The sequence below is a fragment of the Tsukamurella asaccharolytica genome, from assembly GCF_007858435.1.
Classification (GTDB): Bacteria; Actinomycetota; Actinomycetes; order Mycobacteriales; family Mycobacteriaceae; genus Tsukamurella; species Tsukamurella asaccharolytica.
This window is the reverse complement of the sequence record NZ_VIGW01000017.1, coordinates 1-57,268: the sequence shown is the minus strand read 5'-3', so window position 1 is coordinate 57,268 and position 57,268 is coordinate 1. Positions and strand designations below refer to the sequence as shown.

The following is a 57,268-nucleotide window of genomic DNA, read 5'->3' as shown; positions in this document are numbered from 1 at the left end:
CAGGAAGACGATTACCCCGCCGATGGCGACCAGCCACCGGGCCTGGATCTTCAGGGCGAGCTTGGAGGAGATGGGAGCGGCGATCCCCATTCCCACGGCGAACGGGATCAGCGCCAAGCCGGACTCCAGCGGGGTGTACCCGAGCACCTGCTGGAAGGTGAGCGCGACGTAGAAGCCGAGCGTCGGGATGAGCGCGCCGCAGACGAAGATGGCGACCATCGCCGCGACCCGGTTGCGGTTGCGGAAGAGCGAGAACGGCAGGATCGGGTTCCTCGCGGTCCGTTCCACGACGAGGAAGGCAGCCAGGCAGACCACGCTGATAGCGGCGGCGATGTAAATGCCGGCGCCCTGCCAGTGCACCTCGGGGCCCATAGTGAGGGTGTAGACGCCGGCGACGCAGCCTGCGACCGCGAGGACGGCGCCCTTGATGTCGAGTGCGTGCCGCCGCTCGGAGGTCGACTCCTCCAAGGCGATGACGGCGCCGATGATGCAGACGACACCGATCGGGACGTTGATCCAGAAGACGAAGCGCCAGTCCCAGGTCGCGAGGAGGCCGCCCGCGACGAGGCCCGAGACCGAGCCGAGCCCGGCCATCGCACCGAAGATCGCGAAGGCCTGGTTACGTGCCTTCCCCGGCGCGAAGGTGGTGGCGATGAGGGCGAGCGCCGTGGGGCACGCGATCGCGGCGAAGAGCCCCTGCCCGGCGCGGGCGATGAGCAGCCACGCCTCGTTGGTCGCGAAACCGGTGAGGAGCGACGCGAGGGTGAATCCCGCGACGCCGAGGATGAACATCCGTTTGCGCCCGAAGGTATCGCCGAGCCTGCCGCCGAGCAGCATGAACCCACCGAAGGTGACCGCGTAGGCGCCGTAGACCCAGATCTTCGCGGCGTCCGACAGATGCATCGCTTCCTGGATCCGCGGCATCGCGACGAAGACCACGGTGCCGTCGAGGACGGCGAGGAACATCATCCCGGAGAGGACGACGATGGCGAGACCGAGAGCACTGCCCTTGACGCGGTAGGTCGGCGCCGGGGCCCCGGGGGCCATCGTCGATGTCATGGAGACCGAGGCTACCGGCTGGAGGAAGCTCCGAAGAAATCAATCGTGCTGGTTTCTCGGTCGGCGCAGGTGACCGTCAGTCCTCGAGCCGGTGCCGACGGGCGCGGCTCACGCGATCCGCCTGCGGGGTCTGCGCCGGGTGGTGCATCCCGTCGGGCTCCGGGGCCGCGTGGCGGCCGGGGCGCGCGGCCGCGGGGACGGGCTGGGATTGCGAACCCTGCCGCGGAGCCGAGCCCGACCGCTGCACCGGACCACTCGGACGGGCCGCCGGGCGGCCCCCCGCGTACTGCTGCGGAGCGGGCCGGGGCGGACGAGGCGGCCAGTAGTCGGGCATCGAGGCGCGCGGCGCCGGCGGAACCGGCGGGCGCGGGAGGTCGGCACTCTCGCGCTGGATCGGCCCGGACGGGCGGGCGACGCCTGCCAGCCCCTCCCCCGGGCGACCGCTCTGCCGGGGCAGCGGATCGCTCGGGTGCGTGAACCCCTGCTGCGGTGCTCCGGTCCGGTTCAGCGGGCCACTCGGCTGCGAGTAGGCCTGCTGGGGGGCGGTCGGCTCGCGGCGGCGCGGCGGCCGGGTGACGGGGACCTGCTGGGTCGGGGGCTGCGGCGGGCGCGGTCGGGCGTCCGGCGACGCCGCTCCGCCGACATCCGTGCGCTTGATGGCGCGGAACCGATCGGTGAAGTACACCGGCTCGGGATCTCCGGGCTGCTCGTTGTAGGCGCGGTCGTAGTCCTCGCGGCGGATGGCGGCGAAGGAGCCCGACGTGACGTCGCCCTCGAGCGGCTCCCAATCGTCGTCGACGTCGTCGTCCTCTTCGAAGGCCTGCGCGGGGAAGGACGTGGACGGAATGGCACCGCCGGACTCGCTGGACTCCTTGGCCGCCTGGCCCTCGGCGATCTCCGCGGGCGTGAACCGCATGAAGGGGACCACGACGAGGCCGGCCAGGATGAGGATCGCCGCGCAGGAGATGAAGGCGAGGCCGTAACCCGACGCCAGGGCGTGGATCTGGTCGCCCGAGAGGGTGTCGTGGCGCAGGTGACCGGTGGTCGGGCCGCCCTCGGCCATGATGCGCGAGGTCACGACGACCTGCACCGACGCGAGGCCGATGATGCCGCCGAGGTTCTGCGCGACCTCGATCAGCGCGGTCAGCGGGCCGATCTCCGACGGGCGCACGCCGGCGACGGCACCGAGCGGCAGCGGAACGACCGCCATGCCCACGCCGATGCCGATGAAGAACACCGGCAGCGCGATCTGCGGGAAGTAGGCGATGGTCGCGGGGTCCTGGGACACCAGGGTCGGGACGTAGATGCAAGGAAGAAAGACGATGACGCCGCCGATGGCGACGAGCCAGCGCGCCTGGAAGCGCCGCACGAGCGAGGCGCTGATCGCGACGGAGATGCCGAAACCGACGGCGAAGGGCAGCAGCGCGAGTCCCGACTCGAAGGGCGTGTAACCGAGTACCAGCTGGAAGGTGAGCGCGACGTAGAAGCCGAGCGTCGGGATGAGGGCGCCGCAGATCAGGATCGCGAGCATCGCCGCGACGCGGTTGCGGTTGTTGAACAGCGAGAACGGCAGGATGGGGTTCTTCGCCGTCCGCTCGACCCAGAGGAACAGCGCGAGGCAGATCACGCTGACCACCGCGGCGATGTAGACCGACGTGCTCTGCCAGTGGGCCTCAGGGCCGGCGGTGAGGGCGTACACGCCGGTGACGCACCCCGCGACCGCGAGGACGGCGCCCTTGACGTCGAGGGCGTGCCGTCGCTCGGAGGTCGCCTCGTCGAGAGTGAACCAGCCGCCGACCGCGCAGGCGATACCCACCGGAACGTTGATCCAGAAGATGAGGCGCCAGTCGAGGGTCGCGAGCAGGCCGCCGGCGACGAGGCCGGCGATGGAGCCCAGGCCCGCCATCGCGCCGAAGACGGCGAAGGCCTGGTTACGCGCCTTGCCGGGCGCGAAGGTGGTGGCGATGAGCGCGAGGGCGGTGGGGCTGGCGACCGCGGCGAACAGTCCCTGGCCGACACGGGCCGCGAGCAGCCACGCCTCGTTCGTGGCGAATCCCGCCAGCGCCGACGCGATGGTGAAGCCGATCACGCCGAGCAGGAACATCTTCTTCCGGCCGAAAGTATCGCCGAGCCTGCCGCCCAGCAGCAGGAAGCCGCCGAAGGTGAGCGCGTACGCGCCGAACACCCACACCTTGGTGGCGTCCGAGAGCCCGAGCGCGTCCTGGATCTCCGGCATAGCGACGAAAACGACCGTGCCGTCGAGCACGGCGAGGAAGATCATTCCGCAGAGCACGAGGATCGGAATGCCGACGGCACTGCCCTTGACGCGGTAGGTCTGCGCCGGGCTGGAAGGCGCCATCGTTGAAGTCATGATGCCCGAGGCTACCGACTCCCCCGCCGGATTCGGAAGTCGAGAACGGTAACAATTGTGACCAGAGTTACTGAAGTGAGAGTTCGCGGCGGCTCGGAAAGTCCTCGAATCGGGCGATTGGCGCAGGACAGGGCGGTGTTTCCGGCTCCGGCTGCGGCCGACGGTTCGGGGCCGTCACATTTCTGCGACACGCGCCAAACCCCACCCCCGGGTGCGGATCACCCGCCGAGCGCGGCGGTGAATCCCGCCGTCGGGCCCACCACGAGCACGGCCGGCGGCACCACCTCCGCGGCGGCCGCGTCCGCCGCGATGCTCGCGAGGGTGCCGCGGACGGTGCGCTGCCCGCCCGTCGTGGCGTTCTCGATCACCGCGGCCGGCGTCTCGGCGGGCCGGCCCCCGGCGACCAGCGCCCCGGCGATGGCGGCGAGCCGCTCCACGGCCATGAGCACCACGACGGTGCCGCGCAGCCGTCCGAGCGCGTCCCAGTCGACGAGGCTGTCGGGGTGCCCCGGGGCGACGTGCCCGGAGACGACCACGAACTCGTGCGTGAGGCCGCGGTGCGTCACCGGGATGCCCGCGGCCGAGGGCGCGGCGATCGAGCTGGTGATGCCGGGGACGACGGTGACGGGGATGCCCTCCGCGGCCAGCGCCTCGAGCTCCTCGAAGCCGCGGCCGAAGACGTAGGGGTCACCGCCCTTGAGGCGGACGACGAACTTGCCCCCACGCGCCCGGTCGATGAGTACCTGGTTGATGGCCTGCTGCGCCATGGCCCGCCCGTACGGCACCTTCGCCGCGTCGATCACCTCGACGTGCGGGGCGAGCTCGGCGAGCAGCCGGGGCGGTGCCAGACGGTCCGCGACGACCACGTCGGCGAGGCCCAGGAGGGCGCGGCCGCGCACGGTGATGAGGTCCGGGTCGCCCGGTCCCCCGCCGACGAGGGCCACGCCCTCGGGCTTGTGGGTGGGCCGGGCCGCCTCGTCGCCGGTGAGGACGGCGCGCAGGCTGTCCCGGACGGCGGCGGACCGTCGGTGATCCCCGGACGCGAGGACGCCCACCTGCAACCCGCCGGTGGCGACGGTGGCGGGCGTGACGGCGGTGCCCTCGCGTGCGAGATCGGCCCGCACGCAGAAGGTGCGCTGCACCTCGGCCTCGGCGACGACCACGGCGTTCACCGCCGGATCGTCGGTCGCGGCCAAGACGTACCAGGCGCCGAGCAGGTCGCCGGAGGCGTACTCGCGGCGGTGCCAGACGATGCCGGGGGTCGATTCGACGGCGGGGGTGGCCTCGGGCGCGATGACGTGGACGTCCGCGCCGGCGGCGAGCAGCACGGGCAGCCGCCGCTGCGCGACGGTGCCGGCCCCCACGACGACGACACGGCGCCCTCGCAGATCCAAACCGACGAGGTAGGGATCGTGCGGGGCGCCGTGGCTGTTCATTCCGCTCAGCCTAGTGAGCGGCCTCCGGCGCTACGCGCGCGGCTCGGCGTGCTTGGTGGCGGTGTGCACGATGTCGTAGTACACGGCCTTGTTCGAGGCCTCGGGGTACACGCGGTACGTGAACTCCTTCTCGGTCAGGGTGACGATCTCGACGGTGCGCTTGTACTGGACGCTGCCGTCGGCGTTCTTGGCGACGATGGTGCGGGTCTTGCCGTCGGCCGAGACGGTCCAGTCGCCCTTGCCCTTGGCGGTGCCGTCCAGGTTGTAGAGGGTGAAGGTGCCGTCCTTCTTGAAGTAGGCCCAACCGACGTAGTTCTTCACGTTCGCGTCGGTCAACGCGACGCTGGCGCCCTTCGCGTCCTTGGCGGCGGTGGTCTCCCACGCGGTCGAGGCGAGGACGGCGCTCGGGGTGCCCTCCTTGACGGGGGTGGGCTTCGAGGCCGAGGGCTTGGCCGAGGCGCTGGTGGAGGGCTTCGCGGACGGGGTGGCCGAGGCGCTGTGCTTGGCGGAGGACGAGGGCGATCCGGGAGCGGCGTAGGACCCGGCGGCGCACGCGGAGGTGGCGACCACGGCGGCGGCGGCGAAGGTGACGGAGACGAGCTTGATCGACTTGTGCATGAGGCATTTGTACAGCAAGCTCTCAGCCCGCGCGAGGCCCCCGCTCAGGGTGAGACGAACTCCTCACGCGACCGCCCTGACCAGGCGTTCCGCCACCTCAGGGTATCCGGCAGGGTGCACGTGCAGATACGAGGAGTGCACAGTGGACGAAAGGAAGCCGTCGGTCGTGGCCCGGCCGTCGGCGTCGCGCCAGCCCCAGGCCGCGGCGGGACCGGGCGTGAGCGCGGTGCGGTGGAACTCGTGCCCCGTCACACGCTCACCCGGCGCGAACAGGGGGCTCGGCCCGAGGGCCACCGCGTCGCGGTAGCCCAGGGTGAGCCGCCGGGTGAAGGTCGCGGCGCCCGGCACGATGCCGCACATCGGCACCCCGTCGAGCGACTCGGCGAGATAGAGCTGTCCCGCGCACTCGGCGTGCACCGCGCCGCCGGCGTCGACCAGGGCGCGCAGCTGCGCGCGCAGCGGCGCGTTCCCCGACAGCTTCTCGGCGTACACCTCGGGGAAGCCGCCGGGCAGTACGACCGCCGCGGTCCCGGCGGGCAGCTCGTCGGTGAGCGGATCGAAGCGGCGGACGTCCGCCCCCGCGGCGCGCAGGAGCTCCTCGTGCTCGGCGTAGCCGAAGCTGAACGCCGGGCCGCCCGCCAGGGCGACGACCGGCTCCCCCACGCGCGCCACCTCGTCCGGCGGCGACCACGCCGGCCCGTCCGCGACGGGCCTGGCCAGCGCGCGGATCCGGTCGACGTCGACGTGGCGCTCCACCAGCTCCGTCATCGCCGCCACCGCGGCGACCGCGTCCGCCCCGCGTTCGGCGGCGGGGATGAGTCCGAGGTGTCGCGCCGGCACCTCGAGCGCCGCGGCGCCGGGGATGGCCCCGACGGCCTCGAGGCCCGCGTGCGCGCACGCGTCGCGCAGCACCCGCTCGTGCCGGGGGCTGGAGACGCGGTTGAGGATGACTCCGGCGATGGCGACACCGGGCCGGTAGGTCGCGAAGCCCGCGAGCAGCGCGGCGAGCGACTGGGAATGGCCCCGCACGTCGACGACGAGCACGACCGGCGCGCCGAGCAGCTGCGCGACATCGGCGGTGGAGCCGATGCCCTCGGCCACCGCGCCGCCGGGACCGTCGACGATGCGGCCGTCGAACAGTCCCATGACTCCCTCGACCACGGCGATCTCCGCGTCGCGTGCGCCGTGCCGGTACAGGGGGGCGACGCGCTGCGCACCGCAGAGCACGGCGTCGAGATTGCGGCCGGGCCGGCCCGTGGCGAGCGCGTGGTAGCCGGGGTCGATGTAATCGGGGCCCACCTTGAACGGGGCGACGGCACCGGTCCGCGCGAGGGCGCCCATGAGTCCGGTCGCGATGGTCGTCTTGCCGCTGCCCGACGAGGGCGCGGCGATCACGACCGCCGGCGCTACCACTCGATCCCCCTGCTCTCCCCGGCCACCGCACCTCCCGGGACGCCGGAGCCGTTCGTCACCACTCGATCCCCCTCTGCCCCTTCCTCCCCGCATCCATCGGGTGCCTGACCTTGGTCATCTCGGTGACCAGGTCGGCGGCGTCCATGAGCGCCTGCGGCGCGTCGCGGCCGGTGATGATCACGTGCTGGTTGCCGGGGCGCGCGCGGAGGGTCTCGACCACCTCGTCGACGTCGATCCAGCCCCATTTGAGCGGGTAGGTGAACTCGTCGAGCACGTAGAAACGGTGCTGCTCCGCGCTGAGCCGGCGCGCGATCTCGCGCCAGCCGTCGCGCGCGGCCTCGGCGTGGTCCTGCTCGGCACCGTCGGTCCGGCGCAACCACGACCAGCCCTGCCCCATCTTGTGCCACTCGACGGGCCCGCCGACGCCGGTGCGCTCGTGCAGCTCGTTCAGGGCGAGCATCGTCTGCTCCTCGCCGACCTTCCACTTCGCGCTCTTGACGAACTGGAAGACGCCGATGTCGAAGCCCTGGTTCCACGCGCGCATGGCCATGCCGAAGGCGGCCGTCGACTTCCCCTTGCCGGGGCCGGTGTGCACGGCCAGCACCGGCTGGTTGCGCCGCTGCCGGGTGGTCAGGCCGTCCTGCGGGACCGATTCGACCTTGCCCTGCGGCATCGGGGGGCTCCTCACGTGAGATTCGGGTTTCGCGGGGCTCCGCGGCCCGATCTCACCTGGGACGGCCGCGGAACCCGACGTTGGCGAACATACGTCAGGCGACGCGGGCGAGATCCTGCGGGCTCAGGCCGCTCAGCGGGAGCATCGTGGCCCCCAGGGCCGCCGCCACCTTCGCGGCCAGCCCCAGCCGCACCATCGAGGTCTCGCAGTCCACTACCACCGTCGCGCGACCGTCGGCGCGCAGGCCGGCCGCCGCGGCGAGCGCGCGCGGCAGCGGATCACGGCCCGAGGTCGCGCGACCGTCCGTGAGCACGACGAGAAGCGGACGCCGGGCGTCGGGCCGCAGGTCCTCGCGGCGCAGCAGCTTCCGCGCCTCGATCAGCCCCTCCGCCAGCGGCGTTCGGCCGCCGGTCCGAGCGCGGGCGAGCCGCGCGACGGCCACGTCGACGGACCGCGTGGGCGGGACGAGCAGGGTGGCCTCGGCGCCGCGGAAGCCGATGACGGCCACCTTGTCGCGCCGCTGGTAGGCGTCGCGCAGCAGCGAGACCGCGGCCTCGCCGACCAGCGCGATCCGCTCCCGTGCCGCCATCGAGCCGGAGAGGTCCACCACGAAGACCACGAGGTTTCCCTCGGTCGCCTCGCGGACCGGCGACCGGAGATCCGACGGTGCCAGACGCAGCGGCCCGGCGGCCCGGCCGCGGGCGGCCTGTTCGGGCGCGGCCGCCCGGAGCGTGGCGGCAAGGTGCAGGCCGGAACCGGTTCCGGCGGGCGCGGCGCGCACCACGCTGCCGCGATCGGAGCGGGTCCTGGAGCGGCGTCCCGTCGCCCCGCCGGTGCCGGTGCCGGGCACGGTCAGCTTCCCGACGGTGCGGTGTCGGCCCGTCGGGAGCGGCGCGCCGACCTGATCCTGCTGTTGCGGCGACCCCGCAGAGTCCGGTCCGGACGGCGGGGGCTCCGCGGCATCGCCGCCTCCCGGGCCGTCGGGATCGGGCTCCGGCTCGGGGTCGTCGTCGGCGCGGGCCTCGTCGAGGGCGCGCTCGAGCTCGGCGTCGTCGAGGCCGGGCTCGTCGAACGGGTCGCGCCGCTTGCGGTGCGGCAGGGCCAGCGCAGCGGCGACGCGCACGTCGTCCTCGGTGACCTCGGCGGCGCCGCGCCACGCGGCGTGGGCGCGGGCGGCGCGGGCGATCACGAGGTCGGCGCGCATGCCGTCGACGTCGAAGGCGGCGCACACCGCGGCGATCCGGCGCAGTTCGGCGTCGGGCAGCGCGACGGAGGGCAGCCGGTCGCGGGCGTCGGTGATCCGGCGGGCCTGCTCTGCGTCGGCGTCGGCGTACTCGGCGGCGAAGGCGGCGGGGTCGGCCTCGAAGGCGAGGCGGCGGCGCATCACCTCGACGCGGGCGTCCACGTCGCGGCTGGCGCGCACGTCGACCGCGAGGCCGAAGCGGTCCAGCAGCTGCGGGCGCAGCTCCCCCTCCTCCGGGTTCATGGTGCCCACCAGCACGAACCGGGCCGGGTAGGAGCGCGAGACGGCGTCGCGCTCGACGGTGACCCGCCCCATCGCGGCGGCGTCGAGCAGCACGTCGACGAGATGGTCGGAGAGCAGGTTGACCTCGTCGACGTAGAGGATGCCGCCGTCGGCGTCGGCCAGCAGGCCGGGCGTGAAGTCGACGCGTCCCTCGCCGAGAGCGCGGTGCAGGTCGAGCGAGCCGACGACCCGGTCCTCGGTAGCGCCGATGGGCAGCTCGACGAGGCGCGCGGGCGCACCGTCGGGGCGGGGCGGCAGCAGCGGGGCGAGCGCGCGGGCGGCGGTGGACTTCGCGGTGCCCTTCTCGCCGCGCACGAGCACGCCGCCGACGGCGGGCGCGATGGCGCACAGGGTGAGGGCGAGCCGCAGCTCGTCGTGGCCGACGACGGCGCTGAACGGGTAGCGGTCAGACACCGGCGGGCCTCCTCATGGGGACGTGCGGGATGCCGTCCTCGATGAATTCGTCTCCCTCGCGGGCGAATCCGTATTTGGCGTACATGCTCTCAAGGTGCGACTGAGCCTCAAGCAGGCAGGCTCGGCCGTCGAGCTCGGCGAGCGCCGCGGTCATCAGCTCGCCGATCAGCCCACGCCCGCGGTGCGACGGTGCCGCGCAGACTCGGCCGATCGCGGCCAGGCCCGGGCCCTCGTCAGTGACGCGCACCGTCGCGATCGCGCTGCCGGAGTCACCGGGGGCGACATCGTCGGGCAGCCAGAGGTGGACCGTCGACGGGTCGAGGTCGCGCCCGTCGATGTCGAGCCAGGGGCTCTGCTGCTCCGCGATGAAGACCTCCGCGCGCAGCTTCAGCAGCGCGTAGAGGGTCCTCGCGTCGAGTTCGTCTCCGGTGGCGCGGCGCACGGCGCTAGCCCTGCGCGTCGGCCTCAACGCCCGGGGACAGCTGCAGCGTGCGGTTGGTCCAGTCCCAGACCTGGCCGAAGAGCTGCTTGTTGTCGTTGAGGGTCGTGCCGTAGGACGGGATCATCTCCTGCAGCAGCGGCTTCCACGCCTGCATGTGCTTCGGGAAGCACTTGCCGAGCACGTCGAGCATGGCCGGCACCGCCGTCGAGGCGCCGGGCGAGGCGCCGAGCAGGCCGGCGATCGACTCGTCGTCCGCGGCGATGACCGCGGTACCGAACTCGAGGTTGCCGCCGCCGGGGCCCTTGCGGATCACCTGGACGCGCTGGCCGGCGGTGATGAGCTCCCAGTCGCCGCCGGTCGCGCGGGGCACGAACTCCGACAGCGTCTTCACGCGGTCGGCAGGCGACTGCAGCAGCTCGCCGATGAGGTACTTGGTCAGGCCCATCTCCTTGAGACCGACGGCCATCATCGGGAGCAGGTTGTTCGGCTTCACGGACAGCGGCAGATCGGTGTACTGGCCGGCCTTGAGGAACTTCGGCGAGAAGCCGGCGTAGGGGCCGAACAGCAGGCCCTTGGTGCCCTCGATGACGCGGGTGTCGAGGTGGGGCACCGACATCGGCGGGGCGCCGACGGCGGCCTTGCCGTACACCTTGGCGGCGTGGTGGTCGATGAGCTCGGGGTTGGTGCAGCGGAAGAACTGACCCGACACGGGGAAACCGCCGAAGCCCTTCGCCTCCTTGATGCCCGACTTCTGCAGCAGCGGCAGGGCGCCGCCGCCCGCGCCGACGAAGACGAACCGCGCGTCCACGTGGGTGACCTCGTGGGTGCGCAGGTTGCGCACGGTCAGGCGCCAGCCGTCCTTGGTGCGCTTGAGGCCCGTGACCTTGGTGCCGAAGTGGACGGCGCCGCCCTTGCCCACGAAGTTGATGAGCTTCTTGGTCAGCGAGCCGAAGTCGACGTCGGTGCCGCCCTCGTACCAGTTCACGGCGACCGGGTCGCCGAAGTTGCGTCCCGCGGCCATGATCGGCAGCCGCTCGGTGAACGTGGCGGGGTCGGTGAAGAACTCCATGCCCTCGAACAGCGTCTGGTCGGAGAGCGCGTCGTAGCGCTTGCGCAGGTACTCCACGTTGTCGGCGCCGTGCACGAAGCTGGCGTGCGGGATGGGGTTGATGAAGTCGGATGGATCGTCGAGCACGCCCGCGTCCACCGCGTACGCCCAGAACTGGCGCGAGACCTGGAACTGCTCATTGATCGTGATGGCCTTGGAGATGTCCACGGAACCGTCGGCGGCCTGCGGGGTGTAGTTCAGCTCGCACAGCGCCGAATGGCCGGTGCCCGCGTTGTTCCACGGGTCGGAGGACTCGGCGGCCGCGGCGTCCAGGGACTCGAAGACGTTGATCGACCAGCTGGGCTCCAGCTTGCGGAGCAGGGTGCCGAGCGTGGCGCTCATGATTCCCGCGCCGACGAGCGCGACGTCCGTGCTGATCACGTTACGGGCCATCTGGTAGGTCACTCCTCGACGTGGGGCGGGGCCACGAATCGGCCCCCTTCTCGGCCAGAACCTTACTCCGGGGTCCGCCGACGGCGCGCAGCGCACCGTGGCAGCACGACCGGACCGCCCGCCGTCATTACAGTGAACCCGTGGCCACCACTGAGCTGACCTACTCCCCCGACGTCCTGGGCGACGACTTCGTCGCGCACACCTTCGAACTGGGCCCCGACCCCGACGGCGAGCCGGGCGGCGACGTCGTGGCGACCCTCGTCAAGCACGTCTCCGGTCCGCAGGACCCGCACCACGCGGTGCTCTGGGTGCACGGCTTCTCCGACTACTTCTTCCAGACCGCCGTCGCGGAGTTCTTCGCGGACCGCGGCTACGCCTTCTACGCGCTGGACCTGCGCAAGTGCGGGCGCTCGCTCCGGGAGGGCCAGTCGGCGCACTACGCGACCGACTTCACGGTCTACGACACCGAGCTCGACCTCGCGGTCGCGGCGATCGAGCAGGAGCATCCCGGGCTCGGCGTCGTCGTCGCGGCACACTCCACCGGCGGCCTCATCACCCCGCTGTGGCTCGACCGCCGCCGCGCGGCGGGCCGCACCGCCCCGATCGTCGGTCTCGTGCTCGACAGCCCGTGGTTCGATCTGCAGGGCTCGGCGGTGTTGCGCGAGCTCGCGACGCCCGTCGTCAAGCTGATCGGCAAGGCGGCGGGCACCCGCGTCGTCCCCGTGGAGTCGGTCGGCGTCTACGGCCAGACCATCCACGCCGACGCGCACGGCGAGTTCGACTTCGACACCACCATCAAGCCGATCGAGGGCTTCCCCGTGCGCTTCGGCTGGCTGCGCGCCGTGCGCGTCGCCCACAGCCTGCTGCACCGCGGCCTCGACGTGGGCGTCCCGTCGCTCGTGCTCCGCTCGACGAGGAGCTTCGCCCCGAGGGAGTGGAGCGAGGAGGCCGGCCGCGCCGACATCGTGCTCGACACCCGGCAGATCGCGAAGTGGTCCGGCGCGCTCGGCGGGCGGCTGACGGTGATCCCCGTCGAGAACGCCAAGCACGACGTCTTCCTCTCCGAGAAGGATGCGCGCGAGACCGCGTACGCCGAGCTGGCTTCCTGGCTGGCCCGCGAGATCGAGGCCTGACATGGCCGAGCGCGTCTTCGACCTCGTCATCATCGGCTCCGGCGCCGGCAACACGATCCCCGACGAGCGGTTCGACGACCGCTCGATCGCGATCGTCGACAAGGGGCAGTTCAACGGCGCCTTCGGCGGGACCTGTCTGAACGTGGGCTGCATCCCCACCAAGATGTTCGTCTACCCCGCCGACGTCGCCGACGAGGCCCGCGACGGCGGCGCCGTCGGAGTCGACGCGGAGATCACCGGCACCCGCTGGGCCGACATCCGGGACCGCGTCTTCGGCCGCATCGACCGCTACGCCGCGGGCGGCCTGCGCTACCGCGAGAACGAGTGCCCGAACGTCACCGTCTTCCAGCAGGAGGCGTGGTTCCTGCCCCAGTCCGGGGACGGGCTGCACCGCCTCGAACTGGCCGACGGCACCGTGGTCGCCGGGCGCGACATCGTGATCGCCGCGGGTTCGCGGCCCGTGATCCCGCCGATCTTCACCGCCGACGGCGCGGCGCCGTTCCACACCAACGACACGATCATGCGGCTCGACGCGCTGCCGGGGCGCGTGATCATCGTCGGCGGCGGGTACATCGCCGCCGAATTCGCCCACGTCTTCGCCGGCCTCGGCTCCGAGGTCACCGTCGTCGCGCGGGGCGAGCGGCTGCTGCGCGCCCAGGACCAGACCATCGCCGAGGTGTTCACCGCACAGGTCGCGGAGCACTGGGACGTGCGCCTGAACACCGAGGTCACGGCCACCCGCGCGAGCGGCGGCGGCGTGGAGGTGGACCTCTCCGACGGTTCGACGGTGGCCGGCGACGTGCTGCTCGTCGCCACCGGTCGCACGCCGAACGGCGACGGCTTGGCGCTCCCCGCCATCGGCATCGAGCTCGACGGTGCGGGGCGCGTCCCCGTCGACGAGCACCAGCGCACGCCCGTCCGCGGCGTGTGGGCCCTCGGCGACGTGAGCACGCGGTTCCCCCTGCGGCACGTGGCCAACCACGAAGCGCGCGTCGTCGCGGAGAACCTGCTGTCAGGATGGGACACCCCAGCGGCGACCTCGGATCACCGGTTCGTCCCGGGCGCGGTCTTCTCCCGCCCGCAGGTCGCCTCCGTCGGACTGACCGAGGCCGAGGCCCGCTCGCGGGGCATCGACGTGGCCGTCGCCGAGCAGCGCTACGCCGACATCGCCTACGGCTGGGCGATGGCCGACGCCGAGGGCGTGTGCAAACTGATCGCGGACCGGTCGACGGGGCTGTTGGTGGGCGCGCACATCGTCGGGCACCAGGCCTCGGCGCTGATCCAGTCGGCGATCACGGCGATGTCCTTCTCCCTTCCCGCGCAGGAGTTCGCGCGCGGGCAGTACTGGATCCACCCGGCCCTGCCGGAGCTGGTCGAGAACGCACTCCTGGGGCTCGCGAAGGAGGGGTGATTCTAGGCGCTGTGCGGGGTAGAGTTCCATGCATGATTCAGCATGATTCTATTGCCCCCGGCTGCTCCAACCCGAACTGCACGTGCGAGAACTGCTCGTGCGGCGACAACTGCACCTGCGGCTCCGACACGTAGGCCGCACCGCTGGGAACCGGCCGCGTGCGAGCGCGGTCAGTTCCGCAGCGTCCGCAACGCGATCTCCGACGCCAGGGCCGCCGGGGCGCGCACCGGGAGCCAATGGTCCCCGTCGGGGACCTCGCTGAGCCGGTAGTCGGCCCGGAGATAGTGGGCGGTCCCTTTGGCCTGCGCCGGGCCGGCGATGGCGTCGCGGGTACCCCAGACCAGCGTGGTGGGGACCTCGATCACCGGACAGTCCAGGCCCTCACCGCCGGACACCAGGTTCGCGCGGTACCAGTGCAGGGCGGCCGTGAGCGTCGTCTCGTCCGTCAGCGCCTCGATACCGCCGCCCGGCGCCGTGGCCAGGAGCGTCCGCGCGTCGTTGGCGAGCAGAGCCTTCTCCGCGTCACCGGACCGGAGGAACAACTCGAGGTAGCGGGAGCGCTGGCGCTGGTCCTGGTCGTTGGCCAGCGCATCACCGAACGCGGACGGGTGGCCGAACGAGACGGCCGTCAGGCTCATGGCGCGCAGCGGATAGGTCGCGGCGAAGTGCCACGCCACGGTCGCGCCGAGGCCGTGCCCGACGACATGCGTGTAGGGCACTTCGAGCGCGTCGAGGATGCGCGCTGCGTCCTCGGCGAGGAGCTTCATCGTGTACTGATCGACCCCCACCGGGCGCACACCCGGACTGTAGCCGCGCTGGCGGGGCGCGATCGTGCGCAGTCCCGCCTCGTGCAGTCGTTCCCGGACCGGGTCGAAGCACTCCTCGGTCTGCGGGAATCCGTGCAGCAACAGGACGGGTACCCCGTGCTCAGGCCCCCCGATCGACACGTCGAAGGTCCACGAGCCCGCGGGCACCTGCACCGTGTCACCTGAATCGATCGGCATGGTGGTCAACGGTAGTCACTGATGATCCGAAGGGTCGGCAGGATCGCCGAAAACGCAGGGGGTGAATGCAAAGGCCGCAGGATCGCCTCCACGTCGCAGTGCTCCTCCAGCGCATCGGCGATGGCGTCGAGCTGCGCGAGCCGCGCACCCTCGTAGCGGACGGCGGCGCCCAGGTCCCGACCGGGGAACGTGCGAGCGAGGTACGCGCGACGGAAGTCGTCGGACCCGAACAGTCCGTGCCAGTGGGTGCCGAGGACGTGCGGCGTGAGCGCCCCCTCCGGCCCGTCGGGACCGAACAGCGCAGGGCTCTCCGCGTTCCGCACGACGGTGCCGTGGTGGATCTCGTATCCCGTCGCGGCCGCGCCCAGCCCGGCGCCGGCGACGTTCCGGACGCATTTCGTGCGCGCGAACTCGACGTCGAGGTCGAGGATTCCGAGGCCGTCCACCCGCGTCCCGGCCGGCGCCTCGACACCGGCGGTATCGGCGATGGTCCGGCCGAGCATCTGGAAGCCGCCGCAGATCCCGACGATCGGCCCGCCGGCGGCGGCGCGGCGGACGAGGGCGTCGGCCAGGCCGCGCTCGCGCAGCCACGCCAGGTCACCGACGGTGCTCCGACTACCGGGAAGCACGACGAGGTCGGCGTCGGCGACGTCGGCGGCCCGGGTGGTCCAGCGCACCGTCAGGCCGGGCTCGCACGCGAGCGCCTCGACGTCGGTGGTGTTGGACACCCGCGGCAGGGCGACGGCGGCGACCCGGATCGGGTCGGGCCGCGTGGCGCCCGGGCCGACGAGGTCGGTGCCGAGCGCGGCGAGCGAGTCCTCGGCGTCGAGCCAGAGGTCCGTGAGGTACGGGAGCACGCCGAGCGTGGGGCGTCGCGTCAGGTCGGCGAGTTGCTCGAGGCCGGGTTCGAGGATCGAGCGGTCGCCGCGGAACCGGTTGATGAGGAAGCCGAAGACGAGGCGCTGGTCCTCGGGCGGCATCACGGCGACGGTGCCGGCGAGGTGCGCGAGCACTCCCCCGCGGTCGATGTCGCCGACGATCACCGTCGGCAGGCCCGCCGCCTGTGCGAGCCCCATGTTGGCGATGTCGGTGGCGCGCAGGTTGATCTCGGCGGGGCTGCCCGCGCCCTCGCACAGCACCACGTCGAATTCGTCGCGCAGCGCCTGCAGGGTGGTGGTGACCTCGTCGAGAAGCCACTGCCGGCGGATGACGTAATCGCGTGCGCCCACGTCGCCGACCGGCCTGCCGTGCAGGATCAGGTGGCTGCGCCGGTCGCTCCCGGGCTTGAGCAGGACGGGGTTGAACCGGGTCGACGGCGCCAGCCCGCACGCGAGCGCCTGGGTCGCCTGGGCGCGCCCGATCTCCCCGCTGGTGCCGTCGGCCTCGACGGTGGCGACGGAGTTGTTCGACATGTTCTGCGCCTTGAACGGCGCGACGCGCACGCCCCGTCGCGCCAGGAGACGGCACAGCCCGGCCGTCACCGTCGACTTCCCGGCGTCCGAGGTCGCGCCGGCGAGAAGGAGGGCGCCGCGCACTTAGGCCGCGGGGGTGCTCGGCAGCGTGAGGATCTCGGCGCCGTCGTCCGTGACGACGAGGGTGTGCTCGAACTGCGCCGTCCACTTCTTGTCGGTGGTGGCGACGGTCCAGCCGTCGGGCCAGATCTCGTAGTCGAGGCCGCCGAGGTTGATCATCGGCTCGATCGTGAAGACCATGCCGGGCTCGAGCACCGTCTCGACGTTCGGCTCGTCGTAGTGCAGCACGACGAGGCCGTTGTGGAAGGTCTCGCCGATGCCGTGGCCGGTGAAGTCGCGGACGACGGTGTAGCCGAAGCGGTTCGCGTACGACTCGATGACCCGGCCTACCACGTTGAGTTCACGGCCCGGCTTGACGGCCTTGATCGCGCGCTCCGTCGCGGTGCGGGTGCGCTCGACGAGGAGACGATGCTCCTCGGCGACGTCGCCGGCGAGGAAGGTCGCGTTGGTGTCGCCGTGCACCCCGTCGATGTAGGCGGTCACGTCGATGTTGACGATGTCGCCGTCCTCGATCACGGTCGAGTCCGGGATGCCGTGGCAGATCACCTCGTTGAGGCTGGTGCAGCAGCTCTTGGGGAAGCCCCGGTAGCCCAGCGTCGACGGGTAGGCGCCGTGGTCGAGCATGTACTCGTGCGCCACGCGGTCGAGGTGGTCGGTGGTGACCCCGGGCGCCACCGCGGCGCCCGCGGCCTGCAGCGCGTCGGCGGCGATCCGCGAGGCGAGCCGCATCTTCTCGATCGTCTCGGGCGTCTGCACCCACGGCTCCTTGCCCTCGTTCGCCGTCTTCTTGTCGACGTACTCGGGTCGCACGATCTTCGCCGGCACGGCCAGGCGGGGTGAGACGGTGCCGGGGACGAGTGCAGCGCGGGTCATCAGCTCAGCGTAATCGGAGGCCACCGCGGCCCCCGCGCCCCGTCCTTACTCCACCACCGCCGCCGGCTGGCCTCCACGACCGCCCCGGCCCGACTTAACAGCGTTAGCCCAGGTGGCTTCCTGGGGAAACGCCTGCCGCTAACGCTGTTAAGTCACGGTGCGCGAGATCGGCGTCGTCGGGATCCAGTAGTGGCAGGCCGGTTCGAGGAAGCCGTGGGCGATGCCGTAGTCGTCGACGGGACGGATGCGGGTGAGCACGCCGCCGGCCGACTCCGCGGTGCGGCGCGAGCCGAGGTTGCTCTCATCGCAGGTGACGAGGACCTCCGCCAGCCCGAGGCCCGCGGCGCGTCGGACCACCTCGCGCAACGCCGCGACGCGACTCCCATCCGACGCGCCGAGGGCCGCACGTGGTAGCCGATGTGGCCGCCCAGTTCGGCGAGCAACGGGGTCAGCCTGTGCCGGAGCTGGATCGCGCCGAGGTAGCGGTCGCCGCGCACCATCCACCAGGTCGTGGCGGGCACGAGGTCGCTGCCGCGGTCGATCATCGGCTGCTCGTTCAGGCGGCCCACCCAGGTCGCGAAGCCCGACGGTGCCGCCAGGTCCAGGTCGCGGGCCAGCGCACTGCCGGAGCCCGGGTGGTGTGTGACGTCGCCCCACTCCGCGACATTGCGCCGCCACTCGTCGTGCCAGTCGGCCGCCGGCGCCATCAGTGCGATGTCCATGCGAACGAGCGTCCCGCGATCCGCTTCGGCTCCGCAATCGATTTCCGAGGAGCAGCACCAGTTGCACGCCTGGCCGTCAATCGACGCGGCGGACGCAGCGACTCGCTTCGCCTGCGCCTTGTCGACGTAGAGCAACCCAGATCGATGTAATCCTCATCTCTTGCGGTCGAAATCTACTCCGTATAACTTACAACGGCACAGATGGTACAGATGATCACATTTCTGGTTGCACGGTCACAAACCTGTACTCGACGACGAACACGTGGCCAAGCGGCGACACGCTCGAGCGCGGCGCGCACCTACTCACACGACTACGGAGGCGGGCAATGAGACACGCACCCCTGGTGGCGGCGGCAGTCGTCGGCGTATTTGCGGCGGGCGCGATCAGCGGCTGCGGATCGAGCGAGGAGGCGGGCCCGACCACCTACGTCCGCCCCGGCCACACGGCGTCGGAGTTCGACTTCTCCCCCACGTCGAGCACGTCGGTCACCCCCGCTCCCGCCTTCGACAGCATGCCACCGTCGGGCACAGAATTCGGATTCATCGGCTCACCAGCGCATTGCGACGGCGACGACCGCGCGGTGATTGTGACCGCCTCGTCTTCTGACGATCCGCACCGGTTCGTCGTGTGCCGGGACGCCGACGGGGAGCGATACCTCCGGGCCTACACCGAGAAGAGGGACGGCGACACCGGCTCGATGCCGGTGCCGAAGGAGGCCGTCCGCGGCACCTTCGCCTCGGAGGACGCCAAGGGCACAGTGTTCACGGTCGCTCCGCAGACGTCCATCCGGATCGGACCGCAGTCCGTCTCCATCGAGTGGCCGCCCACGGCGAAGTCCTTCAGGACCACGACGCTCGTCATGGCCCAGCGATGGACGAGCCCCTAGGACTCAGTTCGGGGACGCGCCGACCGGGGCGTCGAAGCGATCGAAGAAGTCCTTGGTGACGGCGACGGCGTTGTCGGAGCTGCCGCCGAGCACGACGAGGGTGGCGAAGGCCAGGTCGCCCCGGTAGCCGACGAACCAGGCGTGCGAGCCACCGTCGACCTCCGCCTCCCCGGTCTTGCCCAGGATGTCCCCCGAGCCCCGGATCAGCTCGGCCGTACCGGAGGCGACGACCTCGCGCATCATGGCGCGCACGCCGTCGGCGGCCTTGGGATCGAGCGGAGGCCGCTCCCCGTCGACCTTGGTGGGCTTGCCGAGGAGCAGTTGCGGGGTGACGGCGCTGCCGTGCGCGACGGAGGCGACGGCCAGCGCCATGGAGAACGGACTGACGAGCACCTCGCCCTGGCCGAAGCTGTCCTCGACCTGGTTGACCATGGCCTTGGGCACCGGGTACTGCCCGGAGGACACCGGCAGGCCGGCGATCGCGTAGTCGGGCCCGATGCCGAGCTCGGCGGCCGCGGTGTTGAGCGCCTCGGGCTTGAGCTTGGCGCCGAGGAAGGCGAAGCTCGTGTTGCAGGACCGGGCGAAGGCGCGCTGCACCGAGACGTCGCCGAGGGCGAAGCGGTTGTAGTTCGGCACCTCGCGCTCGCCGATCGTGAGCGTGCCCGGGCAGGGCACGATCGTCTCGGGTGTGGCGATCCCGGCGGAGAGCGCGGCGGTCGCGGTCACGATCTTCCCGGTGGAGCCGGGCGGGTAGAGGCCGGACGTGGCCAGCGAGCCGAGCTTGTCGGCCTCGGGATTCTGCGCGACGGCCAGCACGTCGCCAGTCGACGGCTGGATCACGACCATCATCGACTGCCGGTCGCGGCGGGTGTTCACGGCGGCCTGCGCCGCGGCCTGGGCGATCGGCGAGATGCTCACGGAGACCGCGGGTGCCGCCTGCGGCGCCGTGGACGCGAGCGTGGATACCCGCGCGCCGGTGTCGGCTTGCGCGATCACCTCCCAGCCGTCCTTACCCGCGAGGTCGCCCGTGACGTTCTGCTTGATCGACGACATGAGCGCCGGCGCGAAGCTGCGGTCGGTGGGCACCAGGTCGGCCTGCTCGACCAACGTCACTCCCGGGAGGGAGGTGACGTCGCCCGGGAGCTTGCGCAGGTCGTCCTGGTTGACCGACGCCACGGTGTACGGCCCGTTCAGCGAGGTGGCCTGCTCCGTTATCTGCACCGGATCGAGCGCGGGCAGGATCGGTTGCAGCGCGCGGGCCAGCTGACTCGCGACGTCGAGCACCGTCGTCGGCGCAACGATCTTGGATGCCTCGATCCGGATCCGCGTGATGACGCCGGGGACGAGCACCGCGCCGCCCGACGCGGAGTTGACCGGCGCCTTGTCCGCGGGCAGGGCGCGTAGCACCATCGTCTGGTTCGCGCCCAGGCGCGGATGCAGCACCGACGGTGCCCAGCGCACGCGCCACGTACCGTTCTCCTGGACGCTGGTCAGCGTCCCGCGGTAGTCCCACGTCCGGCTGGAGCGCCCCTGCTCGGCCGGCAGGTCCCAGTCGTACTGGTACTCGACCTCGCTGGTGGCGCCGGTCGTCCGCACCTGCCCGACCTTGAACTGGACGCCGCGGGCCTGCAGTCCGTCGAAGGCGGCGTGCAGCGCCTTCTTCGCCGTCTCGGGTGCGGTCGTCAGGGCGGCGGCACCGTCGAGGTCCCTGTCCGCGAGGGCCGCGCCGAAGCGCGCTGCGAGCGGCCCCGGGCCGCTGGTGTTCGCCGGCGAGCAGCCACCGGCCGCGACCAGCGCCACGAGGGCGACGATCACGAGGGGGCGGCGCATCGGCATCTTCACCGCCTCAGGGTAGGACGGTGCGACGTCGGGCTCGGGTTGCCGCGCTGGCGTGTGACCGATGGGGCGCAGGTGACAGCGCGATCGGCACTCGCGCTACCGGCAGGACTCCTGGTACTTCTGCGCCGACCCGCGGAGCAGCTCGTTGGCCCGGTCGGCTTGGTCGTAGCCCGACAGCTCGACCTTCTTCCGACCCTCGGGGAGATTCTTGTAGACGGCGAAGAACTGCTCGATCTGCTGCTGCTGGATGGGCGGCAGGTCGGAGACGTTCTTGAAGATGTCGAAGGCGGGGTCGACGTCGGCTACCGGCACCGTGATCAGCTTGTCGTCCTGCTCGCCGCCGTCGATCATCTTGAGCACCCCGAGCGCGCGCACTTTGACCTGGGTGCCAGGCGCGATGGGTTCCCGCGACAGCACGAGGCCATCCAACGGGTCGCCGTCACCGCCCTGGGTGCTCGGAACCGAGCCGTAGTTCCCCGGGTAGGCCACCGGCATCGACTGCACGCGGTCGAGAATGATCTGACCGGATTCCGCGTCGATCTCGTACTTGTTGGCGCTGCCCTGCGGAATCTCGATGGCCACCATGAAGCCCTCGTCGGTGTTGTCCGGCTGCGGGAAGCCCAAGGGGTGCGTCACCGGGAAACATCCCTCCTTCGTCGCCGGCGCCGCCCCTCCGCCGGTGTTCGGGGCGGACACCGTGACCGTCGCGGCCCCCTCAGACTGCGACGCGACGTCGGAGGAGTTGGACGAGCCGCTGCACCCGGTCAACGCCAGCAACGCTGCACTGCCGCACCCTAGAACTCCCATCACACGGACGTTTCGCATCTGGTCGGTTTCCTCACATAGTCGACAATTCGGACTTCCCGGGCATCGTCATCGACCGAGGTGACCTGATGGTGAACAGCGCGCGGCCGAAGGGTGATCATCGAGCCGCCGACCCAGCACGCCGCGCCGAACCTTCCCGCCCATCAGGTGACGGAAAGACCTCCATCGACGCAGAGGTTCTGGCCGGTCACGAACGCCGACCCCGGCCCCGCGAGGAAGACCGCCGCGGCCGCGAAATCCGACGGTGCGCCGAGTGTCCCGGTGTGCGCCCGCCGTCGGAAGTATTCGGCGCGTTCGGGATCGGCGACCACGGCCGTGGTCATCGGCGTCGCGACCAGGCCTGGCGTCAGCGAGTTCGCGGTGACCCCGGACGGTGCCCACGCCTCCGATTGGGAGCGGGTGAGTCCGGCGATGCCGGCCTTCGCGACGCCGTAGGCGCCGCTGTTTCCGAACGCGCGGTGCGCCTGCGTCGACGCGACGTTGAGGATCCGGCCCCAGCCGCGCCCGGCCATCCGGGGCCCGTAGTGCTGGCCGAGTTGGAAGGGGGCGTCGAGGTTGACCGCGAGGATCTCCCGGTAGAGCGCGTCGTCGATGTCGCCGAGCGGGGGGCGCGGATTACTGCCCGCGCAATTGACCAGGATGTCGATGCCGCCCTCGGTACCCAGACGCGCGTCGACCTGCTCGATCAGCTCGGCCGCACCGCGCCTGAGGTCCGCACTGATCCCGTCGGGTCCGAGCCGGCCGCGGTCACGGCCCGCGCGCAAAACCCTGGCCCCGGCGCCGTCGAGCGCCTCCGCGATCGCCGCCCCGATTCCCGAGCTCGCGCCCGTGACCAGCGCTGTGCGGCCAGTGAGGTCGAACAGTGCAGCGGTCTGAGGATTCATGCCCGTCACCCTACGGAACCGATCGAGCAGCCAGCCGGTACGTCGCCAGACGCGAGGCCGGGCTGTGACGGCGATCGACACCGTTCTCGCCGCACGGCTCACAACGACGGGTGGGCGCGCTGTCGCCGCAGACGATGGCGAAGGTCAGCGTCGCGCTGCGGATCGCCCTCCCCTGACCCACGGAAGGGCCGGGTCGCGTCGGAATTCAGCTCAGCACCGCTGCCAGCCAGATCGCGATGGCGCCGAGCGCCCCGGCCAGCTCGATGAGGATGAGCAGGCCGGCGGCCTTAGTGGCGGCGAGCGCGACACGCCAGCCGGCCCTCGCGCTCTTGAGGCGGATCGCCTCAGCGGCGAAGGTGCCGCCGATGAAGCCGATGAGCAGGCCGACCACGGGGATCACGAAGAAGCCCACGATGCCGACGACACCGCCGACGACCAGGGACCACTTCCCCGCCCCGGCCCTGGCCACAGTGCGCCCGCCGACGAAGTACTTCACGACCCAGGCGAGCACCATCACGGCCAACGCGGCGGCGAACACCCACCAGGCGCTGCCGCCCGTGACGATCGCCCAGATCAGGATCCCGAGCGCCACCAACGACGAGCCCGGCAGGATAGGGACGAGGATCCCCACCAGGCCGATCGCCATCACCACCACGACCGCCGCGTACCCCCATGCGTTCACGAGGTACTAGGAAAGCAGAACAGTGGCGAACGTCGCCACTTGGCGGAAGCCGACGCGCTCGTACGCGCGGCGGGCTGCGACGTTGAAACTGTTGACATACAAGCTGGGGAGCCGCCCCGAGCGGAGGACCGCGTCGGCGACCGCGGCCGTGCCGGCACCGCCGAGTCCCTGCCCCCGCAGGTCGGGCCGCACCCAGACGCCCTGGATCTGCCCGACGTCCCGCGAGACCGCGCCGACCTCCGCCTTGAAGGCGACCCCGGCATCGTCGAACAGCACGTACGCGCGCCCGGCGAGAATGATGTTGGCGACCCTGCGCCGGTAGGCGCGGCCCCCGTCGGCGCCGCGCGGGTCGAGCCCGACCTCGGCGGTGAACATGGCGATCGCGGCATCGAGGTACCGGTCGAGCTCGGCGAGGCGCGCGGGCCGCACGCCGGCGTGCGCGAACGGCGAGTGCTCGGCCATCGTCATCAGCGGCTGCTCGGGCCGGACCTCGCGGGCCGGGCCCCAGGCGCCCTCGAGTCCCTCCCACAGCGGCAGCACCATCTCCGCGCGGCCCACGACCGACGCTGCTGCCCGGTGCCGGCGCCCGGCGCGACCGGCGAAGTAGCGCATGTCGTCGAGGTCGCCGCGCAGGGGCATGAGGTTCGCGCCGGAGAAGCACAGCGAGCCGCCCACGTCCCGGTGGGTCCACAGCTCGCCGCCGAGGCGGCCCGGCTCCGTGCCGCACTCCTGAACACGGCCCGCGACCATGCACGCGGCCACGGGATCGTCGTCGAGGACGGACAGCACCCTCGGCAGATCCCGCGGCGGGACCGGCCGTTCGTGCAGCATCCTCAGCACCGGCGACTCCTCACGCCCCACACGGCCCACCCCAGCGGCGGGCCGCACCTCATGACACCGTGACGACCGGTGTCCCGCTCTCACTATCCCCCGACTCCTCCGCGATGCGCAGAGCTTCCTCGATCAGCGTCTCCACGATCTTGGATTCGGGGACCGTCTTGATGACCTCGCCCTTGACGAAGATCTGACCCTTGCCGTTGCCCGAGGCCACGCCGAGGTCGGCCTCGCGGGCCTCGCCCGGGCCGTTGACGACGCAACCCATGACCGCGACGCGCAGCGGCACCTCCATGCCCTCGAGGCCGGCGGTGACCTCGTTGGCCAGCTTGTACACGTCGACCTGCGCGCGGCCGCACGACGGGCACGAGACGATCTCCAGCTTGCGGGGCCGCAGGTTCAGGGACTGCAGGATCGCATCCCCCACCTTGATCTCCTCGGCCGGCGGCGCCGAGAGGGAGACGCGGATCGTGTCGCCGATGCCCTCGGCGAGCAGCGCACCGAAGGCGACGGAGCTCTTGATCGTGCCCTGGAAAGCAGGGCCGGCCTCAGTGACGCCGAGGTGCAGCGGGTAGTCGCACTGCGCGGCGAGCTGGCGGTACGCCTCGACCATGATCACCGGGTCGTTGTGCTTGACGGAGATCTTGATGTCGCCGAAGCCGTGCTCCTCGAACAGCGACGCCTCCCACAGCGCGGACTCGACCAGCGCCTCCGGGGTAGCCTTGCCGTACTTCTCCATGAGCCGCTTGTCGAGCGAGCCGGCGTTGACGCCGATACGGATCGGGATGCCCGCGGCGCCGGCCGCCTTCGCGACCTCGCCCACGCGGCCGTCGAACTCCTTGATGTTGCCGGGGTTCACGCGCACCGCGGCACAGCCGGCGTCGATCGCGGCGAAGATGTACTTCGGCTGGAAGTGGATATCGGCGATCACCGGGATGTTCGCCTTCTTGGCGATGATCGGCAGCGCGTCGGCGTCCTCCTGCCGGGGGCAGGCCACGCGCACGATGTCGCAGCCCGACGCCGTGAGCTCGGCGATCTGCTGCAGCGTGGCGTTCACGTCGTGCGTCTTGGTGGTGGTCATCGACTGCACCGAGATGGGGCTGTCGCTGCCGACGCCGACACCGCCCACGGTGAGCTGGCGGGTCTTGCGGCGGGGCGCGAGCGTCGGGGCCGGGGCTGCCGGCATTCCCAAACCTACGGACATGTGCTGCTTCTCCGGTTTCAGTTGAAGAGCTTGATCGGGTTGACGATGTCGGCTGTGAGGACGAGCAACATGTACCCGCCCGCGAGCGCCAGGACGACGTACGTCAGCGGCGCGAGTTTCATGTAGTCGACGGGGCCACCCTTGCGGCCGGTGACCAGGTCGCGCAGCTTCTCGAAGATCACCACCGCCATGTGCCCCCCGTCGAAGGGCGGCACGGGCAGCAGGTTGATCAGGCCGAGCATGAGGTTGAGGCCGGCGAGCAGCAGGAAGAAGACGCTCCACATGTTGCGTTCGGCGACCTCACCGCCGATCATCGACGCGCCGACGAGCGACTGCGGGGTGTCGAGGCCGCGCTCCTCGCCCTTGATCGCGTCGATCAGCGCCGGCACCTTCTGCGGCAGCTGCCCGATCGCGACGATCGTCTTGTGCCCGAGGTCCAGCGTGAACGCGGCGGTGCCGCCGATCGCCGTGATCGGGTTGTAGTGCTCCGTCACGCCGAGGGTGCCGACGCTGATGCCGATGGTCGGGCCGGAGACCTCGACGAGGTCCTTCCCGTCGGCCGACGGACGCCACTTCTTGCTGGTCACCGGGTCGATGACGACGGTCCGGGTCTGGCCGTCGCGCTCGATGCCCAGCGTGATCGCGCCCGTCGAGTTCTGCAGTGCGTCGAAGACGGTGTCGGCGTCGACGGCGGTGCCGTTCACCGAGGCGATGACGTCGCCGCGGACGAGGCCCGCCTGCGCCGCGGGGCTCGGGCGGCACTCGCCCACCGGCGTGCTGGGCTGTTCCTTCGTGGGCTTGGTCGTGGCGTCGGCGACGCAGCCGGTGGCGGCGACGGCCGCACGCGGCGTGGCGGTCGTCGACGGCAGGCCCGCGGTGACCGCGACCCCGTAGATCAGCAGCGCACCGAGGATGAAGTTCATGCCCGGGCCTGCGAAGAGCACGAACAGCCGCTTCCATGCGGCCTGCTTGTACATCGCCTTCTGCTGTTCGACAGGGGTCTTCAGCTCGTCCAGCAACGTCATCCCGGCGATGTCGCAGAAGCCGCCGAGCGGCAGCGCCTTCACGCCGTACTCGATCCCGTCGTCGCCCTGGGGCCCCTTCTTCCCCCGCGTCGACCACACCGTGGGCCCGAAGCCGACGAAGAACCGCCGCACCTTCATGCCTGTGGCCTGCGCCGCCCACATGTGCCCGCACTCGTGCCACGCGATCGACGCGAGGATGCACAGCGCGAACGCCGCGATACCCAGTGCGTACATCATGACGTCGAGGATACCGGGCGGATCACGCCGGCCCGGCGGGCTCGGACGCCCGGCGACGCAATCGGCGCAGCATCCGTGCGTCCGAGAATCCGACCGTCCGGGCGGCGGACTCGGCGGTGGCACCGTGCTCGATCAGCAACGACGCGTGTTCGAGCCGCACTTCCTGCTGGTACTTCAGTGGCGTCATCCCCACCTCCGCGGCGAACATCCGGGTGAGCGTCCGTGCGCTCACCCCCGCGGTCGCCGCGAGGTCCGCCAGCGGGAGGTGCGCGGAGAAACCACCGTCGATCGCGTCGAGCGCCCGGTGCACCGCATCGTTGAGGTGGTCACGGTGCTTGAGCATCACGGAGCGCTGCGGAGCGTGCCCGTTGCGGCGGGCGTACACGACCATCGACCGTGCGACCTGCGCGGCGAGGGCCGGGCCGTGCCGGTCCGCGAGCAGCCCCAGCGTCGCGTCGATGCCACTGGCGACCCCCGCCGACGTACGGATACGCCCGTCGGTCACGTGCAGCACGTCCCGGATGACCAGCGCATCGGGATGCCGCTCCGCGAGCGTGTCGCAGTGCTCGTGATGGGTGGTGCATCGCCGGCCGTCGAGAAGGCCGGCCGCCCCGAGAGCGAACGCGCCAGCGCAGACCGACATGACCGCTCCTCCGCGTCCGTGATGCGCCGACAGCCACTGCAGCGCCGCCGAGGTCGCGGGCACGACGCCGGTGCGAGTTCGCCATCCCGAGACCACGATCACATCGTGCGGTTCGAGGAGCGGGAGGTCGGTCTCGGCTCCGAGCGGTAGGCCCTGATGGCTGCGCACCTGAGATGACTCGCCCACGTACCGCAGGCGGTAGTCGTGCCCTAGATCGTGCGCGACCCCGAAAGCGTGCGCCGGGCCGGCGACGTCCAGCACGTGCACCCCTGGCAGCAGCAGGAACGCGATCGTCGTCACGAACCGCAGTCTCGCACGTCAGGCCACGTCGTTGAGCGTCGCGATGGTCGCGAAACGGCCCGCCAGCGCGAACTCGGTCCGCTCGATCACCGCCGGGGCGGGCAGGACCGCGCCGGTGTCCGGTCGGACGATCGGAAAGGTCGCCGTCGCCTCCGTCACGAAGGTCACGTCGTACCCGAGGTCGGCCGCGACGCGCGCCGTGGTCTCGCAGCACTGCTCGGTCTGGATTCCCGCGATCGTGACGGCGCGGACCCCCGAGGCCTGCAGGATCTGGCCGAGCCGTGTGGTGGTGAAGGCGTTCCGGGAGGTCTTGGTCAGTACCGGTTCGCCGTCTGACGGTGCCAGCCCCTCCTGCAGGGTGACGAGGCCCGAATCGAGGTCGAAGGGCCCGCCGGAGCCGGGTTCGGCGTGCAGCACCCAGATCACGGGATCTCGCCTTGCGCGGGCAGCCGCGACCAAGCGATTCACGTCGTCGGCGATGTCGGGATTGGACACCTCCGACCACGAGCCACGGGCGAGGAAGGATTTCTGGACGTCGATCACGAGAAGTGCGTTCATGGTCTCCAGGATTCACTCGTCGGCGAGTCCCGACCAGGTCGGTTCGGGCCGTCGACCGGAACGATCCGGTCATGAGCGTCAGTCGATGCCCACCAGTTCTGCGGCGCGCCGCCGGGCCCACTGCTCCGCCGCCAGCACCTCCGCGACGTCGCGCGGCTCGGCCTGCCACTGGGCACCGTCGGCGACGACCTGCGCGACCGTGTCGACGATGGCGAGGAAGGAGGTGCGGCCGTCGAGGAAGGCCTGCGCGACCACCTCGTTGGCGGCGTTGAAGACGGCCGTGAGGCTGCCGCCGCGGGTGCCGGCGTCACGGGCGACGGCGATCGCGGGGAAGGCCTCGTCGTCGACGGGCGCGAAGGTCCAGGTGTGCGCCTGCGTGAAGTCGCAGGCCGCGCTCGCCCCCGGGACCCGGTTCGGCCAACCCAGCGCGAGCGCGATCGGCAGCTTCATCGACGGCGGCGAGGCCTTGGCGACGGTCGCGCCGTCGACGAAGGTGACCATCGAGTGCACGACGGACTGCCGGTGCACCGTGACCTCGATGCGGTCGTAGGGCACGCCGAACAGCAGGTGCGCCTCGATCACCTCGAGCGCCTTGTTGACCAGCGTCGCGGAGTTCAGCGTGATCATCGGGCCCATGGACCAGGTGGGGTGCCGGCCGGCCTGCTCCGGGGTCACCTCGGCGAGCTCGGCGCGGGTCCGCCCGAAGAAGGGGCCGCCCGACGCGGTCAGGATCAGCCGGTCCACCTCGGCGGCGGTGCCGCCGCGCAGGCACTGCGCGATGGCGGAGTGCTCGGAGTCGACGGGCACGATCTGGCCCTCCGCGGCCCGCTTCAGCACGAGCGACCCGCCCGCGACCAGCGACTCCTTGTTGGCGAGGGCGAGGCGCGCGCCGCTGTCGAGCGCGGCGAGGGTCGGGCCGAGGCCGAGGCTCCCGACCACGCCGTTGAGCACCACGTCCGCCTCGACGGTCTCGACGAGGCGGGTCATGGCATCCGGGCCGGTCAGCGCACCGTCGAAAGCCGCGGCGCGGGAGGCGTCCGCGATCCCGATCCGGGCACCGTCGATGCCGGTCGCACGGGCCTGCTGCGCGAGGAGCTCGGGGTTGCCGCCGCCGGCGCCGAGGCCGACCACCTCGAACCGGTCCGGGTTCTCCGCGATCACCTCCAGCGCCTGGGTGCCGATGGAGCCGGTGCTGCCGAGGATGAGGACGCGGGTGGTCACGGGCTCAGCCTATCGGCGACACCGCGTCGACACCGACCACCGCGGACACGGGGATCGGGCCGTAGACGTGCGGGAACAGCTCCGCCACGCCGGGGGCCGGCGGCTCGTACCGCACGTCGAGCCCCGTCGGGTCGATGGACAGCAGGACGAGGTCCGCGGCGGGCACGTCGGCGTAGAAGCGCTCGCGCACGCCCCGCCACTGCTCCGCGGTGGAGCAATGCACGAAGCCGACGTCCGCCAGCGAGGCTCCGCGGGTCGATACCGCGTACTCTCCGGCCGCGCGGGCGGCGTTCCAGTCGGTCACGATCGCCAGATGGAAGATCACCCGCGCCACGCTACCCAGGAATTCCCGCCCCTCGTACGACGCTCGGTCGTAGCGGGATAGGATTCTTCCGTATCCCGGGCCACGCCCGGTGCTCAGCTGAGGCAGCGACGAAGGAGAACTCGAGTGGCAACCACCGACCTGGAGCGTCAGACCACTTCGAAGGTCGACATCGCCGACGTCCCGTCGCGCGACTGGGGCTGGAGCGGTACCGCCCCCAACGCCGCCCGGATCAGCGGCGTGCTGTTCGCGATCCTCCTGCTGCTGATGACCATCGGCAACCACCAGGGCAAGACGGAAGACCTCTTTCTCGTCGGCTTCGCGGTGGCCATCCTGGGCACGATCCTGATCAACTGGATCACCACCCGCCGCAAGAAGTGGAAGTACTGACCTACTTCTCGTCGGCGGCCAGCTGACCGCAGGCCGCCGCGATCTCCTGGCCCCGGGTGTCGCGCACGGTGCACGAGACGCCCTGCGCTATCACGCGGCGCACGAACTCGTCCTGCCGGTCCTTCGGCGAGGCGTCCCACTCACTGCCCGGCGTCGGATTCAGCGGGATCAGGTTCACGTGCGCGAACTGGCCCAGCTTCCTGCGCAGCTTCTCACCCAGCATGTCGGCCCGCCACGGCTGATCGTTCACGTCGCGGATCAGCGCGTACTCGATGGACACGCGCCGGCCGGTCTGATCGGCGTAATAGCGCGCCGCGTCCAGCACCTCGGCCACGCTCCACCGGTTGTTGACGGGCACCAGTGTGTCGCGGAGCTCGTCGTCGGGCGTGTGCAGCGAGACGGCCAGCGTCACGGACAGGCCCTCGTCGGCCAGCTTGCGGATCGCGGGTGCGAGCCCCACGGTGCTGACGGTGACGTGCCGCTGCGAGATCCCCAGCCCCTCGGGCGCGGGCGCGACGATCCGGCGCACGGCCTGCACCACCCGCTTGTAGTTCGCGAGCGGCTCCCCCATACCCATGAAGACGACGTTCGAGAGCCGTCCCGGGCCGCCCGCGACGTCGCCGTCCTGCATGGCCTTCGCCGCGCTGCGGACCTGGTCGACGATCTCGGCGGTGGAGAGGTTGCGGTCGAGGCCGCCCTGCCCCGTTGCGCAAAAGGGGCAGGCCATGCCGCAGCCCGCCTGGCTGGAGATGCAGAGCGTCGCGCGGTCGGTGTACCGCATGAGCACGGACTCGAGCAGCGTCCCGTCGTGCAGGCGCCACAGGGTCTTGCGGGTCGTGCCGCTGTCCGTTGCAATGTGCCGGACGGGCGTCATCAGCTCGGGCAACAGTGCCTGCCCGACGGTGCCGCGCGCCGCGGCCGGCAGGTCGGTCATCGTCGCCGCGTCGGACTCGAGGCGGCCGTAGTAGTGGCGCGCCAGCTGATTCGCACGGAACTTCGGCAGACCGAGGTCGACGACGGCCTGCCGCAACTCGTCGTCGGTGAGGTCGGCGAGGTGACGCGGGGGCTTGCCCCGCTTGGGCGCGTCGAATACCAGGGGCAGGGAGGTGCTCATAACCCCACCAGTGTCCCACGTCGACGCCGCGGCGCCGACCAGCGATATCCGGGGCCCACAGCGAGTCTGTCGTCGCGGCCCGTCCCGAGGTGGCAGGATGACGCCATGGCTAAGGACGAAGACCGCGTTCGGGACCGCGACGAGGCCGCTGGGATCCCCACCCCTCGCGCCGGCGCCACCGATGCGACGAATCTTCCCGTACAGCGCGATGCCTCCGGTCCGGACGGTCTGGAGCGGGGCGGCGTCGAACCGGACACCGCCGGCGAGGCTCCCCAGGGTGCACCTCCGACCTCGAAGCGGGGGGTCGACACGCGCGACGCCTACGAGCAGGTCAAGCACACGCGGTCGGCCGCGCTCTGGTCCGGGCTGCTCGGCGGCGCCGTGGTACTGCTCCTGCTGCTGGTGTTCATCGTGCAGAACCAGCAGAACACCGAGATCAACCTGATCTTCTGGAAGACCACCCTGCCGCTCGGCGTCTCGCTGCTCATCGCTGCGATCGGCGGCGCGCTGCTCGTGGGCCTCGCCGGGGCCCTGCGCATCCTCCAGCTGCGGCGCGCGGCGAAGAAGCTGCAGGACTGATCCGGCGCGTCGCCGCGCCCTCTGCCGTCAGTTGCCCATCAGCGCGGTCAGCGCCGCCCAGACCACCACCGCGCTCGGCAGCAGCGAGTCCAGGCGGTCCATGATGCCGCCGTGGCCGGGCAGCAGGGTGCCCATGTCCTTGATGCCGAGGTCGCGCTTGACCTGCGACTCGAGCAGGTCGCCCAGGGTCGCCGTGATCACCACGACGGGCCCCAGCAGCAGGCCCCACACCGGGTTCACGTCGAGCAGGAACTTGAGCACGAGGACGGCGCCGATCGCACCGGCCACCATCGACCCGGCGAAGCCCTCCCAGGACTTCTTCGGGCTGATCGCGGGCACCATCGGGTGCTTGCCGAAGAGGACGCCCGAGGCGTAGCCGCCCACGTCGGAGCAGACGACGAGGATGATGAGCGCCGCGACCCGCTGCGGGCCGCGGTCCTCGGGCAGCACGAGCATCGCGCCGAAGGACGCGAACAGCGGTATCCAGGCGAGCACGAACACCGTCGTCGAGATGTCGCGCGTGAAGGAGTTCGGCTCCGCAGTGCTGTGGTGCCCCAGGAGCCGCCAGACGGTGGCGACGAGCACGGTGGCCACGAACGCGGCGAGCACGCCCTCGGTGCCGAGCGGCCAGCTCAGCCAGATGATGGCCTGCCCACCGATGAGCATCGGCCACAGCTCCAGGTCGGTGCCTGCGGCCCGGAACCGCTTGACCACCTCCCAGGTGGCCACGGCGACGGCCGCGGCCACGAGCGGCACCCACAGGTGCGGCGCGAAGTACAGGATCGCCACGATCAGCGCGCCGAGGCTGACACCGACGCCGATCGCGGCCGGGAGATTGCGCCCGGCGCTGATCTTGCGTTTCGCGGCCTCCTGGCCCGCCTCGGGCGGGCCGGGGGGCGGAGCGTGGGAGCCGACCGAGTCGGGGGTGTCCGGCACGGCTAGACCTCCATCAGATCGGCTTCCTTGCGCGCCACGAGGTCCTCGATCTGGGCGACGTACTTCGCCGTCGTCTTGTCGAGTTCCTTCTCGGCGCGGGCCACCTCGTCCTCGCCTGCGTCGCCGTCCTTGACGATCTTCGCGAGCTGATCGTTAGCCTTGCGCCGGACGTTGCGGATCGAGACCTTGGCGTCCTCGCCCTTGCCCTTGACCTGCTTGACGAGCTCCTTGCGGCGCTCCTCGGTGAGCTGCGGGATGCCCACGCGGATCAGCTGGCCGTCGTTGGTGGGGTTGACGCCCAGGTCGGAGTTGCGGATCGCCGTCTCGATGTTGCCGAGCTGATTCGCCTCGTAGGGCTTGATCACCACGAGCCGCGCCTCCGGCGTCGTGATCGAGCTGATCTGGGTGATCGGGGTCGGCGAGCCGTAGTAGTCCACGACCACCTTGGAGAACATCGCCGGGTTCGCGCGACCGGTGCGGATCGACTGGAAGTCCTCCCGGGCCACCGAGACGGCCTTCTCCATCTTCTCCTCGGCGTCGAAGAGCGTTTCGTCGATCACTTGCGTCACACGTCCTTTACTACGAATTGAGTGGTCGGGTCCGGCATCACGGCCGGACGAGGGTGCCGATCTTCTCCCCCGCGACGGCGCGGGCGATGTTCCCCTCCTCCAGGAGATTGAACACCAGCATCGGCATCTTGTTGTCCATGCAGAGGCTGAACGCGGTCGCGTCGGCCACCTTGAGGCCCTTCTCGAGCGCCTCGCGGTGCGTGATCTCGTCGAAGAGCTCCGCCTGGGGGTTGGTGCGCGGGTCGCTGTCGTACACACCGTCGACGGCCTTCGCCATGAGCACGACCTCGGCGCCGATCTCCAGCGCGCGCTGCGCGGCGGTGGTGTCGGTCGAGAAGTAGGGCATGCCCATGCCGGCACCGAAGATCACGACGCGGCCCTTCTCGAGGTGCCGCTTGGCGCGCAAGGGAAGGTACGGCTCGGCGACCTGCCCCATGGTGATGGCCGTCTGCACGCGGGTGTCGACGCCCTCCTTCTGCAGGAAGTCCTGCAGGGCGAGGCAGTTCATCACTGTGCCGAGCATGCCCATGTAGTCCGAGCGGGCGCGGTCCATGCCGCGGTTCTGCAGTTCCGCGCCGCGGAAGAAGTTGCCTCCGCCGATGACCACGGCGATCTCGTGGCCGCTGCGCGCGACCTCCGCGATCTGCTGCGCCACCGTCGTCACCACGTCGGGATCGAGTCCCACCTCGCCACCGCCGAACATCTCGCCGCCCAGCTTGAGCAGCACGCGCTTGTAGCCGTGCCGCGCCTGTTGCTCCGCGTCCTGATCCGTCTGCTGTCCCTGGGCCGTGTCCGTCACGACGACCATCCTATGCGGGCGGCGCAGTTCCTCGGAGCCGGTCCTCGATCAGGTTGCCCAACGCACGCTGTCCGGCGACCGTCGGGTGCAAACCGTTGGCCTCGGGCTCCTGGTCCTTGAGCTTGATCCCGCCCAGCCGCACGTACGGATCCGGTTCGCAGGCGGTGCGGTCCATCGGGGGCTGGACGTACATCACCTGACGGTCCGCCGCCACCTCGCGGATGAGCCGGTCGAGGCTGCGGTACCAGGTACGCCAGTGGCCGACGTTCTCCTCGGGGATCCCGGCCCGCTCGAGGCAGGCGCGGTCGAGCGGACCGTCGAGCGGGAACAACGGGAGGTAGCCGACGAGGACGACCCGCACGTCGGGCGCGGCCGCGCGCTTGATGGCGTCGACGGTGGCGGCGTACTGCGCGCGCACGAAGTTCCAGCCCTGCGAGCCGGGAAGGTCCTGGTTGGCGGCGGCGGCGCAGCGCTCGTCGGGTTCGCCGAGGCAGTGCACGACGATGTTGCCGAAGCCCAGGGAGTTCGCGCCGATGATCACCGTGACGAGCCGCGTGAACGGCCCGACGCCGTACAGCTGCGGGGAGGTGTTGGGCTTGGGCGAGGGCTGGGTGAGGTCGTCGAGCGTGGCGCCCGAGCACGCCCGGTCGGTGAAGGAGTAGGGCTGCAGCCGCTGCGCGAGGACGTGGCCGAGGTCGTCGCCGTTGCGGGCGCACAGGTCCATCGGCCGCACCTTGGCGTGGGAGCCGGAGGCGGCGTAACTATCCCCCAGGGAGACGTACTGGGCGCCGCCCGGAAGGTCCGGGATGTAGCTCTCGCCGTTGGTCTGGTGGTGCACGTAGCCGCTGCCCCCGCCGATGGCCGTCGACGCCCCGACGACGGCGAGCACGAGGCACGCCACGAGAGCGAAGGCGATCGCACGCCGGATCCGGGACACCCCGCGACACTACACAGGCGCGAATTCGCTCCTGCGAAGCGCGAGGTACGCCGAGGGCGAGTGGCCGACGAAAGCGCGGACCTCGCGGCTCAGGTGCGCCTGGTCGGCGTAGCCGGCCCCTGCGGCCACGTCGGCGGGGCACTCCCCCGCCTCGAGTGCGCGGCGCGCGGCGTCGAACCGCATCAGGCGGGCCGCCTGTTTGATCCCCATGCCGAACTCGGCGGTGAACTTCATCGCCAGGTACCGGGCCGACCATCCGGACCGCTCGACGAGTTCGGCGACGGTCACCCGTCCTGCGCGGGCGGCGAGGTGGGCCCACGCCGCCGCGGCGTCGGGCTGCACCTCGCGGCCCGACGTGGCGTACCGCGCCAGGACCGCCGCCGCGACCGACTCCCGGTCGCCGGCGGGCGCGCCCGCGGTACGGCCGTACAACTCGGCGGCGAGCCCCGGCACCAGGTCGTCGAGTTCGACGGCCTCTCCCCCGAGCTCGGCCGCGGGGGCGCCGGTGAGGGCCCGGACGAGGCTCGGCCGCACGTCCACCTGGACGCCGCGCTGCAGCCCGTCGTGGTGCACGACATAGGGCGTCGGATGCATTCCCGAGAGGCACAGCCGGAAGGTCGTGCGCTCGGCCAGGCCCGGCCCCGTCAGCTCCAGGCCGTGCCCGAGGTCGATGATCATCGTCAGCGTCGGCGAGGGGACGGCGAGATGGGTGCCCGGGACGACGACGCCGATGTCGTAGGCGGTGGCGCGGGCGATACCGGGCGCCGTCACCCCGCGTAGGTACCGAAACTCCACGTATTGCCCTCCGGGTCGGCGACGGAGAATCCCCTGGAGCCATAGTCCTCCTCCGCCATGTCTCGCACCAGACGGGCGCCGAGGTCCGTCGCGCGGGCGTAGACGGCGTCGGGGTCGGTGACCACTACGTAGACGCTGCCGCTGCCCGTCGGGACGGAGAAGGTCTTGTCCTGCTTGCAGGCGGAGTGGACCATGACCCGGCCACCGTCGGGCCAGAGCATCTCGGAGTGGACGACCTCGCCCTCCCCGTCACCCTCGACCAGGATTCCCTCCTCGAAGCCGAGGCGCCGCAACCATTCGCGCGCGGCGAGCGCGTCGTCGTAGGTGAGTCCGGGCCAGATGTTCGTGTCAGTGCGTGTGCTGTTCATGCCTCAAGCCTCGCAGGCACCGCCACCGTCGAGCTTGAAGAAATCCGCACGCCCACCCCCGCCCCGCAATTGAACACTGTTTCGGACCGCGAATCCGCGGGTCGCGGTGGACGGAAACGGTGTTCAATTCCGGGGCAGAGAGACGACGAGGCCCGCTCCGACGGATCGGTGCGGGCCTCGTGCGTGAGGATCGGAGGAGTTACTCCTGGCCGACCTCGAAGCGGGTGAAGGCGTTGACCTTCACGCCGGCCTCGTCCAGCACCTGCTGGACCGACTTCTTGTTGTCGGTCACCGACGGCTGGTCGGGAAGGACGGTGTCCTTGTAGTAGGCCACGGTCTTGCCCTCGACGATCTTCGGCAGCGCCTGCTCCGGCTTGCCCTCGGCGCGCGCGGTCTCCTCGGCGATGCGACGCTCGTTCTCGATGACGTCGGCCGGAACCTCGTCCCGGCTGGCGTACTTCGCCTTGAGCGCGGCGACCTGCATGCCGGCGCCGCGAGCGGCCTCGGCGGCGGCGTCGCCCTCGCCCGAGAACGAAACCAGCACGCCCACGGCGGGCGGCAGGTCCGAGCTGCGCTTGTGCAGGTAGACGGCGACGGGGCCGTCGTAGCGCGCGATGCGGCGCAGCACGAGCTTCTCGCCCAGCTTGGCCGAGGCGGCCTCGATGCGCGACGCGACGGTCTCGTTCTCGAGCGGCAGCTCGAGGACGGCCTCGACGGTGGCGGCGTCCGACGCGGCAGCGGCGGCGACGATCGCATCGGCGAGCTGCTGGAACTCCTCGTTCTTCGCGACGAAGTCCGTTTCGGAGTTGAGCTCGATGAGCACGCCGTCCTTGGCGGCCACGAGGCCCTCGGCGGTGGAACGACCGGCGCGCTTGCCGACGTCCTTCGCGCCCTTGATGCGCAGCACCTCGACGGCCTTGTCGAAATCGCCGTCGGTCTCGGTGAGGGCGTTCTTGCAGTCCATCATCCCCGACCCGGTGAGGTCGCGGAGACGCTTGACGTCAGCGGCGGTGTAGTTCGCCATGTATGCGGCTCCTATCTAAGAAGGGAAGGTCGTGCGACCGGAAACGATCAGGCTTCCGGGGTCTCGGGGGTGGCGGGAGCCTCGGTCGCAGCGGCCTCGGCCGCGGGGGCCTCGGCACCGACGGTGGCGGACTCCAGCAGCTCCTGCTCCCACTCGGCGAGGGGCTCGCCGGCGCCGGCCTCGGGCTTGGCGTCGCCGGTGGCGACACCCGCACGGGCCTGCACACCCTCGGCCACGGCCGAAGCCACGACCTTGGTCAGCAGCGCGGCGGAGCGGATCGCGTCGTCGTTGCCCGGGATCGGGTAGTCGACGAGGTCGGGATCGCAGTTGGTGTCGAGGATCGCGATGACCGGGATGCCCAGCTTGCGGGCCTCGCCCACGGCGATGTGCTCCTTGTTGGTGTCCACGACCCAGATGGCCGAGGGGACCTTGGCCATGTCGCGGATACCACCGAGGGTGCGCTCGAGCTTGTTCTTCTCACGCGTGAGCATGAGGATTTCCTTCTTGGTGCGACCGTCGAAGCCACCGGTCTGCTCCATGGTCTCGAGCTCCTTCATCCGCTGAAGGCGCTTGTGGACCGTCTGGAAGTTGGTGAGCATGCCGCCCAGCCAGCGCTGGTTCACGTAGGGCATGCCGACGCGGGTGGCCTCTTCGGCGATCGACTCCTGGGCCTGCTTCTTGGTGCCGACGAAGAGGACGGTGCCACCGTGGGCGACCGTCTCCTTGACGAACTCGTAGGCCTTGTCGATGTAGGTCAGCGTCTGCTGCAGATCGATGATGTAGATGCCGTTGCGGTCGGTGAAGATGAAACGCTTCATCTTCGGGTTCCACCGACGGGTCTGATGACCGAAGTGCGCGCCGCTGTCCAGCAGCTGCTTCATGGTGACGACAGCCATGATGCCTCTTTCGTAGTTGCAGTTGTACACGCCGCGACGGCCCTCGTTTCCGCTGGTCAGCGAGCGAGAGGCGATGCGCGGTGTCCTGGTGTTCCGTCGTGCTGCACTCCTTCATCGAAGGAGACCGCGCTGCACGACACGCCCAGGGGGGCGCCAGGGGAACACGCGTAGTCACTCCGCCATCGGGACGGAGCGCAAGGGCAAGTGTACGCCCGCAGCGTCGACCTGCGAAATCGCCGGGATTCCGCAGGTCGACGGTGCCGCGCCCCGTCAGGCGTCGACGGGGTCTGTCCGCCGGGACGCGGCGCGCTCCTCCCAGAACGTGGCGTTGACGATGCCGAGCGGCGTCGGGTCGAACTGCGGGTCGACGCCGAGCTTCTGCTGGCGCTCGAAGTCGCGCAGGGTCTTGAAGGCCGCGTTCTGGAGCACCAGGATGCCGATGATGTTGAGCCAGGCCATGAGGCCGACGCCGAGGTCGCCCATCGCCCACGCGTCCTTGGCGGTGGAGACCGCGCCGATCGCGACCGAGGCCAGGATCAGCATCTGCAGCAGCATCGTGAGTACCCGGCCCAGCGCGGAATTGATCACCGGGATCACGACAACGGCGAAGCGCCCCATCAGGAAGCGCAGGTTCGTCTCCGCCATGTAGTAGTAGGCGACGATCGTGGTGAAGCAGAAGAAGGCGAGCGAGATCGCGATGAAGCTGGCGCCGGAGCCGTTGAAAACCGTGTCGAAGCCCTGCTGCGCGTACGCGGGCCCCACCTCCGGGTCGCCGACGAGCGCGCCGCCATCGGCGAGCACGCGGCCGGACGCCGAGTCGCCCTCGAACACCCGGTAGGCACCAGTGCTGAGGATGATGAACGCGGTGGCGGAGCAGACGAACAGGGTGTCGACGTACACGGCGAAGGCCTGCGCGAGGCCCTGCTTGGCGGGGTGACTGACCTCAGCGGCCGCTGCGGCGTGCGGGCCGGTGCCCTGCCCGGCCTCGTTGGAGTAGACGCCGCGCTTGACGCCCCACATGACGGCGGTGCCGACGAGCGCACCGAAGCCAGCCGACAGGTCGAAGGCCTCCCGGACGATCAGTTCGATGACGCCGGGGATCGCGTCGGCGTTGAACACCATGATGATCAGGGCCGCCGCGATGTAGAGGATCGCCATGAAGGGCACCACGACCGAGGCGAAGGTCGCGATTCGCTTGACGCCGCCGATGATGACGAAGGCCAACACGATGACGGTGCCGAGGGCGGCGACCCAGGGCTCGATACCCCAGGCGCTCTCCATCGCGACGGCCATGGAGTTCGCCTGGACCATCGGCATGAGGAGGCCGCACGCGAGGACGGTGACCGCGGCGAAGAGCAGTCCGTAGACGTTGCCGACCACCGCGTACTTGCCGTTCGCCAGGGCCCGGCGGAAGTAGTAGGCCGGGCCGCCGCGGTACTCGCCGGTGAGCCGGTCGCGCTCCTTGTAGATCTGGCCCAGCGTGCACTCGACGTAGGAGGTCGACGCGCCGAGGAAGGCCATCACCCACATCCACAGCACCGCGCCCGGACCGCCGAAGGCGATCGCGGTGGCGACACCGGCGATGTTGCCGGTGCCGACACGGCCGGCCAGCGACATCGCCAGGGCCTGGAAGGAGCTCACCCCCGACGCGGACTTCTCGCCGTGTATCAGCTGCCCCAGCATGGCGGGGATCTGGCGCACCTGCACCAGCCTCGAGCGGATCGAGAAGTAGACGCCGACCCCGAGGCACAGGTAGATCAGGGCGGGACTCCACACGTACTCATTCAGGGTGGCCAGCAGGTCAGACATGCGAGCAACAATAAAGGGAGTGTCAACCGATGGTGCGGCATCGGCGACTCTTTTTTACCTACAGGTGATCTCATCGCAAAGAAGCGGCGGCGCTCAGCGCATGAACAGGTCGTCGAGGTGGCGGTCGATCGCGGCGAGCGCGTCGGCCGGCGCGATCACCTGCAGTTCCAGCAGGGGCGTCAGGCCGGTCAGCGCGAGCAGCCGGTCCGTCTCGGTCGACGGTGCGCGGTCCGCCGCGATCCGGCCGTCGGCGATCGCGGCAGCGACGAGCTCCTCGACCTGCGCGCGCCCCCGGACCATCCCCTCGCGGGTGCGAGAACGAATCTCCTCGTCATGCAGCGCCTCGAGGACGTAGGCGGCGTTCATGCGGCTGGTCGCGCGCGAATCCGGGTGCAGCGGGAGCATTTCGACCAGCACCAGGCGCAGCACGTCGCGCGGGTGCGGATCCACTCCGAGACGCGCCAGCCCGTCCGCCACACGCGCCCCGGTCTGCTCCGCGGCGAAGTCCATCGCAAAGGCGAGCAGCTCCTGCCGCGAGGCGAAGTAGTGCTGCACCTGGCCGTGCGACATTCCGGCCTCCTTCGCCACCTCGCGCAGGCTCAGCCGGAGGATGCCGGACGCGTCCACCACCCGCCACAGCGCGCGGGTGATCTCCTGCCGGCGCTCCTGGTGATCAACCTGTTTCGGCACGGCGAATCCTCCCCGGGTATTTCAATACGACTGAAATAATACAACTGGCTGATAACCTCGGGGCGAGGACACGCCGAGACCGGAGGAGCAGATATGCAGCAGCGACCGCGGATCAGGACGGCGGAGGGCGTCGTCGAGGGCGAACACGTCGGAGGCACCGCGATCTTCCGCGGCATCCCGTACGCACAGCCGCCCGTCGGGGCGCTGCGCTTCGCGGCGCCGGAGCCCGTCCCCCACTGGGACGGGACCCGCCCCGCCACCGAGTTCGGTCCCCCGCCGCCGCAATCCGGGCCCGGCCCCAAGGCGGAGGCCACGGACGATGCGAACTGGCTCACCGTCACGGTGTGCACTCCCGCCCCCGCGCGGTCCGGGCTGCCGGTCCTGGTGTGGATCTCCTGCGGGGGCTACATGGCCGGCACCGCGGCGGATCCCATGTTCGATCCGACCGCCCTGTCGGCCGAGGGCCTCGTGGTCGTGATCGTCCAGTGCCGCATGGGCGCCGAGGGCTTCGCGCTGCTGGACGGCGCACCGTCGAACCGGGGCTTGCTCGACCAGATCGCCGCGCTCGAGTGGATCCGGCGGAACATCGCGGCGTTCGGTGGAGACCCCGAGGCGGTCACCATCGCCGGCACCTCGGGTGGTGCGGGATCCGTCGCCGCCCTGCTCACCATCCCGGCGGCGCGGCCGCTGTTCCGGCGGGCCATCACCCACTCGGTCCCCGGCCTGAACATCACCCCCGCGCTGGCGAAGGAGGTCACGGCCGCGCTCGCCGACCGCCTCGGCGTCGCGCCCACCGCGGCGGGCTTCGCTGACGTACCGCCGCAGCGCCTCGCCGAGGAGGTCACCGCCCTTTGCGCCGACTCCCCCGCGCACAAGGAACGGTGGGGGCGCCTCGCCCACCTCGGGATCGTCGTCTGCCCGGTCATCGACGGGGACCTGCTGCCGCAGACCCCGTGGCAGGCCTTGACCGACGGGAACGCCGCGGGCATCGACCTGCTCGCCGGGCACATGCGCGACGAGTTCCGGCTCTTCAGCGTGATGATGGGCGTCCGCGGCAGCTTCATGGAGGCCGATGCGGCCACCGCGCTGGAGGCGTTCGCGCCCGACGACCCCGCCGAGTACCGTGCCGCGTACCCCGACGCGACGGCCGACGAGATGGTGGAGATCGTGTACTCGGACGCCACCTTCCGGATGCCGACGGTGCTCCTCGCGGAGGCCAACACCGCGGCCGACGGCGCCACCTACCTGTTCGAGATCCGCTGGGAGACCGAGGCGTTCGGCGCCGGACATAGCATCGACGTCCCCCTCGCGTTCGGGACCCTGGACTGCCCGACGGGACGCATGTTCTTCGGCGACGATCCCGCGCCCGCGGTGCGCGCCTTGTCGGACGAACTGCTCGGCGCATGGGTTCGGTTCTGCGCCACCGGCGATCCCGGCTGGCCCCGCTACGACGCCGAGCACCGAACCACCCGACTCCTGGACGATCCGCCGACGACGGCGCCCTATCCGGAGGAGCGCTCGCGCCGGATCTGGGAGGGCCGCCCCCCGCTGCCGTTCGCACCCGCCTGAGCGGACCGCAGAGAAGCAGCGATGTCCCCACCGGTCCACGTCACCACCTGGCAGCCCACAGATCCAGACCGCCGGGTCGCGACGCCCGCGATCTTCCTGCACGGCGTCATCGCGCCGTGGCTAGCTACTTCTGATCACCGGACGCCGGGGATGGCGCATCCGACGAGTACCGACGGTACGCGGGCGAAACCGCTCCCGCCTCGCGCCAACGCGGTCGCTGAGCGGATCAGGGCCACCGCCTGCGAGTGCACGGCTACTGTCCGAATACTCAGGCCCCGGAGGCGTCGAACGACGCGCTGCGCACCCTGTGGAGCAATCCGATTGAGACTAGAGCCCAGTCCATCTACACCCACCGACTCTAATCACTTAGTATAGATGCGAGTTCGCTAAGGTGACGTCGATGAGCAGCAATCCAAACCGTGGGGGCGCAATGGACTTACAAACACTCGAATGGTCGGGCTTCAGAGGGTTCACCTCACGAACAAGATTCGCCTTGCCGAATATTACATTGTTGATCGGCAAGAATAACGTCGGGAAGTCGTCAACTTACGCTCCATTGCTATTGCTCAAACAAACGCTCGAAGCTCGCGATCATAAGACGGCCCTACTGGGGCGCGGATCTCTTGTGGACGTCGGCCCTTTCACCGACTACGTAAGCAATCACGCGTCCGATGGAACAGTTACTTTTAGAATGTCCCTGAATCCCGACCTGGTTAGCAAATTTGGAGTCCGAAGACAACCTACTGATGTGGAGATCGGTTTTCAGAGCGCGAATGGAATCGACGCATTCGTCAGCCGACAGAGAGTCGAAGACGCGGCCGGTGAAGCACTCATAACACGCTCAAGACGATCCCCCGATAGTTCATTCACCTTCTCATCTCCGCTTCTACCAACGAGAAAATCAACCGGCCGTCCGTACCGCGAGATCACTGCGGTCCGACGACAATTCCGCGAAGAGCAGCCCCACGGCTTCCTTTTTACCAGCAACGGAGGACTGTTCCTACCTCAGAAAATCCGAGAGGATCCAATCCGATGGGAGTCCGTGCGCGATTGGTACAACTCTGCATACACCGTATTCGATGTCCAAACAGCAGCTAACTACTCGCTTGTCGACTTCCTCCGGTCAATCTCATACCTGGGCCCCCTTCGGTCACTACCGCAAAGAACCTACCGACTCGGCGCTGAACCTCCAGTCGAGATCGGGGTTTCAGGGGAGAACGCCCCGGAACTCCTATTTCGCCACTCAGACCAAGGCAGTTCAGAGGAAGTTAACGAGTGGCTCAACCGCCTGAAGTACGGCAAACTCAAGTTCGATGAAGTCGGCCCCGAGTACTTTCAAGCTCTCCTGGAGACCCCATCGGGGTTGACCGTTAACCTTGCCGACACGGGCGTAGGACTTTCACAGGTAATTCCACTGCTCGTGCAGGGATCGATTAGCAAGCCCGGCGGAACGATGATTGCACAGCAGCCAGAAATCCACCTCAACCCTGCACAGCAGTCAATTGTCGCTGATTTCCTAATCTCCAAGGCTGTGGCCGGCGTACGCGTTCTCGTTGAGACGCATAGCGAGCATGTCCTCCTTCGGTTGCGACGAAGAATCGCCGAAGGCAAGATCGCGGCAGAGGACGTCGCCGTGTACTTCGTAGAGGCGCGCGGCTCCGAAACGAATATTCGCCGAGTACCACTTGGCGAACTCGGCGAAATATCGCGCGCGGACTGGCCTGAAGGGTTTTTTGAGGATCAACTAGACGAGGCCTTCTACCTGGCAGCGGCCCAGTCCGTTCGAGCAGGTGCCTGATGGAGATAGGAAAACTCTGCGGCCACGATATCGTTCTCGACACCAACGTTCTCAGCCACGCTGAAAACTCCACCTTCGAGCACCATGACAGCGCGAAATGCATCCTTGAATGGATGCGCGGCTCATCAACATTGTGGGTTGTTGATAACACGGGAAAATCGAAGCCCGACCCCAAGACTAGTTTGCTTTTTGCTGAGTACCGGGCCACTCTTCAACCGATGGGAGCACCCCTTCAGCTGTTCACAATGTGCCTCCTCACAGGGCGAGTAGTTTTTGCCGAACGGCCGAATCAGGCAAACCGAAGCCGAATTCGAAAGTTGATACCTCGCAACAACAAGGATCAAGCAGTTCTCGGCGCAGCACTCGACGCGGAAGATCAGGTACTTGTTTCCAATGACCTCGATGATTTCTCGCCAAATGTACGAGACACGATCCGAAAGGTACTCGGAGTAAACGTCGTTCACACACAGGAGTGTTCGACTGAATAGCTGAGGGGAGATATTCCAGCCCGCCCGAACGATCGAATTGAGCTACTACGACGCTGAGTCGGTGCGGGGGCAGGCGCAAGGCAACCACCGGCACGTCGATAGCTAGACTTTCGCGGCGGCCGCGAGTTCCGCCGACTCGTCGGCGTAGACGTCCTTGCGCGGCGCGTTGTAGGCGTCCTCGTCGAGGATGCCCTCCTGCTTGGCGACGATGGTCGGGACCAGCGCCTGCCCGGTGACGTTGAGCGCGGTGCGACCCATGTCGACGATCGGATCCACGGCCAGCAACAGGCCCACGCCGGCCAGCGGCAGCCCGAGGGTGGACAGGGTGAGCGTCAGCATGACGGTCGCGCCGGTGGTGCCCGCGGTGGCGGCGGAGCCGATCACCGAGACGATCACGATGAGCAGGTAGTCGGTGATCCCGAGCGGGAGGTTGAAGAACTGGGCCACGAAGATCGCCGCGATCGCGGGATAGATCGCCGCGCAGCCGTCCATCTTGGTGGTCGCGCCGAGCGGCACGGCGAACGAGGCGTACTCGCGCGGCACGCCCAGGTTCCGCTCCGTGACGCGCTCGGTGACGGGCAGCGTGCCGATCGAGCTTCGGGTGACGAAGCCGAGCTGTGTCGCCGGCCAGACGCCGCTGAAGAACTGCTTCACCGAGAGTCCGTGGGCCCGGATGATCAATGGGTACACGACGAGTCCCACGATCAGCAGGCCCAGATAGATCGCGCCCGTGAACACGCCGAGCGAGCCGATGGCGTCCCAGCCGTACGTCGCGACAGCGGTACCGATGAGCGCGGCGGTGCCGATCGGGGCCAGGCGGATGATCCACCACAGCACCTTCTGGATGACCGCCAGCAGGGAGGCGTTGAAGGCGATGAAGGGCTCCGCCTTCTCCCCCACCTTGAGCGCGGCGATGCCGATCGCCGCGGCGACCACGAGCACCTGCAGCACGTTGAAGCTGAGCGAAACGGACCCCTCGGAGGCCTTGGCCTGCAGGCCGAGGAAGTTCGACGGGACGAGGCCGGTGATGAAGGCCCACCAGGAGCCGGTGCTCGACGGTGCCTTCCCCTCCCCGGTGACCGTCGTGTGCGCGCCGGGCTGCAGCACCAGTCCGAGGATGATGCCGATGATCACCGAGATGAAGGCGGTGATGGCGAACCAGAGCAGCGTCTTTCCCGCCAGCCGCGCGGCGTTGGTGACGTTGCGGAGGTTGGCGATCGACGCGATGACGGCGGTCACCACGAGCGGCACCACGGCCACGGTGAGCAGCTTGACGTAGCTGGAACCGATGGTCTTGAGCGTGCCGATCAGCCAGTTCACGTTGCCGTCGGCGGCGGGCGCCATGTTCCGTGCGATCAAACCCAGCACCACACCGGCGACGAGGCCGACGACGATCTGGAAGCCGAAGTTCTTCAGCAACGCGGGCACGCGGGACGGAGATTCCACAGACGACATGCTGGGCTCCAACGCCGGGCCGGCGGCCGGTGTTCCCTTTCACTCATGCTGAGCGCAAGGCTCCCACCGGCACCCGCGTCGGACGTACAGTGCAGGGCCGCGCCCGACGATGCCCTGCTCCTCGCGTCCGATTTCGCCCCGACGGTGCACCTGCTGTTGGATTGACGGGTGTCACAACCCCGCTCGGACTCCCGAGGAAACCTGCGACTGGCCCTGATCCTGGGCTCGCTGTCGGCGTTCGGTCCCATCACGACCGACCTCTACCTCCCCGCGCTGCCCGCCGCCGCCGCGGACCTCGAGGCCTCGCAGCCGGCGATCCAGGCGACGCTGACCGCGTGCCTGATCGGGCTGGCCGCCGGGCAGATCTTCGTGGGGCCGCTGTCGGATTCGATCGGCCGGCGGCGCCCGATGATCGTCGGCATGGCGCTGTTCGTCGTCAGCTCGCTGCTGTGCGCGGTCGCCCCGTCGGTGTACCTGCTCGACGTCGCGCGCCTGCTGCAGGGCGCAGCCGGCGCAGCGGGGATCGTGCTGAGCCTGGCCATCGTCCGGGACCTGTTCGACGGTGTCGCCGCCGCCCGGATGATCTCCGCACTCATGGCCGTCGGCGGCGTGGCACCGATCGTCGCGCCGCTCGCGGGCGCGCAGCTGCTGCGCTTCATGGACTGGCGCGGCCTGTTCGTGGTGCTGGCCGTGCTCGGCGTGGCGCTGCTCGCGATCGCAGCCGCCAAGGTGCCGGAGACGCTGCCGAAGGCGGACCGTCGACCTGTGGGCTGGGGGTCGGTCGCGCGCGGCTTCCGCCTGCTCGCCCGGGACCGCCGCTTCGTCGCTCTGACGCTGACGGGCGGCCTGGCCTTCGCCGCGATGTTCGCCTACATCTCCACCTCGGCCTTCGTCTTCCAGAGTCACTACGGCTACTCCGAATCGGCGTTCAGCGTGGTCTTCGCCGTCAACGCGGTGGGCCTGCTCGCCACCAATCTGATCGGCGGGCGGCTGGTGGGCCGTGTGCCCGTGGCGACACTGGTGCGGGTCGGGCTGGCGGGCATGGTGATCGGCGCGGTCGCCTCGCTGGCCTCGCTGGCCGTCGCGCAGCCTCCGCTGGTGATCGCCTCCCTCTTCCTCACGGTCTCGAGCCTCGGCCTCGTGATGCCGACGGTGGCCGCCCTCGCTCTCGAGGACCACGGGGACCTGGCCGGCACCGCCTCCGCGGCCCTCGGCGCTGCGCGCATGACGCTCGGCGGGGTCGCGGCCCTGTTCGCCGGAATCGGCGGGGCCCCGATCGTGCTCGGCTCGGTCATGGTCCTGTGCGCGGCGGGGGCGGCGGTGTCCTTCGCTCTGTCCAAGCGAGCGCCAAGCCCGAGCCGGTAACGTGACTCACATGACCGATTCAGTCTCTCGAACATACCGTTCGCTACCTGGAATCAGTACGCGCGCGTGGGAGCATCCCGCCGATCGCGCCGCGCTCGTCGCCCTGCGCGGCCTCAAGGGCTTCGACACCGTCCTCAAGGCGATCTCGGCGCTGCTGCGCGAGCGCCAGCACCGGCTCCTGTTCCTCGCGTCGGGCGTGCGCGCGGACGATCGCCAGTTCCGCGACCTGCACGCGATGCTCGTCGACTGCGCGCGCGTGCTCGACACGGACGTCGTCCCCGAGCTGTTCGTGGTGCAGAGCCCCACGGTGAACGCCATGACCATCGGGATCGACAAGCCCTTCATCGTGATCAACACCGGCCTGTTGGACCTGCTCGACGAGGAGGAGAAGCGGTTCGTGATCGGGCACGAGCTCGGTCACGCCCTCTCCGGCCACGCCGTGTACCGCACGATGCTCATGCACCTCATGCGGCTCGCGGGCACGTTCGGCCTGATCCCCATCGGCGGCTGGGCGCTGCGTGCGCTCGTCGCTGCACTCATGGAGTGGCAACGCAAGTCCGAACTGTCGGGCGACCGGGCCGGCCTGCTGTGCGTGCAGGACCCGGACGTCGCGATGCGCGTGCACATGAAGACCGCGGGCGGCACCCGGCTCGGCGAGATGGACACGCAGCGCTTCCTCGCCCAGGCCGCCGAGTACGAGCGCACCGGCGACCTGCGCGACGGCGTACTCAAACTCCTCAACCTGGAGCTGCAGTCGCACCCGTTCTCCGTGCTGCGCGCCGCGGACCTGAACCGCTGGGTGGAACGCGGCGAGTACGGGCGCATCGTCGGCGGTGACTACCCGCGGCGCACCGACGACGACCGCGCCGGCACCGCTGACCAGTTCCGCACCGCGGCCCGCACCTACAAGGACGGCTTCGACGCCTCCGCCGACCCGCTGATCACCACGCTGCGCGACTTCGGTTCCTCGGCCGTCAACACGGTCGGGCAGGGCGTGACCGACGTCGCGGCCGGCGTCGGCCGCAAGATCGACGAGTGGCGCCGTCAATCGGCCCGCAAGCATGACGAGGGCGAGTGAGCACTCCCTCGTCACCCGGTCCGGCCGACCCGGAGGAACCGCGCGACGCGGCGGACCCCACCGGGGCGGAGGATGTCCCGCCTGCGGTGCCGCTGAGCCGGCGGCCCGCCGTCCTGACGATGCTGGCACTCATCGTGGTGTGCGTGATCGGCAGCCTCCTGACGCGGTGGATGAACGGCTGGCTCACCCACCCGCCCGGACGGCACCGGCACGGCGTCGGGCCTCGCCGCAATCGGCCGCGGTCTCGAGCACCTCGGGCTGGGCTGGGCCGTCGCCGGCTGGATCCTGCGCGCCCCTGTCCTCGCGCCGGTGCTGCAGGTCGCGGCGGACGCGCTGGGCGGCGGCCCGCGTGACCTGCGCGCACGGTGACGCGTCGCCCGCCGTGGGCACACCCACCCTGCTCGCACCTCACACCCGACTTGCCCAGCTACACCCGAACCGCTAGGTGCCGCACCCGAAATGCGCGAGCGCACCCTGCATGCAGGGTGCGTCGGCGCAGAACCGGTGGGAGCCGGTCAGCATCGCCGCGAGCTCAGACCGAACACAGCGTTGCTCGCTGAGGTGGGCCGCACCGTACACCGCAGCTCCGTCGGCTCACGGCCCGAACAGGGAAATCGCCGCGGGCCTGTGGATGGGCCGATTTTCTCCACAGGCAGGCCGTTCCGGACCGGTTGCCGACGGTGCCGTGCGGCACCGTCGGGACATGCGCACCAGCTACGGGACCACCCTGGTCCTTCTCGTCCTCGCCCTCGTCGGTGCCGCGCCCGCGCGGGCGGGCGGGGACTACGACTGGCCGCTGGACCCGCGGCCCGCGGTCGCCCGGCCCTTCACGAACCCGGAGCAGCGCTGGCAGCCGGGTCACCGCGGCGCCGACCTCGCCGCGGCGCCGGGGCAGACCGTGTACGCCGCCGGGTCCGGGCGGGTGCACCACGTGGGCCGGGTGGACGACCGCGTCGTGATCTCGGTGCTGCACCCCAACGGCCTGCTCACCACCTACGAGCCGATCGACGAGCCGGCGGTCCGCGCGGGCGACGTGGTCGAGATCGGTTCGCCGCTCGGCCGCGTCGCCGCGGGCCACGAGGGTTGCCCGGCGGCGGCGGCGTGCCTGCACTGGGGTCTGCGCCGCGGCGCCGGCCACTCCGCCGAGTACTTCAATCCCCTGCTGCTCGTGGGCGCGGCACCGGTGCGGCTGTTGCCGGACGGCGCGGGATGAATCGGTCGCATTCCCCGTGCTACCGCGCGCGGACCGTCGGAGAATGCGACGATTCCTTCCGTGACGGACGCGAGCACGCCAGAATCGACCACAGACGAGACGAAGGCGGAACGGCTTCAGGAGGCACAGACGATCGCGTACCCCAGCGGCTCGACGCGACGCTCCCGTACGGCGCCTCAGCACGATCCCACGCTGGTGGTGCTGTTCGGCGCCACCGGCGACCTCTCGCGGCGCAAGCTGCTGTGCGGCCTCGGCTACCTCACCGTCTCCGGGCTGGCCCCGGACATGCGGGTCATCGGTACCAGCCTCGACGACATGACCGACGACGAGTTCCGCGCCTTCGCCAAGAAGGCGATCGACGAACTCGGCGCGCGCAAGCTGACGCCCGAGCAGTGGGATCAATTCGCACCCAAGCTCTCCTACGTCAACACCTCGGCGGGCCCGGCGGCGCTCGCCGAGGCCGTCGCGGCGAAGGAACAGGAGCTCGCCGACGCCGACGCCGGCGGCGATCGCGAACGGGTGCGCCGCCTCTACTACCTCAGCGTTCCCCCCAAGGCGGCGACCAAGGTGATCGAGACGTTGAATCAGGCCGGCCTCGTGGATCGATCGCGGGTCATCATGGAGAAGCCCTTCGGTGAGGACCTCGAATCGGCTCTGGCCCTCAACGACGAGGTGCACAAGACCTTCAAAGAGAAGCAGATCTTCCGCATCGATCACTTCCTCGGCAAGGAGGCGGCGCAGAACATCCTGGCGTTCCGCTTCGCCAACGGGCTGTTCGAGCCGATCTGGAACCGCAACTTCATCGACCACGTGCAGATCGACATCCCCGAATCGTTGGGGCTCGACGCCCGCGCGGCCTTCTACGAGCCCACCGGGGCGTACAAGGACATGGTGGTCACGCACCTGTTCCAGGTGATGGCCTTCGTCGCGATGGAGCCGCCGACCGCGCTGGAGCCGCGCGCGATCTCGGAGGAGAAGAACAAGGTCTTCCGCTCCCTGGAGCCGATCCGCCCCGACGACGTGATCCGCGGCCAGTACGCGGGCTACCGCCAGGAGAAGGGCGTCGACCCGGAGTCCGACACGGAGACCTTCATCGCGCTCAGGGCGCGGATCGACAACTGGCGCTGGGCCGGCGTGCCCTTCTACCTGCGCACCGGCAAGAAGATGGCCCAGGGCATGCGGATCATCTCGATCGCCTTCAAGGAGGCGCCGAAGTCGATGTTCCCGGCCGGCTCCGGCATCGGCCAGCAGGGTCCGGACCACCTCACCTTCGACCTCGCCGACGAGTCCAAGGTGTCGCTCTCGTTCTACGGCAAGCGTCCGGGCCCGGGTATGCGGCTGTCGAAGCTCTCGATGCAGTTCTCCACCGAGGACACCGAGCAGGCCGACGACGTGCTCGAGGCCTACGAGCGCCTCATCCTCGACGCGATCAACGGCGACCACACCCTCTTCACCACGGCCGAGGGCATCGAATCGCTGTGGGAACGCTCGATCCCCCTGCTCGACGACCCGCCGCCGGTGCGCTCCTACGAGCCTGGCTCATGGGGACCGAACTCGATCCACCAGCTGATCGCCCCGAACGCCTGGCGCCTGCCCTTCGAACGCGGCTGGCGGGACTAGCGTCTACGCCCGCGGGTGCGCCTGCTCGTGCGCGGCCCGCAGCCGGGCGACCGAGACGTGCGTGTAGAGCTGGGTGGTCGCCAGCGAGGAGTGGCCGAGCAGCTCCTGCACGACGCGCAGGTCGGCGCCACCGTCGAGCAGATGTGTCGCGGCGGTGTGCCGCAGCGCGTGCGGGGCGACCTCGCGCCCGCCCGGCACTGACCCCGTGACCTGGTGCACGACGGTCCGCGCCTGCCGCGGGTCGAGCCGCCCGCCGCGGGCACCGAGGAACAGGGCCTTCCCGGACCGCTCGGTCACCAGCGCGGGCCGCGCCTCGTCGAGCCAGCGCCGAAGGGCGGCCGCAGCGGGCGCGCCGAAGGGCACCGTTCGTTCCTTGTTCCCCTTACCGATCACGGTGAGCACGCGCCGGCCGTGGTCGACCGAGCCCAGGTCGAGGCCGCACAGCTCGCTCACCCGGATCCCGGTGGCGTACAGGATCTCCGCGAGCGCGAGGTCGCGGACGGCGATCGGGTCGCCCTCCGCGGCGCCGGAGGCGGCGTTGCGCAGCGCTTGGCCGGCGTCGTCGGACGAGAGGACGGCGGGCAGGGTGCGGTGCGCGCGCGGCGCTGTGAGCCGCACGCCGGGATCGCCGTCGAGGTGGCCCCGTCGGGCCGCCCACGCGGTGTAGGTGCGGGCGGAGGAGGCCTGGCGCGCGAGGGTGGTGCGGGCGGCACCGGCGGCGGCGCGCTCCCCCAGCCAGGCTCGCAGCGTCACCAGGTCGAGACGGTCGGCCGACACCCCGCGCTCCGCGGCGAAGGCGAGGAGCGCCGTCACGTCGGCGAGGTAGGCCCGCACGGTGTGCTCACTGCGGCCGCGTTCGAGCCGCAGGTACGTCTCGTACTCCGTCAGAACCTCGCTCATCCCCCCACCCTAGGACGCCCCCGCCCCGCCAGCCGCGATTGAACGATGTTTTGGAGAGGAGAATCGCAGGTGAGGCGCTCCAGAACGTCGTTCAATCGGGAAGTGGGGTGTGCGCGGTCTCGCGGCAGCGGAACGCCACGGGCAGCGCGACGAGGTGCAGCACCGCCAGGTAGATCGGGAACGCGTGGTCGAGTCCGCGCTCGTGCAGCGCGGTGCCGATCGCGGGGACCGTGCCGCCGAAGATCGCGGTCGCGATGGCGAAGGCGGTCCCCGTGGCGAGCACGCGGATCCGCGCCGGGAACATCTCCGCGAGCGCGGTGCCCAGACTGGCCATCATCAGGGCGGTGATCGCCATGCCGGCGCACTGCACGGCCAGCACCGTGAGTATCCGATCGGACAGGGCGAGGAACAGCGGGACCGTCGCCACGGCCCCGCTGACGAGGAAGGCGTACATCATCGGCTTGCGGCCGATCCGGTCCGAGAGCACGCCCAGCGGGATCTGCAGGAGCCCGTACACGACGAAGGCGATCGCCGAGATCGTCACTGCGCTCTCCTTGTTCAGTCCCTGGGTGAGTACCGCCCACGTGGGCACGAAGGTGCTCCAGGCGTAGAACACCGCGGCGGTGGTCGAGGCGAGCACGAAGGCGCGCGCGAAGTCCCGGCGATGGTCGCGCAGGATCTCCCGGTACGGGTTAGCCACGGCGGGTTCACCGGCGTGGGGCAGCGTCTCCGCGGCGCTGCGCCGGATCCACCAGGCGACGACCGCGAGCACCGCGCCGAGGAGGAACGGGACCCGCCACGCCCAGTCCGCCATCGCATCCGCGCCGATGGTCCCGACCAACAGCGTGATGGCCAGCAGGCACAGCACCTTGCCGAGGCTCGAGCCGACGTTGATGATGCTCCCGTACGCGCCCCGACGGTCCGCCGGCGCCGATTCGACGAGGAACGCCGTCGCGGTCGAGAGCTCTCCGCCGGTCGAGAGTCCCTGGATCAGCCGAGCGACCACGAGGATCACCGGGGCGAGAACACCCACCTGCGCATACGCCGGCGCGACGCCGATGAGGAGGCTGCCCAGCCCCATCATCGCGACGCCGAGGGCCAGCGTGGGCCTGCGCCCGTACCGGTCGGCCATCCTGCCCATGAGGATGCCGCCGACCGGTCGCGCGAGGAAGCCGACGGCGAACACGGTGAACGTCGCGAGCAGCGGCACGACCGATTCGGCGTCGCCCGGGAAGAACTGGCGCGAGAAGTAGATCGCGAGGAACGAGTACGCGCTCCAGTCGAAGTACTCGACGAGGTGCCCCACCGACCCGGTGAGGACCTGTCTGCGCCGGTTCGGTACCGCCGCGGGCGAGGTGAGCGTGCCGGCTTCAGTCACGGTGCTGCAGCCGACGGCTGAGCCAGTTGCCGAAGAACTGCGCGATCTGCACCACGACGATGAGGACGACGATCACCACCAGCGTCAGCTGCCAGTTGTTCTGCTGGTAGCCGTACTGTCGCGCGAAGTCGCCGAGGCCGCCGCCACCGACGTACCCGGCCATGGCCGACATGTCGACGACCGCGACGAACATGAACGTGTAGCCGAGCGTCAGCGGCGCGAGCCCCTCCGGGATCACGACGGTGGCGAGCGTGCGGACCTTGCTCGCCCCCATCGACCGCGCCGCCTCGACCACGCCGGGATCGACGCTCACGAGGTTCTGCTCGACGACGCGGCCGATCACGAAGGTCGCCATCACCGTCATCGCGAAGGCCGCGGCCTCCACGCCGATCCGGGTGCCGATCACCTCCTTGGTGATCGGGGCGATCGCCGTGATGAAGATGATGAAGGGGATGGGCCGGATGATGTTGACCAGTACGTTGAGCACGGAGAACACGGCCCGGTTCGCGAGCAGGTTGCCCGGCCGGGTGGCGTAGAGCAGCGTGCCGTAGACGAGCCCCAGCAGGCCGCCGACGATCATCGTGATGCCGACGAGGCGGACGGTCTCGCCGATGGCATCGACGAAGACGTCCTGGGTGCCGGGCGGGAAGACGTCGCCCAGGAAGGTCGGGTAGGTCATCGGTCGATCTCCTGACCGGTCTGCGGGTCCTTGACGTGCGCGAGGGATCCGAGCTGGGCGACGGCCGCGGCGATCGCCGCCTCGTCGCCCGTCACCGAGTACGTCAGCGAGCCGAACGGGCGACCGCCGACCTCCGCGACGCCGCCGTAAAGGACGCGCGCCGCGGTGCCGTGCGTGGCGAAGACCTCCGCCGCGTCGAGCGCGTCGGGTTCGTCGCGCACGTCGACGGTGACGACGGTGCCGGGGCGAGCCGCGTGCAGGCGCTGCAGGGTCTCCGGGCTCACGTCGTCGCCGACGGCCGCGTGGATGAGCGACGTGGTCGCGGCCGACGTGGACGCGGCGAAGACGTCGTACACCGGCCCGTAGTCGACGAGCCTGCCCTGGTCGAGGACGGCGACGGTGTCGCAGATCCGCCGGATGACGTCCATCTCGTGGGTGATCACGACGATGGTGGTGCCGAACTCCTGGTTGACCCGCAGCAGGAGGTCGAGGACCTCGCTGGTGGTGCCGGGGTCGAGAGCGCTGGTGGCCTCGTCGGCGAGCAGGATCTTCGGGTTCCGGGCCAGCGCGCGGGCGATGCCGACGCGCTGGCTCTGCCCGCCGGAGAGCTTGTTCGGGTACTGCTTCGCCTTGTCGCCGATGCCGACGAAGTCGAGCAGTTCCGCGACGCGCGTGCGCCGCTCGGCCTTCGACATGCCGCCGAGCGTGAGCGGGTACTCCACGTTCCCCGCGACGGTGCGCGACTCCATGAGGTTGAAGCGCTGGAAGATCATGCCCACCTGCGCACGCAGCTTCCGCAGATCCCGTTCGCCGAGCGTGCCCACCACGGTGTCGAGCACGCGCACCTCGCCGGACGTGGTCGACTCCAGGCCGTTGATGGTCCGGATCAGCGTGGACTTGCCGGCGCCGGATTGGCCGATCACGCCGGTGATGGACCCCTCCGGGATCGCGAAGCTGACGCCGTCGAGAGCCTTGGTCGTGCCGAAATCCCGGGTGGCGTCGCGGAACTCGATCGCCACCCGGGCCGGGGCGCTATCGCTCACTTGGGGCCGTTGGCCTTGACCTGCTGCTGCAGCGACTCGGTCAGGCTCTGCAGCTCGGCGGCGGGCTTGTCGACCAGGATGAACGAATCACCCTTGTCCTTCTTGAGCTGGTCGAGCACCTTCTGATCCTTGTACAGCGCGGCCAGCTTGAGGTAGGTCGCGTTGTCCTTGTCGGCCTTGCGCACGACGAAGGCGTTGATGAACGGCTGCGACTGCGGGCTCGCCGGATCATCCTTGGCGAGGATGAGGTCCTTGCCGAGCTTGGCGTTCTCGGCGGGGTCGTTGTTGACCACGGCGCCGTCGACGCTGTCCAGGCTGAGTGCGGTCTGGTTGGCGTCCACCGGCTTGACCGTGACCTTCGAGGCGGCGGTGTCGATATCGGCCGGGGTCACCTGCCGGTTGACCTCGCCCTTGAGCTTGATCAGGCCGGCGGAGGAGAGCACGCCGAGCGCGCGCGACTGGTTGGTCGGGTCGTCGGGGACCACGACGGTGCCGCCCTGCGGGATCTCGGCGACCGACTTGTGCCTCTTCGAGTACAGCGGCAGCGGGTAGATCGCGGTGGCACCGATCGGCACCAGCTCGGTGTTGTTCTTGGCGTTGTACTCGGCCAGGAACTGCAGGTGCTGGTACTCGTTGATCTGCAGGTCACCGTCGTTGAGCGCGGCATTGGGCTGCTGGTAGTCGCTGAAGTTCCTCAGCTCCACGTCGATGCCCTGCTCCTTGGCGAGATCCTTGTAGACGTTCCAGAATGCCTGGGCACCGTCGGTCACGCCGATGCTGATGGTGTCGCCACCGGAGCTCGAGCCACACGCGGCGACGCCCGAGGCGAGGGCGACGGGTACGACCAGGGCGAGCGCGAAACGCTTCATCTTCACGGCTATTGTTCTCCAACTCGACGGGACCCGGGGATCTCCCAGTTGCGTGAACGATACCTACCGGTTAGTACATCCGCGGGACGAGCGTCGAGTTCGGACCGCAGCCCGGTTCCGTGACCTGGTTCGACGGTCCGCTGCCGGTTTCACTCATGAGTGCAACAAATCATCTACGGGAGACGGAAGCCTCCGCGGCCCGAGGCTCGTATTCTCGATGAGCAACCCAGTATCACCGCGAGGAGAGCACCATGACCACCCGCAGCGCCAGCGCCGTTCGCTTCACCGGCACCGCCGAACGACGCGGCGAGCGCACCCTCGTCCTGCTGCCCGGCGACGCGAGCGCCGCACTCCCGTCGCGGGGGCAGGTCGCCGTCACCGGCACCCTCGACGGTGGGGACTTCCGCACCGTCGTCGAGCCCGACGGGCGCAAGGGGCACTGGATCGCCCTCGACGACACCCCCGTCGAGGCCGGCGACGAGGTCGCGCTGGAACTCCTGCCGACCAAGGACTGGCCGGAGCCGACGGTGCCCGACGACCTGCGGTCCGCCCTCGACGACGCCCCCGACACCGCCGAGGTGTGGACCGACATCACGCCGATGGCCCGGTGGGAGTGGGTGCGCTGGATCGGCGCCACGAAGAGCCCCGCGACGCGGGCGAAGCGCGTGGACGTGACGATCTCGAAGCTGCGCTCCGGCAAGCGCCGCCCCTGCTGCTTCGACCTCGCTTCCTGCACCGATCCCGAGCTGATGAAGAACGGCCGGCTGATCGATCCCGAGGAGGCGGCGCCCCGCCCCGCGTAGGCCCGCGCGCCACCCGGGAACGCCACGCCGGCCGGCCCGCGGTGCACGCGAGCCGGCCGGCGGGTAGGTCCGATCGATTCAGTTCTGCGGCGGTTGCTGCCCGCCCGGGCGACCCGGGTTCTGCGGATCCGGGCCGGGCCAGCGATCGGGGTCGGGCCCGGGCTGCCAGCCCTGCTGCCACCCCTGAGTATCGGCGCCCGGATGGCTTGCGTGCTGCCCCGTGTGCGACGCCTCACCCGGCTGCCGCGGCGGAGCCTCACCGGCCTGCCGGTTCCATACGTCCGCCCCCGGCTGCCAGGCCAGGGCCGTGGGCATCGCCGTCCGACGATCCGAACAACCCGACATCAGGGTCCATACTCATTGGACGCACCGGCCTCCCGATCGGTTCCCACGCACCACCTCGTCGTGACCCTCGAGGACAACGGCGTCGCCGGCGGCATCGGGGCGGCCGTGACCGCGGCGCTGCAGCGCGCGGACGTCGACGTGCCGACCCGTGTCCTCGGCATCGAGCAGAAC

The 57,268-nt window shown here is 70.3% G+C and carries 56 protein-coding genes (1 of these 56 cut by a window edge); 13 read left to right on the top strand and 43 right to left on the bottom strand.

All coding sequences use genetic code 11. The annotated features are described in order from the left end of the window. From FK529_RS18545 to mqo, 9 genes are all read right to left on the bottom strand, one after another. Window positions 1-1,059 carry part of the coding region annotated (locus FK529_RS18545; protein ID WP_331456340.1) for an MFS transporter on the bottom strand (this coding region is incomplete at its 3' end). Its footprint begins 816 nt before the window's first position, so 1,059 of the 1,875 annotated nt are shown. 76 nt (window positions 1,060-1,135) lie between these two features. After that, window positions 1,136-3,430 (bottom strand): MFS transporter, encoded by a 2,295-nt coding sequence (locus FK529_RS18540; RefSeq protein ID WP_231703173.1) that lies wholly within the window; start codon window positions 3,428-3,430, stop codon window positions 1,136-1,138. A 218-nt stretch (window positions 3,431-3,648) separates the two neighbouring features. After that, the gene (gene cobA, locus FK529_RS18535) at window positions 3,649-4,866 is read right to left on the bottom strand and encodes a uroporphyrinogen-III C-methyltransferase (protein WP_146564006.1); all 1,218 of its coding nucleotides are present in this window, start codon (window positions 4,864-4,866) and stop codon (window positions 3,649-3,651) included. Between the two features lie 30 nt (window positions 4,867-4,896). Further along, a complete protein-coding gene (locus tag FK529_RS18530; protein WP_146564004.1) occupies window positions 4,897-5,484 on the bottom strand; it encodes a DUF4822 domain-containing protein in 588 nt (195 codons plus the stop codon). Window positions 5,485-5,547: 63 nt separating this feature from the next. After that, on the bottom strand, window positions 5,548-6,897 hold the full coding sequence (locus FK529_RS18525; protein WP_166436438.1) for a cobyrinic acid a,c-diamide synthase CobB: 1,350 nt from the start codon (window positions 6,895-6,897) through the stop codon (window positions 5,548-5,550). Between the two features lie 55 nt (window positions 6,898-6,952). After that, window positions 6,953-7,570, bottom strand: coding sequence for a cob(I)yrinic acid a,c-diamide adenosyltransferase (gene cobO, locus FK529_RS18520; RefSeq protein WP_146564000.1), 618 nt, complete (start codon window positions 7,568-7,570; stop codon window positions 6,953-6,955). Window positions 7,571-7,664: 94 nt separating this feature from the next. Next, window positions 7,665-9,509, bottom strand: a complete 1,845-nt coding sequence (locus tag FK529_RS18515) for a VWA domain-containing protein (RefSeq protein ID WP_146563998.1) — start codon at window positions 9,507-9,509, stop codon at window positions 7,665-7,667. Beyond that, window positions 9,502-9,951: a GNAT family N-acetyltransferase gene (locus FK529_RS18510; protein WP_146563996.1), complete on the bottom strand. Its 450-nt coding sequence runs from the start codon at window positions 9,949-9,951 to the stop codon at window positions 9,502-9,504. The genes FK529_RS18515 and FK529_RS18510 overlap by 8 nt, the downstream gene beginning before the upstream one ends. A 4-nt stretch (window positions 9,952-9,955) precedes the next feature. Beyond that, window positions 9,956-11,452, bottom strand: coding sequence for a malate dehydrogenase (quinone) (mqo, locus tag FK529_RS18505; RefSeq protein ID WP_146563994.1), 1,497 nt, complete (start codon window positions 11,450-11,452; stop codon window positions 9,956-9,958). Window positions 11,453-11,592: 140 nt separating this feature from the next. Between mqo and FK529_RS18500 the strand changes: the two genes are divergently transcribed. Further along, window positions 11,593-12,585 (top strand): alpha/beta hydrolase, encoded by a 993-nt coding sequence (locus tag FK529_RS18500; protein ID WP_146563992.1) that lies wholly within the window; start codon window positions 11,593-11,595, stop codon window positions 12,583-12,585. 1 nt (window position 12,586) lies between these two features. Further along, window positions 12,587-13,996, top strand: coding sequence for a mycothione reductase (locus FK529_RS18495; protein WP_146563990.1), 1,410 nt, complete (start codon window positions 12,587-12,589; stop codon window positions 13,994-13,996). A 170-nt stretch (window positions 13,997-14,166) separates the two neighbouring features. Here FK529_RS18495 and FK529_RS18490 read toward each other — a convergent pair whose 3' ends face one another. The 4 genes from FK529_RS18490 to FK529_RS18475 form a co-directional block, all read right to left on the bottom strand. After that, entirely contained in the window at window positions 14,167-15,000 is an 834-nt protein-coding gene (locus tag FK529_RS18490) for an alpha/beta fold hydrolase (protein WP_146563988.1), read from the bottom strand. 5 nt (window positions 15,001-15,005) lie between these two features. Next, window positions 15,006-16,535 (bottom strand): cobyric acid synthase, encoded by a 1,530-nt coding sequence (locus FK529_RS18485; RefSeq protein ID WP_146563986.1) that lies wholly within the window; start codon window positions 16,533-16,535, stop codon window positions 15,006-15,008. Next, the gene (gene map, locus FK529_RS18480) at window positions 16,536-17,408 is read right to left on the bottom strand and encodes a type I methionyl aminopeptidase (protein ID WP_193559730.1); all 873 of its coding nucleotides are present in this window, start codon (window positions 17,406-17,408) and stop codon (window positions 16,536-16,538) included. A 144-nt stretch (window positions 17,409-17,552) separates the two neighbouring features. Further along, the gene (locus tag FK529_RS18475) at window positions 17,553-17,771 is read right to left on the bottom strand and encodes a hypothetical protein (protein ID WP_146563983.1); all 219 of its coding nucleotides are present in this window, start codon (window positions 17,769-17,771) and stop codon (window positions 17,553-17,555) included. A gap of 682 nt (window positions 17,772-18,453) precedes the next feature. Here FK529_RS18475 and FK529_RS18470 point away from each other — a divergent pair. Then, the gene (locus FK529_RS18470; protein ID WP_146563980.1) at window positions 18,454-19,014 is read left to right on the top strand and encodes a hypothetical protein; all 561 of its coding nucleotides are present in this window, start codon (window positions 18,454-18,456) and stop codon (window positions 19,012-19,014) included. A gap of 3 nt (window positions 19,015-19,017) precedes the next feature. Here FK529_RS18470 and FK529_RS18465 read toward each other — a convergent pair whose 3' ends face one another. The 11 genes from FK529_RS18465 to FK529_RS18415 form a co-directional block, all read right to left on the bottom strand. Beyond that, window positions 19,018-20,850: a penicillin-binding transpeptidase domain-containing protein gene (locus tag FK529_RS18465; RefSeq protein ID WP_146564016.1), complete on the bottom strand. Its 1,833-nt coding sequence runs from the start codon at window positions 20,848-20,850 to the stop codon at window positions 19,018-19,020. Window positions 20,851-20,949: 99 nt separating this feature from the next. After that, complete coding sequence (locus FK529_RS18460) at window positions 20,950-21,489, bottom strand: inorganic diphosphatase (protein WP_231703172.1); 540 nt, start codon at window positions 21,487-21,489, stop codon at window positions 20,950-20,952. Window positions 21,490-21,821: 332 nt separating this feature from the next. After that, on the bottom strand, window positions 21,822-22,562 hold the full coding sequence (locus tag FK529_RS18455) for an SDR family NAD(P)-dependent oxidoreductase (RefSeq protein WP_146563978.1): 741 nt from the start codon (window positions 22,560-22,562) through the stop codon (window positions 21,822-21,824). Window positions 22,563-22,767: 205 nt separating this feature from the next. After that, the gene (locus FK529_RS18450) at window positions 22,768-23,244 is read right to left on the bottom strand and encodes a DUF456 domain-containing protein (protein WP_438947214.1); all 477 of its coding nucleotides are present in this window, start codon (window positions 23,242-23,244) and stop codon (window positions 22,768-22,770) included. A gap of 6 nt (window positions 23,245-23,250) precedes the next feature. Continuing rightward, window positions 23,251-24,084 carry a GNAT family N-acetyltransferase gene (locus tag FK529_RS18445; RefSeq protein WP_146563976.1) on the bottom strand — a complete coding sequence of 278 codons (834 nt, stop codon included), beginning with the start codon at window positions 24,082-24,084 and terminating at the stop codon, window positions 23,251-23,253. Window positions 24,085-24,133: 49 nt separating this feature from the next. Next, on the bottom strand, window positions 24,134-25,282 hold the full coding sequence (gene ispG / locus FK529_RS18440; RefSeq protein WP_146563974.1) for a flavodoxin-dependent (E)-4-hydroxy-3-methylbut-2-enyl-diphosphate synthase: 1,149 nt from the start codon (window positions 25,280-25,282) through the stop codon (window positions 24,134-24,136). Window positions 25,283-25,299: 17 nt separating this feature from the next. Beyond that, entirely contained in the window at window positions 25,300-26,544 is a 1,245-nt protein-coding gene (locus FK529_RS18435) for a M50 family metallopeptidase (protein ID WP_146563972.1), read from the bottom strand. Between the two features lie 22 nt (window positions 26,545-26,566). Beyond that, window positions 26,567-27,487 carry a GlxA family transcriptional regulator gene (locus FK529_RS18430; protein WP_146563970.1) on the bottom strand — a complete coding sequence of 307 codons (921 nt, stop codon included), beginning with the start codon at window positions 27,485-27,487 and terminating at the stop codon, window positions 26,567-26,569. 18 nt (window positions 27,488-27,505) lie between these two features. Beyond that, on the bottom strand, window positions 27,506-28,045 hold the full coding sequence (locus tag FK529_RS18425; protein ID WP_146563968.1) for a cysteine hydrolase family protein: 540 nt from the start codon (window positions 28,043-28,045) through the stop codon (window positions 27,506-27,508). A 78-nt stretch (window positions 28,046-28,123) separates the two neighbouring features. Continuing rightward, window positions 28,124-29,266, bottom strand: a complete 1,143-nt coding sequence (gene dxr, locus FK529_RS18420; RefSeq protein WP_146563966.1) for a 1-deoxy-D-xylulose-5-phosphate reductoisomerase — start codon at window positions 29,264-29,266, stop codon at window positions 28,124-28,126. A 4-nt stretch (window positions 29,267-29,270) separates the two neighbouring features. Beyond that, window positions 29,271-29,591, bottom strand: coding sequence for a DUF952 domain-containing protein (locus FK529_RS18415; RefSeq protein WP_146563964.1), 321 nt, complete (start codon window positions 29,589-29,591; stop codon window positions 29,271-29,273). A 123-nt stretch (window positions 29,592-29,714) separates the two neighbouring features. Between FK529_RS18415 and FK529_RS18410 the strand changes: the two genes are divergently transcribed. Further along, on the top strand, window positions 29,715-29,978 hold the full coding sequence (locus FK529_RS18410) for a DUF2631 domain-containing protein (protein WP_146563962.1): 264 nt from the start codon (window positions 29,715-29,717) through the stop codon (window positions 29,976-29,978). Between the two features lies 1 nt (window position 29,979). Here FK529_RS18410 and rlmN read toward each other — a convergent pair whose 3' ends face one another. Further along, window positions 29,980-31,092, bottom strand: coding sequence for a dual-specificity RNA methyltransferase RlmN (gene rlmN / locus FK529_RS18405; protein WP_146563960.1), 1,113 nt, complete (start codon window positions 31,090-31,092; stop codon window positions 29,980-29,982). Between the two features lie 105 nt (window positions 31,093-31,197). Between rlmN and FK529_RS18400 the strand changes: the two genes are divergently transcribed. After that, entirely contained in the window at window positions 31,198-31,671 is a 474-nt protein-coding gene (locus FK529_RS18400; RefSeq protein ID WP_146563958.1) for a LapA family protein, read from the top strand. Between the two features lie 27 nt (window positions 31,672-31,698). Here FK529_RS18400 and FK529_RS18395 read toward each other — a convergent pair whose 3' ends face one another. The 10 genes from FK529_RS18395 to FK529_RS18350 form a co-directional block, all read right to left on the bottom strand. Then, a complete protein-coding gene (locus FK529_RS18395) occupies window positions 31,699-32,607 on the bottom strand; it encodes a phosphatidate cytidylyltransferase (protein ID WP_438947213.1) in 909 nt (302 codons plus the stop codon). Window positions 32,608-32,609: 2 nt separating this feature from the next. Further along, entirely contained in the window at window positions 32,610-33,167 is a 558-nt protein-coding gene (frr, locus tag FK529_RS18390; protein ID WP_126198995.1) for a ribosome recycling factor, read from the bottom strand. 46 nt (window positions 33,168-33,213) lie between these two features. After that, window positions 33,214-33,984: a UMP kinase gene (gene pyrH / locus FK529_RS18385; RefSeq protein ID WP_193559729.1), complete on the bottom strand. Its 771-nt coding sequence runs from the start codon at window positions 33,982-33,984 to the stop codon at window positions 33,214-33,216. A gap of 1 nt (window position 33,985) precedes the next feature. Beyond that, a complete protein-coding gene (locus FK529_RS18380) occupies window positions 33,986-34,912 on the bottom strand; it encodes an SGNH/GDSL hydrolase family protein (RefSeq protein ID WP_146563954.1) in 927 nt (308 codons plus the stop codon). Between the two features lie 9 nt (window positions 34,913-34,921). Continuing rightward, a complete protein-coding gene (locus FK529_RS18375; RefSeq protein WP_231703171.1) occupies window positions 34,922-35,683 on the bottom strand; it encodes a helix-turn-helix domain-containing protein in 762 nt (253 codons plus the stop codon). After that, a complete protein-coding gene (locus FK529_RS18370) occupies window positions 35,680-36,075 on the bottom strand; it encodes a VOC family protein (RefSeq protein ID WP_146563950.1) in 396 nt (131 codons plus the stop codon). The genes FK529_RS18375 and FK529_RS18370 overlap by 4 nt, the downstream gene beginning before the upstream one ends. Window positions 36,076-36,274: 199 nt before the next feature. Continuing rightward, entirely contained in the window at window positions 36,275-37,099 is an 825-nt protein-coding gene (gene tsf, locus FK529_RS18365; RefSeq protein ID WP_146563948.1) for a translation elongation factor Ts, read from the bottom strand. Window positions 37,100-37,146: 47 nt separating this feature from the next. Beyond that, window positions 37,147-37,995, bottom strand: a complete 849-nt coding sequence (gene rpsB / locus FK529_RS18360) for a 30S ribosomal protein S2 (protein WP_146563946.1) — start codon at window positions 37,993-37,995, stop codon at window positions 37,147-37,149. A gap of 270 nt (window positions 37,996-38,265) precedes the next feature. Next, a complete protein-coding gene (locus tag FK529_RS18355; protein WP_146563944.1) occupies window positions 38,266-39,804 on the bottom strand; it encodes an alanine/glycine:cation symporter family protein in 1,539 nt (512 codons plus the stop codon). Window positions 39,805-39,897: 93 nt separating this feature from the next. After that, window positions 39,898-40,494 (bottom strand): TetR/AcrR family transcriptional regulator, encoded by a 597-nt coding sequence (locus FK529_RS18350; protein ID WP_146563942.1) that lies wholly within the window; start codon window positions 40,492-40,494, stop codon window positions 39,898-39,900. A gap of 93 nt (window positions 40,495-40,587) precedes the next feature. On the opposite strand from FK529_RS18350, the gene FK529_RS18345 reads away from it, so the two are divergent. From FK529_RS18345 to FK529_RS18335, 3 genes are all read left to right on the top strand, one after another. After that, a complete protein-coding gene (locus tag FK529_RS18345; protein WP_146563940.1) occupies window positions 40,588-42,063 on the top strand; it encodes a carboxylesterase/lipase family protein in 1,476 nt (491 codons plus the stop codon). A gap of 400 nt (window positions 42,064-42,463) precedes the next feature. Beyond that, complete coding sequence (locus tag FK529_RS18340) at window positions 42,464-43,861, top strand: AAA family ATPase (protein WP_146563938.1); 1,398 nt, start codon at window positions 42,464-42,466, stop codon at window positions 43,859-43,861. Beyond that, window positions 43,861-44,349 (top strand): type II toxin-antitoxin system VapC family toxin, encoded by a 489-nt coding sequence (locus FK529_RS18335; protein WP_146563936.1) that lies wholly within the window; start codon window positions 43,861-43,863, stop codon window positions 44,347-44,349. The genes FK529_RS18340 and FK529_RS18335 overlap by 1 nt, the downstream gene beginning before the upstream one ends. Before the next feature lie 102 nt (window positions 44,350-44,451). On the opposite strand, the gene FK529_RS18330 is transcribed toward FK529_RS18335, so the two are convergent. Next, a complete protein-coding gene (locus tag FK529_RS18330; protein WP_146563934.1) occupies window positions 44,452-45,804 on the bottom strand; it encodes a dicarboxylate/amino acid:cation symporter in 1,353 nt (450 codons plus the stop codon). 168 nt (window positions 45,805-45,972) lie between these two features. Here FK529_RS18330 and FK529_RS18325 point away from each other — a divergent pair, with 168 nt between their 5' ends. Beyond that, the gene (locus tag FK529_RS18325) at window positions 45,973-47,169 is read left to right on the top strand and encodes a multidrug effflux MFS transporter (protein WP_146563931.1); all 1,197 of its coding nucleotides are present in this window, start codon (window positions 45,973-45,975) and stop codon (window positions 47,167-47,169) included. A gap of 10 nt (window positions 47,170-47,179) precedes the next feature. After that, window positions 47,180-48,247: a M48 family metallopeptidase gene (locus FK529_RS18320; protein ID WP_146563929.1), complete on the top strand. Its 1,068-nt coding sequence runs from the start codon at window positions 47,180-47,182 to the stop codon at window positions 48,245-48,247. Window positions 48,248-48,430: 183 nt separating this feature from the next. On the opposite strand, the gene FK529_RS18315 is transcribed toward FK529_RS18320, so the two are convergent. Further along, window positions 48,431-48,643 carry a hypothetical protein gene (locus tag FK529_RS18315; RefSeq protein ID WP_146563927.1) on the bottom strand — a complete coding sequence of 71 codons (213 nt, stop codon included), beginning with the start codon at window positions 48,641-48,643 and terminating at the stop codon, window positions 48,431-48,433. Window positions 48,644-48,950: 307 nt separating this feature from the next. Between FK529_RS18315 and FK529_RS18310 the strand changes: the two genes are divergently transcribed. Both FK529_RS18310 and zwf read left to right on the top strand, forming a co-directional pair. Further along, complete coding sequence (locus FK529_RS18310) at window positions 48,951-49,460, top strand: M23 family metallopeptidase (RefSeq protein ID WP_146563925.1); 510 nt, start codon at window positions 48,951-48,953, stop codon at window positions 49,458-49,460. A gap of 60 nt (window positions 49,461-49,520) precedes the next feature. Further along, window positions 49,521-51,080: a glucose-6-phosphate dehydrogenase gene (gene zwf, locus FK529_RS18305; RefSeq protein WP_166436437.1), complete on the top strand. Its 1,560-nt coding sequence runs from the start codon at window positions 49,521-49,523 to the stop codon at window positions 51,078-51,080. Between the two features lie 3 nt (window positions 51,081-51,083). Here zwf and FK529_RS18300 read toward each other — a convergent pair whose 3' ends face one another. From FK529_RS18300 to FK529_RS18280, 5 genes are all read right to left on the bottom strand, one after another. Then, window positions 51,084-51,980: a tyrosine recombinase XerC gene (locus tag FK529_RS18300; RefSeq protein WP_146563923.1), complete on the bottom strand. Its 897-nt coding sequence runs from the start codon at window positions 51,978-51,980 to the stop codon at window positions 51,084-51,086. A gap of 91 nt (window positions 51,981-52,071) precedes the next feature. Beyond that, window positions 52,072-53,358, bottom strand: coding sequence for an MFS transporter (locus FK529_RS18295; RefSeq protein ID WP_146563921.1), 1,287 nt, complete (start codon window positions 53,356-53,358; stop codon window positions 52,072-52,074). Further along, window positions 53,351-54,037, bottom strand: coding sequence for a methionine ABC transporter permease (locus tag FK529_RS18290; protein ID WP_146563919.1), 687 nt, complete (start codon window positions 54,035-54,037; stop codon window positions 53,351-53,353). Before FK529_RS18290 ends, FK529_RS18295 begins: the two co-directional genes overlap by 8 nt. Continuing rightward, window positions 54,034-55,080 (bottom strand): methionine ABC transporter ATP-binding protein, encoded by a 1,047-nt coding sequence (locus tag FK529_RS18285; RefSeq protein WP_146563917.1) that lies wholly within the window; start codon window positions 55,078-55,080, stop codon window positions 54,034-54,036. Before FK529_RS18285 ends, FK529_RS18290 begins: the two co-directional genes overlap by 4 nt. After that, the gene (locus FK529_RS18280) at window positions 55,077-55,949 is read right to left on the bottom strand and encodes a MetQ/NlpA family ABC transporter substrate-binding protein (RefSeq protein WP_146563915.1); all 873 of its coding nucleotides are present in this window, start codon (window positions 55,947-55,949) and stop codon (window positions 55,077-55,079) included. The genes FK529_RS18285 and FK529_RS18280 overlap by 4 nt, the downstream gene beginning before the upstream one ends. 251 nt (window positions 55,950-56,200) lie before the next feature. Between FK529_RS18280 and FK529_RS18275 the strand changes: the two genes are divergently transcribed. After that, a complete protein-coding gene (locus tag FK529_RS18275) occupies window positions 56,201-56,752 on the top strand; it encodes a YdeI/OmpD-associated family protein (protein WP_146563913.1) in 552 nt (183 codons plus the stop codon). Window positions 56,753-56,830: 78 nt separating this feature from the next. On the opposite strand, the gene FK529_RS18270 is transcribed toward FK529_RS18275, so the two are convergent. Then, window positions 56,831-57,067, bottom strand: coding sequence for a hypothetical protein (locus FK529_RS18270; protein ID WP_146563911.1), 237 nt, complete (start codon window positions 57,065-57,067; stop codon window positions 56,831-56,833). Between the last annotated feature and the right edge of the window lie 201 nt (window positions 57,068-57,268).

Excerpts from the sequence above, each read along its gene's own strand:
- FK529_RS18540 (WP_231703173.1), bottom strand. The coding sequence starts at position 3,430 with ATGACTTCAACGATGGCGCCTTCCAGCCCGGCGCAGACCTACCGCGTC.
- cobA (WP_146564006.1), bottom strand. The coding sequence starts at position 4,866 with ATGAACAGCCACGGCGCCCCGCACGATCCCTACCTCGTCGGTTTGGAT.
- FK529_RS18530 (WP_146564004.1), bottom strand. The coding sequence starts at position 5,484 with ATGCACAAGTCGATCAAGCTCGTCTCCGTCACCTTCGCCGCCGCCGCC.
- cobO (WP_146564000.1), bottom strand. The coding sequence starts at position 7,570 with ATGCCGCAGGGCAAGGTCGAATCGGTCCCGCAGGACGGCCTGACCACC.
- mqo (WP_146563994.1), bottom strand. The coding sequence starts at position 11,452 with ATGGCCCGTAACGTGATCAGCACGGACGTCGCGCTCGTCGGCGCGGGA.
- FK529_RS18495 (WP_146563990.1), top strand. The coding sequence starts at position 12,587 with ATGGCCGAGCGCGTCTTCGACCTCGTCATCATCGGCTCCGGCGCCGGC.
- FK529_RS18490 (WP_146563988.1), bottom strand. The coding sequence starts at position 15,000 with ATGCCGATCGATTCAGGTGACACGGTGCAGGTGCCCGCGGGCTCGTGG.
- FK529_RS18470 (WP_146563980.1), top strand. The coding sequence starts at position 18,454 with ATGAGACACGCACCCCTGGTGGCGGCGGCAGTCGTCGGCGTATTTGCG.
- FK529_RS18465 (WP_146564016.1), bottom strand. The coding sequence starts at position 20,850 with ATGCCGATGCGCCGCCCCCTCGTGATCGTCGCCCTCGTGGCGCTGGTC.
- FK529_RS18455 (WP_146563978.1), bottom strand. The coding sequence starts at position 22,562 with ATGAATCCTCAGACCGCTGCACTGTTCGACCTCACTGGCCGCACAGCG.
- ispG (WP_146563974.1), bottom strand. The coding sequence starts at position 25,282 with ATGTCCGTAGGTTTGGGAATGCCGGCAGCCCCGGCCCCGACGCTCGCG.
- FK529_RS18435 (WP_146563972.1), bottom strand. The coding sequence starts at position 26,544 with ATGATGTACGCACTGGGTATCGCGGCGTTCGCGCTGTGCATCCTCGCG.
- FK529_RS18425 (WP_146563968.1), bottom strand. The coding sequence starts at position 28,045 with ATGAACGCACTTCTCGTGATCGACGTCCAGAAATCCTTCCTCGCCCGT.
- rlmN (WP_146563960.1), bottom strand. The coding sequence starts at position 31,092 with ATGAGCACCTCCCTGCCCCTGGTATTCGACGCGCCCAAGCGGGGCAAG.
- FK529_RS18400 (WP_146563958.1), top strand. The coding sequence starts at position 31,198 with ATGGCTAAGGACGAAGACCGCGTTCGGGACCGCGACGAGGCCGCTGGG.
- pyrH (WP_193559729.1), bottom strand. The coding sequence starts at position 33,984 with ATGGTCGTCGTGACGGACACGGCCCAGGGACAGCAGACGGATCAGGAC.
- FK529_RS18370 (WP_146563950.1), bottom strand. The coding sequence starts at position 36,075 with ATGAACAGCACACGCACTGACACGAACATCTGGCCCGGACTCACCTAC.
- tsf (WP_146563948.1), bottom strand. The coding sequence starts at position 37,099 with ATGGCGAACTACACCGCCGCTGACGTCAAGCGTCTCCGCGACCTCACC.
- rpsB (WP_146563946.1), bottom strand. The coding sequence starts at position 37,995 with ATGGCTGTCGTCACCATGAAGCAGCTGCTGGACAGCGGCGCGCACTTC.
- FK529_RS18355 (WP_146563944.1), bottom strand. The coding sequence starts at position 39,804 with ATGTCTGACCTGCTGGCCACCCTGAATGAGTACGTGTGGAGTCCCGCC.
- FK529_RS18345 (WP_146563940.1), top strand. The coding sequence starts at position 40,588 with ATGCAGCAGCGACCGCGGATCAGGACGGCGGAGGGCGTCGTCGAGGGC.
- FK529_RS18340 (WP_146563938.1), top strand. The coding sequence starts at position 42,464 with ATGAGCAGCAATCCAAACCGTGGGGGCGCAATGGACTTACAAACACTC.
- FK529_RS18335 (WP_146563936.1), top strand. The coding sequence starts at position 43,861 with ATGGAGATAGGAAAACTCTGCGGCCACGATATCGTTCTCGACACCAAC.
- FK529_RS18330 (WP_146563934.1), bottom strand. The coding sequence starts at position 45,804 with ATGTCGTCTGTGGAATCTCCGTCCCGCGTGCCCGCGTTGCTGAAGAAC.
- FK529_RS18320 (WP_146563929.1), top strand. The coding sequence starts at position 47,180 with ATGACCGATTCAGTCTCTCGAACATACCGTTCGCTACCTGGAATCAGT.
- FK529_RS18310 (WP_146563925.1), top strand. The coding sequence starts at position 48,951 with ATGCGCACCAGCTACGGGACCACCCTGGTCCTTCTCGTCCTCGCCCTC.
- FK529_RS18300 (WP_146563923.1), bottom strand. The coding sequence starts at position 51,980 with ATGAGCGAGGTTCTGACGGAGTACGAGACGTACCTGCGGCTCGAACGC.
- FK529_RS18290 (WP_146563919.1), bottom strand. The coding sequence starts at position 54,037 with ATGACCTACCCGACCTTCCTGGGCGACGTCTTCCCGCCCGGCACCCAG.
- FK529_RS18280 (WP_146563915.1), bottom strand. The coding sequence starts at position 55,949 with ATGAAGCGTTTCGCGCTCGCCCTGGTCGTACCCGTCGCCCTCGCCTCG.
- FK529_RS18275 (WP_146563913.1), top strand. The coding sequence starts at position 56,201 with ATGACCACCCGCAGCGCCAGCGCCGTTCGCTTCACCGGCACCGCCGAA.
- FK529_RS18270 (WP_146563911.1), bottom strand. The coding sequence starts at position 57,067 with ATGCCCACGGCCCTGGCCTGGCAGCCGGGGGCGGACGTATGGAACCGG.